At 55.1% G+C, this 55,341-nt stretch carries 63 protein-coding genes and 1 pseudogene (1 of these 64 only partly in view); 48 read left to right on the top strand and 16 right to left on the bottom strand.

Going from position 1 to position 55,341, the window contains the following annotated elements; translation table 11 throughout:
• On the bottom strand, positions 1-2,373 hold the 5' portion of the coding sequence (locus AC13DD_RS14665) for an efflux RND transporter permease subunit (RefSeq protein ID WP_482931350.1). 753 nt of this gene lie to the left of the window's left edge; 2,373 of the gene's 3,126 nt are visible here — the first part of the coding sequence; its start codon is at positions 2,371-2,373; the stop codon falls past the left edge of the window.
• A 12-nt stretch (positions 2,374-2,385) separates the two neighbouring features.
• Complete coding sequence (locus tag AC13DD_RS14660; protein ID WP_482931349.1) at positions 2,386-3,534, bottom strand: efflux RND transporter periplasmic adaptor subunit; 1,149 nt, start codon at positions 3,532-3,534, stop codon at positions 2,386-2,388.
• Between the two features lie 173 nt (positions 3,535-3,707).
• Here AC13DD_RS14660 and AC13DD_RS14655 point away from each other — a divergent pair, with 173 nt between their 5' ends.
• Entirely contained in the window at positions 3,708-4,487 is a 780-nt protein-coding gene (locus AC13DD_RS14655; RefSeq protein ID WP_072678501.1) for an IclR family transcriptional regulator, read from the top strand.
• 204 nt (positions 4,488-4,691) lie between these two features.
• On the opposite strand, the gene AC13DD_RS14650 is transcribed toward AC13DD_RS14655, so the two are convergent.
• On the bottom strand, positions 4,692-5,183 hold the full coding sequence (locus AC13DD_RS14650; RefSeq protein ID WP_482931348.1) for a winged helix-turn-helix transcriptional regulator: 492 nt from the start codon (positions 5,181-5,183) through the stop codon (positions 4,692-4,694).
• A 72-nt stretch (positions 5,184-5,255) separates the two neighbouring features.
• On the opposite strand from AC13DD_RS14650, the gene AC13DD_RS14645 reads away from it, so the two are divergent.
• From AC13DD_RS14645 to AC13DD_RS14630, 4 genes are all read left to right on the top strand, one after another.
• Positions 5,256-5,996, top strand: coding sequence for an SDR family oxidoreductase (locus AC13DD_RS14645; RefSeq protein WP_482931347.1), 741 nt, complete (start codon positions 5,256-5,258; stop codon positions 5,994-5,996).
• Positions 5,997-6,009: 13 nt separating this feature from the next.
• Positions 6,010-6,594 (top strand): 2-hydroxychromene-2-carboxylate isomerase, encoded by a 585-nt coding sequence (locus tag AC13DD_RS14640; RefSeq protein ID WP_482931346.1) that lies wholly within the window; start codon positions 6,010-6,012, stop codon positions 6,592-6,594.
• A gap of 351 nt (positions 6,595-6,945) precedes the next feature.
• The gene (locus AC13DD_RS14635; RefSeq protein ID WP_482931345.1) at positions 6,946-7,338 is read left to right on the top strand and encodes a PaaI family thioesterase; all 393 of its coding nucleotides are present in this window, start codon (positions 6,946-6,948) and stop codon (positions 7,336-7,338) included.
• A 139-nt stretch (positions 7,339-7,477) separates the two neighbouring features.
• Positions 7,478-7,624, top strand: coding sequence for an SDR family NAD(P)-dependent oxidoreductase (locus tag AC13DD_RS14630; protein ID WP_482931365.1), 147 nt, complete (start codon positions 7,478-7,480; stop codon positions 7,622-7,624).
• A gap of 38 nt (positions 7,625-7,662) precedes the next feature.
• Here the strand turns inward: AC13DD_RS14630 and AC13DD_RS14625 are convergent, their stop codons facing one another.
• The gene (locus tag AC13DD_RS14625) at positions 7,663-7,806 is read right to left on the bottom strand and encodes a DUF4442 domain-containing protein (RefSeq protein WP_482931364.1); all 144 of its coding nucleotides are present in this window, start codon (positions 7,804-7,806) and stop codon (positions 7,663-7,665) included.
• Between the two features lie 435 nt (positions 7,807-8,241).
• On the opposite strand from AC13DD_RS14625, the gene AC13DD_RS14620 reads away from it, so the two are divergent.
• The 3 genes from AC13DD_RS14620 to AC13DD_RS14610 all read left to right on the top strand — a co-directional run bounded on the left by AC13DD_RS14620 (position 8,242) and on the right by AC13DD_RS14610 (position 10,503).
• Complete coding sequence (locus tag AC13DD_RS14620) at positions 8,242-8,874, top strand: hypothetical protein (RefSeq protein WP_138436188.1); 633 nt, start codon at positions 8,242-8,244, stop codon at positions 8,872-8,874.
• A 280-nt stretch (positions 8,875-9,154) separates the two neighbouring features.
• Positions 9,155-9,601 (top strand): retropepsin-like aspartic protease family protein, encoded by a 447-nt coding sequence (locus AC13DD_RS14615; protein WP_482931344.1) that lies wholly within the window; start codon positions 9,155-9,157, stop codon positions 9,599-9,601.
• Between the two features lie 209 nt (positions 9,602-9,810).
• Positions 9,811-10,503: a hypothetical protein gene (locus tag AC13DD_RS14610; protein ID WP_202348384.1), complete on the top strand. Its 693-nt coding sequence runs from the start codon at positions 9,811-9,813 to the stop codon at positions 10,501-10,503.
• 54 nt (positions 10,504-10,557) lie between these two features.
• Here the strand turns inward: AC13DD_RS14610 and AC13DD_RS14605 are convergent, their stop codons facing one another.
• Genes AC13DD_RS14605 through AC13DD_RS14595 form a run of 3 tightly spaced genes read right to left on the bottom strand, consistent with a single transcriptional unit; the run spans position 10,558 to position 12,910 of the window.
• Positions 10,558-11,067, bottom strand: coding sequence for a PD-(D/E)XK nuclease family protein (locus AC13DD_RS14605; protein WP_202348385.1), 510 nt, complete (start codon positions 11,065-11,067; stop codon positions 10,558-10,560).
• A complete protein-coding gene (locus AC13DD_RS14600; RefSeq protein WP_482931343.1) occupies positions 11,064-11,492 on the bottom strand; it encodes a CFI-box-CTERM domain-containing protein in 429 nt (142 codons plus the stop codon). The genes AC13DD_RS14605 and AC13DD_RS14600 overlap by 4 nt, the downstream gene beginning before the upstream one ends.
• A gap of 2 nt (positions 11,493-11,494) precedes the next feature.
• A complete protein-coding gene (locus AC13DD_RS14595; RefSeq protein ID WP_202348386.1) occupies positions 11,495-12,910 on the bottom strand; it encodes a fused MFS/spermidine synthase in 1,416 nt (471 codons plus the stop codon).
• Between the two features lie 363 nt (positions 12,911-13,273).
• Here AC13DD_RS14595 and AC13DD_RS14590 point away from each other — a divergent pair, with 363 nt between their 5' ends.
• Positions 13,274-13,765, top strand: a complete 492-nt coding sequence (locus tag AC13DD_RS14590; RefSeq protein WP_202348387.1) for a hypothetical protein — start codon at positions 13,274-13,276, stop codon at positions 13,763-13,765.
• Here AC13DD_RS14590 and AC13DD_RS14585 read toward each other — a convergent pair.
• Entirely contained in the window at positions 13,747-13,908 is a 162-nt protein-coding gene (locus AC13DD_RS14585; RefSeq protein ID WP_157680786.1) for a hypothetical protein, read from the bottom strand. The two genes, AC13DD_RS14590 and AC13DD_RS14585, sit on opposite strands and share 19 nt — an antisense overlap.
• Positions 13,909-14,142: 234 nt before the next feature.
• On the opposite strand from AC13DD_RS14585, the gene AC13DD_RS14580 reads away from it, so the two are divergent.
• The 3 genes from AC13DD_RS14580 to AC13DD_RS14570 all read left to right on the top strand — a co-directional run bounded on the left by AC13DD_RS14580 (position 14,143) and on the right by AC13DD_RS14570 (position 20,838).
• Positions 14,143-14,811: an SOS response-associated peptidase gene (locus AC13DD_RS14580; protein ID WP_482931342.1), complete on the top strand. Its 669-nt coding sequence runs from the start codon at positions 14,143-14,145 to the stop codon at positions 14,809-14,811.
• A gap of 400 nt (positions 14,812-15,211) precedes the next feature.
• Positions 15,212-15,775, top strand: a complete 564-nt coding sequence (locus AC13DD_RS14575; RefSeq protein ID WP_418142103.1) for a recombinase family protein — start codon at positions 15,212-15,214, stop codon at positions 15,773-15,775.
• A 92-nt stretch (positions 15,776-15,867) separates the two neighbouring features.
• The gene (locus AC13DD_RS14570) at positions 15,868-20,838 is read left to right on the top strand and encodes a DEAD/DEAH box helicase (protein WP_482931363.1); all 4,971 of its coding nucleotides are present in this window, start codon (positions 15,868-15,870) and stop codon (positions 20,836-20,838) included.
• Positions 20,839-22,077: 1,239 nt separating this feature from the next.
• Here the strand turns inward: AC13DD_RS14570 and AC13DD_RS14565 are convergent.
• Complete coding sequence (locus tag AC13DD_RS14565; RefSeq protein ID WP_227664051.1) at positions 22,078-23,154, bottom strand: PDDEXK nuclease domain-containing protein; 1,077 nt, start codon at positions 23,152-23,154, stop codon at positions 22,078-22,080.
• A gap of 60 nt (positions 23,155-23,214) precedes the next feature.
• On the opposite strand from AC13DD_RS14565, the gene AC13DD_RS14560 reads away from it, so the two are divergent.
• The 7 genes from AC13DD_RS14560 (at position 23,215) to AC13DD_RS14530 (ending at position 26,838) form a co-directional block, all read left to right on the top strand.
• Positions 23,215-23,424: a transposase gene (locus tag AC13DD_RS14560; RefSeq protein WP_011783419.1), complete on the top strand. Its 210-nt coding sequence runs from the start codon at positions 23,215-23,217 to the stop codon at positions 23,422-23,424.
• A gap of 1,334 nt (positions 23,425-24,758) precedes the next feature.
• Positions 24,759-25,085: a hypothetical protein gene (locus tag AC13DD_RS14555; protein WP_011783420.1), complete on the top strand. Its 327-nt coding sequence runs from the start codon at positions 24,759-24,761 to the stop codon at positions 25,083-25,085.
• A gap of 3 nt (positions 25,086-25,088) precedes the next feature.
• Positions 25,089-25,238 carry a hypothetical protein gene (locus tag AC13DD_RS14550; protein ID WP_157680784.1) on the top strand — a complete coding sequence of 50 codons (150 nt, stop codon included), beginning with the start codon at positions 25,089-25,091 and terminating at the stop codon, positions 25,236-25,238.
• A gap of 332 nt (positions 25,239-25,570) precedes the next feature.
• On the top strand, positions 25,571-25,804 hold the full coding sequence (locus AC13DD_RS14545) for a hypothetical protein (RefSeq protein ID WP_482931341.1): 234 nt from the start codon (positions 25,571-25,573) through the stop codon (positions 25,802-25,804).
• A complete protein-coding gene (locus AC13DD_RS14540; RefSeq protein ID WP_227664050.1) occupies positions 25,804-26,133 on the top strand; it encodes a hypothetical protein in 330 nt (109 codons plus the stop codon). Before AC13DD_RS14545 ends, AC13DD_RS14540 begins: the two co-directional genes overlap by 1 nt.
• 2 nt (positions 26,134-26,135) lie before the next feature.
• Positions 26,136-26,573 (top strand): single-stranded DNA-binding protein, encoded by a 438-nt coding sequence (locus AC13DD_RS14535; RefSeq protein WP_482931340.1) that lies wholly within the window; start codon positions 26,136-26,138, stop codon positions 26,571-26,573.
• 73 nt (positions 26,574-26,646) lie between these two features.
• Positions 26,647-26,838 (top strand): hypothetical protein, encoded by a 192-nt coding sequence (locus tag AC13DD_RS14530; protein ID WP_041657523.1) that lies wholly within the window; start codon positions 26,647-26,649, stop codon positions 26,836-26,838.
• Here AC13DD_RS14530 and AC13DD_RS14525 read toward each other — a convergent pair.
• Positions 26,825-27,145: a hypothetical protein gene (locus AC13DD_RS14525; protein WP_072678482.1), complete on the bottom strand. Its 321-nt coding sequence runs from the start codon at positions 27,143-27,145 to the stop codon at positions 26,825-26,827. The genes AC13DD_RS14530 and AC13DD_RS14525 overlap by 14 nt on opposite strands.
• A gap of 59 nt (positions 27,146-27,204) precedes the next feature.
• Between AC13DD_RS14525 and AC13DD_RS14520 the strand changes: the two genes are divergently transcribed.
• From AC13DD_RS14520 to AC13DD_RS14475, 10 genes are all read left to right on the top strand, one after another.
• Positions 27,205-28,164, top strand: coding sequence for a recombinase RecT (locus AC13DD_RS14520; protein WP_072678483.1), 960 nt, complete (start codon positions 27,205-27,207; stop codon positions 28,162-28,164).
• An 82-nt stretch (positions 28,165-28,246) separates the two neighbouring features.
• Complete coding sequence (locus AC13DD_RS14515) at positions 28,247-28,531, top strand: hypothetical protein (RefSeq protein ID WP_482931339.1); 285 nt, start codon at positions 28,247-28,249, stop codon at positions 28,529-28,531.
• A gap of 68 nt (positions 28,532-28,599) precedes the next feature.
• Positions 28,600-29,604: a YqaJ viral recombinase family nuclease gene (locus AC13DD_RS14510; RefSeq protein WP_482931338.1), complete on the top strand. Its 1,005-nt coding sequence runs from the start codon at positions 28,600-28,602 to the stop codon at positions 29,602-29,604.
• A 309-nt stretch (positions 29,605-29,913) separates the two neighbouring features.
• The gene (locus tag AC13DD_RS14505) at positions 29,914-30,879 is read left to right on the top strand and encodes an AAA family ATPase (protein ID WP_011783427.1); all 966 of its coding nucleotides are present in this window, start codon (positions 29,914-29,916) and stop codon (positions 30,877-30,879) included.
• Entirely contained in the window at positions 30,876-31,613 is a 738-nt protein-coding gene (locus tag AC13DD_RS14500; protein WP_199448487.1) for a hypothetical protein, read from the top strand. The genes AC13DD_RS14505 and AC13DD_RS14500 overlap by 4 nt, the downstream gene beginning before the upstream one ends.
• Before the next feature lie 91 nt (positions 31,614-31,704).
• Positions 31,705-32,622, top strand: coding sequence for a DUF3150 domain-containing protein (locus AC13DD_RS14495; RefSeq protein WP_011783429.1), 918 nt, complete (start codon positions 31,705-31,707; stop codon positions 32,620-32,622).
• Between the two features lie 8 nt (positions 32,623-32,630).
• A complete protein-coding gene (locus tag AC13DD_RS14490) occupies positions 32,631-34,385 on the top strand; it encodes a VWA domain-containing protein (protein ID WP_482931337.1) in 1,755 nt (584 codons plus the stop codon).
• A gap of 76 nt (positions 34,386-34,461) precedes the next feature.
• Positions 34,462-34,758: a hypothetical protein gene (locus tag AC13DD_RS14485; RefSeq protein ID WP_011783431.1), complete on the top strand. Its 297-nt coding sequence runs from the start codon at positions 34,462-34,464 to the stop codon at positions 34,756-34,758.
• 70 nt (positions 34,759-34,828) lie between these two features.
• Entirely contained in the window at positions 34,829-34,990 is a 162-nt protein-coding gene (locus tag AC13DD_RS14480; RefSeq protein WP_157680783.1) for a hypothetical protein, read from the top strand.
• 83 nt (positions 34,991-35,073) lie between these two features.
• A complete protein-coding gene (locus AC13DD_RS14475) occupies positions 35,074-36,153 on the top strand; it encodes a toprim domain-containing protein (RefSeq protein WP_482931336.1) in 1,080 nt (359 codons plus the stop codon).
• Between the two features lie 50 nt (positions 36,154-36,203).
• Here the strand turns inward: AC13DD_RS14475 and AC13DD_RS14470 are convergent, their stop codons facing one another.
• The gene (locus tag AC13DD_RS14470) at positions 36,204-36,926 is read right to left on the bottom strand and encodes a DNA-binding protein (RefSeq protein WP_482931335.1); all 723 of its coding nucleotides are present in this window, start codon (positions 36,924-36,926) and stop codon (positions 36,204-36,206) included.
• Positions 36,927-37,565: 639 nt separating this feature from the next.
• On the opposite strand from AC13DD_RS14470, the gene AC13DD_RS14465 reads away from it, so the two are divergent.
• From AC13DD_RS14465 to AC13DD_RS14425, 9 genes are all read left to right on the top strand, one after another.
• Complete coding sequence (locus AC13DD_RS14465) at positions 37,566-37,988, top strand: hypothetical protein (RefSeq protein WP_482931334.1); 423 nt, start codon at positions 37,566-37,568, stop codon at positions 37,986-37,988.
• A gap of 108 nt (positions 37,989-38,096) precedes the next feature.
• Entirely contained in the window at positions 38,097-38,258 is a 162-nt protein-coding gene (locus tag AC13DD_RS14460; protein WP_171040003.1) for a hypothetical protein, read from the top strand.
• 12 nt (positions 38,259-38,270) lie between these two features.
• Positions 38,271-38,552 (top strand): hypothetical protein, encoded by a 282-nt coding sequence (locus tag AC13DD_RS14455; RefSeq protein WP_138436168.1) that lies wholly within the window; start codon positions 38,271-38,273, stop codon positions 38,550-38,552.
• A 3-nt stretch (positions 38,553-38,555) separates the two neighbouring features.
• Complete coding sequence (locus AC13DD_RS14450; RefSeq protein WP_072678493.1) at positions 38,556-38,855, top strand: hypothetical protein; 300 nt, start codon at positions 38,556-38,558, stop codon at positions 38,853-38,855.
• Between the two features lie 8 nt (positions 38,856-38,863).
• Positions 38,864-39,280, top strand: a complete 417-nt coding sequence (locus AC13DD_RS14445) for a hypothetical protein (RefSeq protein ID WP_041657520.1) — start codon at positions 38,864-38,866, stop codon at positions 39,278-39,280.
• A 9-nt stretch (positions 39,281-39,289) separates the two neighbouring features.
• Positions 39,290-39,877: a YdbT family protein gene (locus tag AC13DD_RS14440; protein ID WP_072678494.1), complete on the top strand. Its 588-nt coding sequence runs from the start codon at positions 39,290-39,292 to the stop codon at positions 39,875-39,877.
• A gap of 7 nt (positions 39,878-39,884) precedes the next feature.
• Positions 39,885-40,379 carry a hypothetical protein gene (locus tag AC13DD_RS14435; protein ID WP_482931333.1) on the top strand — a complete coding sequence of 165 codons (495 nt, stop codon included), beginning with the start codon at positions 39,885-39,887 and terminating at the stop codon, positions 40,377-40,379.
• Between the two features lie 44 nt (positions 40,380-40,423).
• On the top strand, positions 40,424-41,194 hold the full coding sequence (locus AC13DD_RS14430; protein WP_482931332.1) for a hypothetical protein: 771 nt from the start codon (positions 40,424-40,426) through the stop codon (positions 41,192-41,194).
• A gap of 46 nt (positions 41,195-41,240) precedes the next feature.
• Positions 41,241-41,480: a hypothetical protein gene (locus tag AC13DD_RS14425; RefSeq protein WP_072678497.1), complete on the top strand. Its 240-nt coding sequence runs from the start codon at positions 41,241-41,243 to the stop codon at positions 41,478-41,480.
• 45 nt (positions 41,481-41,525) lie between these two features.
• Here the strand turns inward: AC13DD_RS14425 and AC13DD_RS14420 are convergent, their stop codons facing one another.
• From AC13DD_RS14420 to AC13DD_RS14405, 4 genes are all read right to left on the bottom strand, one after another.
• Complete coding sequence (locus tag AC13DD_RS14420; RefSeq protein ID WP_072678498.1) at positions 41,526-41,756, bottom strand: hypothetical protein; 231 nt, start codon at positions 41,754-41,756, stop codon at positions 41,526-41,528.
• Between the two features lie 5 nt (positions 41,757-41,761).
• The gene (locus AC13DD_RS14415) at positions 41,762-42,535 is read right to left on the bottom strand and encodes a DsbA family protein (RefSeq protein WP_011783443.1); all 774 of its coding nucleotides are present in this window, start codon (positions 42,533-42,535) and stop codon (positions 41,762-41,764) included.
• A 328-nt stretch (positions 42,536-42,863) separates the two neighbouring features.
• The gene (locus AC13DD_RS14410) at positions 42,864-43,724 is read right to left on the bottom strand and encodes a VOC family protein (RefSeq protein WP_482931331.1); all 861 of its coding nucleotides are present in this window, start codon (positions 43,722-43,724) and stop codon (positions 42,864-42,866) included.
• A 297-nt stretch (positions 43,725-44,021) separates the two neighbouring features.
• A complete protein-coding gene (locus tag AC13DD_RS14405; protein ID WP_482931330.1) occupies positions 44,022-44,714 on the bottom strand; it encodes a GntR family transcriptional regulator in 693 nt (230 codons plus the stop codon).
• 165 nt (positions 44,715-44,879) lie between these two features.
• Between AC13DD_RS14405 and AC13DD_RS14400 the strand changes: the two genes are divergently transcribed.
• The 8 genes from AC13DD_RS14400 (at position 44,880) to AC13DD_RS14365 (ending at position 53,701) form a co-directional block, all read left to right on the top strand.
• Positions 44,880-46,127, top strand: a complete 1,248-nt coding sequence (locus tag AC13DD_RS14400; RefSeq protein WP_482931329.1) for an MFS transporter — start codon at positions 44,880-44,882, stop codon at positions 46,125-46,127.
• 182 nt (positions 46,128-46,309) lie between these two features.
• Positions 46,310-47,317: a TAXI family TRAP transporter solute-binding subunit gene (locus AC13DD_RS14395; protein WP_482931328.1), complete on the top strand. Its 1,008-nt coding sequence runs from the start codon at positions 46,310-46,312 to the stop codon at positions 47,315-47,317.
• A gap of 27 nt (positions 47,318-47,344) precedes the next feature.
• Positions 47,345-49,342 (top strand): TRAP transporter permease, encoded by a 1,998-nt coding sequence (locus AC13DD_RS14390; protein ID WP_482931327.1) that lies wholly within the window; start codon positions 47,345-47,347, stop codon positions 49,340-49,342.
• 24 nt (positions 49,343-49,366) lie between these two features.
• Positions 49,367-50,719, top strand: a complete 1,353-nt coding sequence (locus AC13DD_RS14385) for an aromatic ring-hydroxylating oxygenase subunit alpha (protein ID WP_482931326.1) — start codon at positions 49,367-49,369, stop codon at positions 50,717-50,719.
• A gap of 3 nt (positions 50,720-50,722) precedes the next feature.
• Positions 50,723-51,220: an aromatic-ring-hydroxylating dioxygenase subunit beta gene (locus AC13DD_RS14380; protein WP_482931325.1), complete on the top strand. Its 498-nt coding sequence runs from the start codon at positions 50,723-50,725 to the stop codon at positions 51,218-51,220.
• 10 nt (positions 51,221-51,230) lie between these two features.
• Positions 51,231-52,271 (top strand): zinc-binding dehydrogenase, encoded by a 1,041-nt coding sequence (locus AC13DD_RS14375; RefSeq protein WP_482931324.1) that lies wholly within the window; start codon positions 51,231-51,233, stop codon positions 52,269-52,271.
• 16 nt (positions 52,272-52,287) lie between these two features.
• On the top strand, positions 52,288-53,307 hold the full coding sequence (locus AC13DD_RS14370; protein WP_482931323.1) for an FAD-binding oxidoreductase: 1,020 nt from the start codon (positions 52,288-52,290) through the stop codon (positions 53,305-53,307).
• Between the two features lie 121 nt (positions 53,308-53,428).
• The gene (locus AC13DD_RS14365) at positions 53,429-53,701 is read left to right on the top strand and encodes a hypothetical protein (RefSeq protein ID WP_482931322.1); all 273 of its coding nucleotides are present in this window, start codon (positions 53,429-53,431) and stop codon (positions 53,699-53,701) included.
• Positions 53,702-53,704: 3 nt separating this feature from the next.
• On the opposite strand, the pseudogene AC13DD_RS14360 reads toward AC13DD_RS14365, so the two are convergent.
• Positions 53,705-54,436: pseudogene (locus AC13DD_RS14360) on the bottom strand (IS3 family transposase); the annotation flags it as partial.
• 75 nt (positions 54,437-54,511) lie between these two features.
• Between AC13DD_RS14360 and AC13DD_RS14355 the strand changes: the two are divergent.
• Positions 54,512-54,817, top strand: coding sequence for an IS3 family transposase (locus AC13DD_RS14355; RefSeq protein WP_011783516.1), 306 nt, complete (start codon positions 54,512-54,514; stop codon positions 54,815-54,817).
• A 26-nt stretch (positions 54,818-54,843) separates the two neighbouring features.
• Entirely contained in the window at positions 54,844-55,269 is a 426-nt protein-coding gene (locus AC13DD_RS14350) for an IS3 family transposase (protein ID WP_482931321.1), read from the top strand.
• Positions 55,270-55,341: the final 72 nt, after the last annotated feature.

Here is a 55,341-nt window from a genome sequence, read left to right as displayed (position 1 = left end):
ACCCTGGGCGTTGCGCACAAACCATTTGTCGAAGTCTTCCGGTGCCAGTCGTGAATCCGGTTTGCCCTGCACATAGACTTTCTTCACCCGGCCGTTGTGCAGGAAGTCGTTCACATAGCTTGAACCCCAGGCGGCAGACATGGTGGCATTGATGTCGGCAATGGACACCTGCAACAGCCGGGCTTTTTCGTCATCGATGATCACCTGGTATTGGGGCTCGTCCGGCAGGCCGTTGTGGCGCACCATGTTCAGCTCCGGCGCGGCATTGGCTCTGCTGATAAACTCATTGGTGGCGGCCATCAGGGCGTGGTGGCCGATAGCCCCGTTGTCTTTCAGGTAGAGGTCAAAGCCGGTGGCGTTGCCGAGCTCCAGAATGGCCGGTGGCACAATCGGGAACACGATGGCGTCTTTGATCTGGGCGAACCTTGCCCCGGAGCGACCCGCGAGGGCGAACACGCTCTGGGCAAAGCTTTCCCGGTCAGCAAAGGGCTTCAGGTCCACGAACAGAATACCGGAGTTCTGGCCACGGCCGGCGAAGTTGAAGCCCCGCACAGACATCACGCTCTTGACCACCTCGGACTCTTCTTCCAGCAAATAATTTCCAGCTTCTGCCAGTACGGCTTCGGTGCGCTCGCCCGTGGCATTGGTGGGCAGCTGCACCATCACAATCATCACGCCCTGATCTTCGTCCGGCAGGAACGCGGTGGGCAGGCCCTTGAACAGGAAGCCCACAGCCACGACCAGCAACAGGTACACGCCCATGAAGCGGCCCTTACGTTTGATCAGGTAACTGACGCCTGATTTGTAGCGGTCTGCGCTGCGGTCAAAGGTGCGGTTAAACCAGCCGAAAAAGCCTTTCCTGACGTGCTGGTCGCCGGGTTTCAGCAAGGTGGCGCACAGGGCCGGGGTGAAAATAAATGCCACCAGCACAGAGAACGACATTGCCGAGATGATGGTGACCGAGAACTGCCGGTAGATCACCCCGGTGGCGCCGCCAAAAAAGGCCATGGGCAGGAACACCGCCGAAATCACCAGGCCGATGCCCAGCAGTGCGCCGGAGATCTGGTCCATGGATTTCTTGGCGGCTTCCTTGGGCGACAGCCCCTCTTCTTCCATCAGTCGCTCGACGTTTTCCACCACTACGATGGCGTCGTCCACCAGCAAACCGATGGCCAGGACCATGGCAAACATGGTCATCACGTTGACGGTGAAGCCAAAGGCGTACAGTACGCCAAAGGTAGCCAGCAGAACCACCGGCACCGCCAGTGTGGGAATGATGGTGGCGCGCCAGCTTTGCAGGAACAGGAACATCACCAGGAACACCAGCACCACGGCTTCGATCAGCGTCATGGCGACGGTCTCGATAGACGCCGACACGACCGGTGTGGTGTCGTAGGGGAAGACGATCTCTACGCCTTCAGGCAGAAAGCGTTCCAGTTCTGCCAGGGTTTCTTTTACCCGGCCAGCGGTTTCCAGCTGGTTGGCGCCGGTGGCCAGGCGCAGGGCCATACCGGCTGCCGGCGCGCCGTTGTATTTACCGGTGATGGCGTAGTTCTCGTTGCCCAGATTCACCTCGGCGACCTCGGCCAGGCGCACCTGGGAGCCGTCCGGGTTCACTTTCAGCAGGATGTTTTCGAATTCTTCGGCGGTCTTCATGCGCTGCTTGCCGATAACGGTGGCCTGCAGCTGCACGCCTTCTGCGGTGGGCAGGCCACCGAGCTGGCCGGCAGAGACCTGCACGTTCTGGGCGCGCACCGAATTGATCACGTCCTGCGGGGTCAGCTGGTAGCTGTTGAGTTTTTCCGGGTCGAGCCACAGGCGCATGGCGTACTGGGAGCCGAACAGCAGAAAGTCACCGACGCCCTGGGTTCGCGCAACCGGGTCCTGGATATTGGACACGATGTAATCGGCCAGGTCGCCCTGGGTGTACTTGCCATCAGGGCTGGTCAGCGCAAATACGGTGAAGAAATTCACCTTGTACTTAGACACCCGGATGCCTTGACGCTGCACTTCTTCGGGCAGCAGCGGGTTGGCCAGCTGCAGTTTGTTTTGCACCTGCACCTGGGCGATGTCTGGGTCGGTGCCCTGTTCGAAGGTGGCAATGATGGTCATGCTGCCATCCGAGTTGCTCTCGGAGGAGATGTAGCGCAAGCCGTCCAGGCCGTTGAGCTGTTGCTCGATCACCTGGACCACCGTGTCCTGCACGGTCTGGGCGGAAGCGCCGGGGTAATTCACCGACAAGGCAATCGCCGGCGGGGCGACATCCGGAAACTGGTTAACGGCGAGGTTCTTTACTGCCAGTCCGCCGCCGAGCATCAGCATCAGGGCGACGACCCAGGCAAATATGGGGCGTTCGATAAAAAATCGGGGCATGTCCGGAGCTCCTTATTCGGCCTGGGTTGCGAATTCGGTTTTCAGGTCGACATTGGCTGCCGGTGCCGGCTGCACGGGAATGCCCGGCGCCAGGCGCTGAACGCCCTCGGTCACCACCTGTTCACCGGCCTGCAGCCCCTTTTGCACCAGCCAGGCGTTGCCCACGGTGCGCTCGGTTTCAATCTGGCGGACGCTTACCGTGTTGTCCTCGGCCAGCACCCAGACGGTCGGTACGCCGCGGGTATCGCGTGACACCGCTTGCTGGGGCACCAGGATGGCGTTCGGGCGGGTGCCTTCTTCCACCAGCGCGCGCACAAACATACCCGGCAGCAGCTTGCCATCCGGATTCGGGAATTCAGCCCGCAGGGTGACCGAGCCGGTGCCCTCATCGACCACCACTTCGGAGAACTTCAGCAAACCGGTGTGCGGATAGTCCTGGCCGTTCTCCAGCACCAGCGAGACTTCAACAACGTCGTTTTCATCGGCTTCAATCAGTCCGGCTTCGATAGCGCTCTGCAGGTCCAGGAGGCGGGTGACCGGTTGCACGATATCCACGTAGATCGGGTCCAGTTGGGTGATGGTGGCCATTTCCTGCTGCTGGCCGCTGGTCACCAGGGCGCCTTCGCTGACTCGCGAACGGCTGATCTTGCCGGTGATCGGGGCTTTCACCCGGGTGTAGTTCATGTTGATGCTGGCGGCTTCGTATTCCGCCTCGGCGCTGCGCAGGGCAGCCAGGGCGTCGTCATACTGCTGCTGACTGATGGAACGGGTGCCCACCAGGTTTTCGTAGCGCTTGGCCAGGTTGCGGGCATTGGTCAGGCTGGCATTGGCCCGGGCCAGAGCGGCCCGGTAGGGAGCGTCATCGATCTGGTAAAGCACTGCCCCCTCATCCACTACGCTGCCTTCAACGAACAGTCGCTCTTCAATAATGCCATTTACCTGCGGGCGAACTTCCGCAGTCCGCCAGGCGCGAGTTCTGCCTGGCAACTTTGATTCCAGCTGCAGGGGCTTCTCAGCAACCTCGTACACACCGACTTCTGGGGGCGGACGCTGACCTTGGGCCACCGGATCCGGTTTGCTACACCCGGCCAGGAAGCTGATAGTGACCAGCAGCGGCAAGAACAGCCAGGCGCGGCGGAAATGGAAAGGGGAGTCTGTCATTTTATATCTCCGTAGTTATCAGACGCTGTATCGAATTGCGGTATAGTACCCACACTGTGATCCAGAAATAATATCGGAAAGTACTGCGCATAGGAATTCACTGTTTCGGTTGACATGCTCCGGGCTGGGGGACTTAATGTCGGCAAACCACAGACTCGAGGAAAATCGTCCTGATGAGTAGAGCTTCGGAGCAAGCCTCCACTTCAGAGCACCGATCCGGAATACAGGTCATTGCACGGGCAGCGAAAATAATGAGGGTTTTGGGTAACCACCCCGAGGGGCTTAGCCTGGGTGAACTGGCCAATACGGTGAGACTGCCGCGATCCACCGTACAACGTATCATCGGCGCACTCGAAACGGAGGGGTTTGCCGAACATGGTGTTTCCGGAACCGGTTATCGGCTTGGCCCGGAATTGGGTCGCCTTCTCTACTACACGCGCATCGATGTGCTTTCGGTCGCTCGACCTTTTCTTGAGGAACTCTCATCAAGTCTCCAGGAAACCGTCGTGTTCTGCGTGGGGGAACGAGACAGCGTTCTGGTTATTGATCGTATTGTTGCCGAACGAGAGCTAAGGGTCGTACCACAGATGGGGACTATCCGCGTCCCATTTCATTCAACCGCTCCTGGCAAGGCGTTGCTCGCCAATATGGAGGAAAAAGCGGTGGTCCGCTTACTAGACCTGGCTGAACAGCAAGGCACCCTATCGCCCTCGGCCCGACAACCGCTACTGGAAGAACTCGAGCAGGTCCGCGTGACCGGGATTGCCGAAGATCTGGAGACTTACCGGGAAGATGTCGCCGCCTACGCTACCGAGCTGGATACCTACCTTGGCCACTTCGCGATCACCGTTGTTGTTCCAACGTCTAGGGCTCAGAAGCACAGGCAAAATTACTTGCGAGCGCTCATGGACGCAAAGGCAGCAGTGGAGTCAAAGCTGGGCATTACGGGCTGAGCGCATCGACAATTGCAGGAGAGACTAATAAACCCAAGTCAGAGGCAGCGTTTCTTAGCTGGAACTGTCCTTGTAAGTGTCTTGCTTCTGGTCGCGAAGCGGATATTCAGACGGATAGACCAGCACTTCCTTGGAGAAATTGAGTTTTTATCCAATTGAACTCTAACCCAGTAAATATGGGGCTCCCCCGCAAATCCGTCATGATTAGCAACAGTCTTTTTCAGGTATCAACTCACTCGAAAGATCCTGCCATCCGGAACCTACCTCAACCCGGATATCCCGTGCAGTCACCGGCTCACCGCAGGAAGAACATACCGTGACCGGTTGCATGAACTGACCACAATGCTTGTGCACGTGAACGATCGGCGCCCCACGCTCGTCTGCCATATGCTGGTCACCCCAATGAACCAACGCCATGACAACCGGGTGAAGTGCCAGCCCTTTCTCTGTTAACCGGTATTCCTCCCGAACCGGCTTCTGCTGATAGGGAGTTCTGTACAGAACACCGTGTTCAACCAACTTCTTCAGGCGGTCTGCCAGCACGTGGCGGGTAATACCCAGGCGTTTTTCAAGGCTATCGAAACGTCGCACACCCAGAAAGCAATCTCGCAGAATCACCAGGGTCCACCTGTCTCCAACAACGGACAGGGCTCGAGCCAACGAACATGGCTGTTTGTCTAGATCTTCCCACTTCATAGAACTCACCTCCCCAATACTCCCGGGAAGAATAACTTGACAGGTTCCAAAAAAGAACCCAGGAGAAGCGGCATGAACGAATTACAAAAAAGGCCTCCCGTAGCGGTCGTTATTGGTGCTGGCGATGCAACCGGCGGGGCCATTGCCCAGCGGTTTGCCCGGGAAGGTTATATCACCGTGGTTACACGCCGTCGCCGCGAAGCACTGGACTCGCTATTGGAGTCTATCGAAGCCGACGGCGGGCAGGCTCACGGGTTTGGATGCGACGCCCGTGACGAAGATGCCATGGTTGAGCTGTTCAAGCATATAGAGGAACAGTTTGGCAACATTGAAGTCATGGTCTTCAACATCGGCGCCAATGTCCGTTATTCGATCACGGAGACTACTGAACGTGTATACAGGAAGGTCTGGGAAATGGCCGCTCTAGCCGGTTTTCTGGCCGGCCGAGAGGCCGCCAAAGCCATGCTGCCACGAAACAAAGGCACCATCATATTTACGGGCGCAACCGCTTCACTGCGCGGAGGCAGCGGTTTCAGCGCTTTTTCAGGGGCCAAATTCGCCCTGCGCGCACTGGCACAGAGTATGGCCAGAGAACTTGGCCCTGAAGGCATTCACGTTGCCCACCCGATTATCGACGGTGCAATTGATACCGACTTCATCCGGGACAATTTCCCCGACATGTACGCCCGAAAGGAGCAGGACAGCATACTCAATCCCGAGCACATCGCAGAACAGTACTGGCAAATCTACTGCCAGCCCCGGGACGCCTGGACCCACGAACTGGACCTGCGCCCCTGGATGGAAACTTTCTGAGAAGGACAAAATCATGAGCAAAACCATCGACGTATACTTCGACGTTGGCAGCCCTGCCAGCTACCTTGCCTGGACACAGTTGCCTGCTCTGGCAGACCGGCACAACGCCACGATCAACTGGAAGCCCATGCTTTTGGGCGGTGTATTCAAGGCGACTGGCAATCAGTCCCCGATGACTATTCCCGCCAAAGGGCGATACACAGCGGTGGATTTTGATCGCTTCGCCAAAGCATACGACGTACGGTTTGAGTTCAATCCACACTTCCCGATCAATACCCTCCAGCTGATGCGTGGAGCTACCGGTTACCTCCACAGCCCACGATTTCAGGACTACCTCTCCACCATCTTTGCGGCTCTCTGGATGAACAAGAAGAATCTTAACGACCCGGAGGTTGTGTCTGAGGTGCTCAGTGATGCGGAGTTTGATCCATCAGAAGTGCTGACCCTCTGTAATAACTCGGAGGTGAAGGAACGCCTTAAACAGACAACAGAGGAAGCGGTTTCTCGGGGCGTTTTTGGCGCACCTACCTGCTTTGTTGAGAACGAAATGTTCTTTGGTCAGGATCGGTTGGACTGGGTGGAAAAAGCCCTCCAGTAGCAGCCAGACGCTGAAAAGGAAGGGGTAATGCGCGCCAGTTTTGAGTTTGTGAACTAAAATGCCGCGCGCAATCTTCTGCCCCGGGCCACGGGCGCAAACAGATCCGTGTACTTTCATGAAGGCATTCGTTATCGATCCCCACAAGAGAGCGACGACTCGATTCGCCCGGTGTTCGATCGAACGTTTCTTTTCGCTTGGAACAAAGAGGCTTTCAACTTTGTCGAATTCGGTCACGCCAAAGGAAAGTTGTCATCAGCATGATTTGAAGTCGCCTTTGTTGGAAACGCGCAGCATTCTGTTGCTCAAGCGCGTTAACAAATAGGCCTTTCATTGATTCAGGAGAGCGGTTCTATGAACGTAAATAATATCCATCCCAATCTTAGAGGGCTCGAACAACTCCAGGCAATGCTGTCTAACGGCAACGGCGCCCCGATTGGCGAAACACTCAAGTTCCGTCTTGTCGAAATTGATGACGGCCACGCTGTTTTCGAAGCCGAACCGGGCCCTCGTGCCTATAACCCCATCGGCAGCATACACGGCGGATTTGCCGCAACGTTGCTCGACAGCGCTTGTGGCTGTGCCGTCCACTCAAAATTCAGAGCTGACCAGATTTACACGACCCTGGAACTCAAAACCGCCTACCACCGTGGCATGACGGCCGAAACCGGCACGGTGCGAGCCATCGGTTCCGTACTCACGATAGGCCGGCGCACAGCCTTTGCGGAGGCGCGTGCGTCTTGTTGATGGGAATGACCGACTTCTGGCGTCCGCAACGTCGACCCTGCTCGTCATGGATCGCTAATCCTGAAATCTGGTTGTTGCCTGGAGTCGAACCGACACATGGAGAACCGACGGTATGAGAGATATAAAGTAATGGGCTCTCATCACAGGCACCTCAAGTGGTCTCGGCAAGGTGTTTGCCCAGGAATACGCGAAGAAAGGTGATAGCCTTGTTTTAACGGCTCGGCGAATTGACGCCCTGAAAAAGCTGGCTGATGAGCTCAGCACATCGCATCGAATGTCACGTTGAGCCAGCGGATCTCACCACCGGTGGTGCGGCGGCCAAGCTTAAGAAAAACGCTTGACGCCATCCCAATCAATACCGTCTCCGGCTGCAATCGCACGCAGATCTGTTTTGGTCCTCGCCAGATAATTCACCGTCATCGCCTGCGGAATCCACTTGCCATTACCGGGGATGGACGCATCCATCATCACTCCAGCCATCGCTACGAATGTTCGCTTTTGTTTAAGAGCGGCGGTCACGACTAAGGGTTATGTCACCATAACTTGGTCGAGCCGGCCAAAATATGCTGTCAATAACACCACTCACGGCCGGGGGTAGGCCCAAACCCAAGCGATCTTCAAAGGATTGACGGATCCGACTGCGCTTATCTCAGTATAGGACCAAGCGGCCCGGCGGCAACACTCTGTATAGAGGCGGGCCTGCCCCTGGGGTTGCGGGTTTCAAAACCCATGAGACATTACTCATATCGAGAGTGTGCGGATCCTGTGGTGGGTGTTGAGTGAGGTTGGCCCTCGAAAGAGGGCCCTTTTTCAACCGTTAAAGGGACATCAACGAAAGACCTATTCTCGATTTACTCCCCGCAGTCCCGGCATACCATGGATTTTTTTCTGAGGAGCCTTGCCATGCCCCACCTTAAGTTTGCGTTAATAGGACTCACAACGTCTCTTCTCCTCGGTTGTGGTGGGGGAGGGGGCGATGGGGCTGCTATCGAGAAATCCTCATCATCAGGCAACACTGACGCAAACAAGGAACTTGTTTTCGAGTTTTCCGGTTCACCACTGGAGCCGAGTGTTTTCAATCTGGCCGCGTTCTCAGAAGACCAGGAAAATCAGTTCTCACCGGGAGATATCATCAGTCTGACCTGGAATACGGATGTCTACTATGACGACCTCTCTGTTCCCGGGTTCGATGAGACCTTTCCCTATACAGCGTCTGTTTATCTGAGTGAGGACGGCGCGTTCCAGGTGGAAGACGACGTAGAGCTGTTTTCGGTTCAGTGTGTTTTTCCCTCCTCAGAACAGGCAGCCTGTGGTCAGTTTGCATCTTTCCGGTGTGACTATGCCCCTGACAATAGAAATGAGCTTGTCTGCTCAAGCTTACCGGCTGGGCGGGAACGGGGGCTTGAAAGTCATGTGGTGGATATCACAGAGTTTCTGAATGTCATTCCTAAAACAGTGGAGCTCTTGATTGTGGCTTGTTTAGATAATGAGCCCGAAAAGTGCGACTCCCACCAGCTCAGCCTGCAGTTGAACTGAGCGCCGTTGCAGATTCTGCGTGATCCTTTCGTACGCGAGGAGGAGGGGCGACAGAACAACCGTGATTTATGTGCGGCTCTGGTGGCCCGTACTTTACGGATACTGATTCGAATTCATCGTCGTGTTGGCCGGCTGTTCCGGAATTCAGGATGGGTTAGAATAGAAAACAGCCTGTCGCGGATTCACAGCAAGGAATGGGATGAGTAAACCCGGTGCCATCAGACCCGAAATCAGATACATTCTTTACTTTGCTGTTTTTTGGGCTGTATTGATCGGTGTTGTGACATATTTATTCGACCGAGTGGATGCCCGCAATAACAACCCCAATCAGCAACTGGTCAGCCATGTCCGTGGCGGTGCCACCGAAATTGAGCTGAAAGCCAACCGCCAAGGGCATTACCTGGTGGACGGCTCCATCAATAACCACAGCGTCACCTTTATTCTGGACACTGGCGCCACTACCGTGTCGATTTCAGAATCGGTAGCCCAGAAAGCGGGCCTTACTCGGGGCCGCCCCGGCGTTGCACAGACGGCGGCTGGTAAGGTGAAAGTGTGGAGTACTATCATACCGGAGCTCCGTCTGGGCGATATGAGGTTCACTAACGTGCCCGGCACCATCAGTCCCGCCATGGATCCCGACATGGTGTTGTTGGGAATGAGCGTCCTCAGCCAGCTGAACTTCACTCAGCAATCAGGCGTTCTTACCTTGAGCCGGGAAACTCAGTGAGTCAGAAATGGTTCTCCTGGTTGTTTGAGCCCGCCGCACGACGTTGCATCCTTTTTTAGTCGAGGGCGACCCGGCGGAGAAAGGGCCTCGCTGATGGGAAACTGAATGCTGGGGTGAGTCGTATTCCTGGTACTTGGCGGACTGCTTTCAGAAGTAAGACGCATTTGTGCAATTTTCCACTAACCAAAACGGAGGTCTGATACCGACCTATGGCCATCCATTTCTATGAGAAAGGCCAGCTATCCTCTGGTTTTCACGGCTGGCAGGTGACAGCGACACTAAGAGGTAAGCGCTACCAAAAGTACTTCAGCCTGATTCCTCCAGCGTCTGCGATTCCAAATGAATTCTGGCATCGCTATCAGGAAACACGAGCGCGTTATTACGATGCCCGTTGGTCTGCCCGCTCGGCGGCTTTGAAATACATCGATGCCTTAAAAACGAATCACCCAAACACGCGCCCATGCCGTGGTGTGGGGTTCCGGGGTATCACGATGGGGATCACTACCGGGGAACGGATTGATCAGGAGCGGTGTTATTTCTCCGTGAATGAGCCCGGAAATCCAGTCCGCTTCTTCATCACAAAAGACTGCACCTTATCCCAAGCCTGGGAGCAAGCGGTCGACCATTGGGGTGAGGTTTTCGATATTCGGCCTAAAGATATTGAAATGAAGCGCAAACATCCGGTTGGCCCTTCTGCCTTCAAAGCGCTTCGTAAACAACTCAACGAGCATGAAGGCTACAACATCTCGGTTGAAGCACTTCACGATGTGTATGCTGAACAACGCGCCCAGATCGAGCGTCAAAAGGCCAGTGAGCAAACCCAGGGTGAGGTCACCGAGGATGATTTGCTCGGATGGTATGCCAGCCTGAAGCAGGAGATTTCAGAGTACCAAAATCGCTGAGTTCGGTCGGAGCCGCGGTTGGCCGGTATTGAAGAGCATTGCTCGGTGTATGTCTTAATTACCTGCAGATTCCCGACAATGGTCCCGGTAGGCACAGGAACGGCATTTCTGGGGCGCCGGCAGACAGGGTACCGCCTCGCCATTTTTTGCTTTTCTGGCCAGAATCGTTGCGGATTCAATCTCCCGGTACAGGGCTCGGTCAGAGCGGGGCAGGGTAATGTATTTCTCGGCCTGTCCTGTTTTGACTAGGATTCTGGAGACTTTGTACTGATCGCCCCTTGCGGACAATGCGGCGCATTTTGCCTGCACGATGTCACTCTCAAAGATCGGGCCATTCCGGCTTTTGTATTCGACCGCCAGAACACCGCCGTTCACGCGATAGAGCAGATCCGGTTTGCCGAACACCTTGTACCTGGCGTTAAAAAACGGCTTGGTACGCCGTCCGTCGTCGACCCAGATTAAACGGCCATCAATGCCAAGCGCATCTGAACGTTTGAGACGGTGCCAGAGAATGACGACTGCGATAGCGAATAAAAGCAGTGCCGAGGCAAGAAAACCTGTCATGACTGATTCCCTCTTCGGGAGCACCAGCACACCAGTCGATCCACCAGGAAGCGCAAAATGCCTGTAATCCTGGGCGATGACTGGCTCAAGTGAATGGCCAGTGGGGACAGTCGATAATAGAGCCTGACGAGCAGGGCTCCTCCGGGCCACTTTAATATCGCGTCATCTCGAAACTTTCGGAGAACATTGGTTCGTGGATCATCCACGCCATAAAGATATGACGCCACGTAGCAGCGCCTGTCCTGTCGAGCCTGCCGGTTCAATGCCTCATGCTTTAAGTCACCCTTCTGCCGGGCCAGGACAGCCTGCTTGGTTGGCGTGGCATCCTGATATTTGAGCGCCACAGAATGCGGGCAGAAAACGGTGCGTCCGACGTCAGAAGCCGAAATCCACTCTGTTCGTTGCTGAGGCTGATTCTTCCCCATGTTCAGTCCTGCCCGGTCGTGCCATTCAGTGCAGACAAATATCCGTCTACCGTTACTCTGGTTGTATCATCTCGATACAAACCCGCAACTGGGTCTTTGCTGGACGGCTTTCCGCATAGGTACACCAGATTCTCCAGTCCATCCCGGTAGCCAGTGATGTCTGTCACGCACCGGGAAAACGCCCGGCGAACCGTGTTATCCATAGTCAGGGAATATTGATCCGTCAGCCTGGGGTTGGCCGCGATATTCAGAATGGCTTTGCCGTCAGGTAACAGGCGTTCGGATACGAGCGAAAAAAATTCAAAGGTGGCCGTATGCATCGGGATGGTGGCGGCGTTCGTGTAAAGATCCACGACGATGACATCCCATTGCCGCTTACTGGTCAGCAAATAGGCTCGGGCATCTTGAGCAATGAAGTCCCCCTGAATCTTTTCCTCCAGAAAGTCCTCCTCAACCACCGATTTCAGCTTTGGATCAATGTCGAGGTAGGTAAAGCGAGCACCACCGGTTGTTTCTGCCGACAAAGTGAACCCGCCGGCGCCCAATACGAGGATGTTCTTTCCGGTCACATCATCAGAGAAAATGGCCTGTTTCATCATCTCAATATAGGGCCAGCCTTCGCGATTCTCCCTGCCAATGTATGAGGCGGAGCTGCGGTTGATGATTAATCGCTTGCCTTCGGCATCCTGCGCAATATGAATATCGCTGTACGGGGTGGTCGCAGCAAACAGCTGGCCCGGGATACGCACGTTGGCAACAAATGTGATGGCGAGTGAGATTGCGGCGACGCCCAGCAGGGCGGATTTCAAGGGTGATCGCTCGGGACTGATCACCAATACAGCGCAAATAGCCAGAATTGCGCAATTAATGACGATGGAATAGCCCACGCCAAGAAAGTACATCAGCACCAAAGAGGTTAGCAGGCAGCCAACAACATTACCGATCGTGCTCAAAGCCGTGGCGCTGCCGGCCGCTTCACTTTTTCGAGTGTTTTGGTCTGCTGTGTTGAGTAGCAGGGGAACTGTCTGTCCGAGTAAGAAAACCAGTGGTCCCATGATGACCACACAGAAACTCAGCAGATGGATCAGGGGATTGCGGAGTCCCGGGATGCCCGCAGTAATGTCTGCGACCGTCAGAAAATACCAGCTGACAAACGGGTAGGAGAGACCGATGCCGAACAATCCGATGGCAACAATGAGATTCACCAACAGGGCTCTGGTAAATTTTTCAGGTGCCGTTTTCCCGCCCTGATAATAGCCAAGCGCCAGGGCCGCTAAAAAGCAACTGATGATAATAGAGGTGCAAAGCACGGAACTGCCGACAAACGCCACCGTCTGGCGGATAGTGACCATTTGTACGCCAGAACTGGCGAGACCCTCCAGTAGGAGGATAAGAGCCACACGCTGCTTAGAGATCATTGTTCGCCCTGCCTGAGGTTTCTGGCCAGCGAGCTTATCAACGGGGGATCAGGTGGAGTGATGAAAAGGGTCTTGTCCAGGAAACCCAAACTCACCACATCCAGGTTCATATACCCGCTCTGGATGGCTACGGGATTCTCCGCAGCCCCTCGTTAACGTACGCCCAGTCTTGATCAATCAAGTAGGATTGAAAGAATATTGCAGCAGCGGTTAGCCGCGCTGACAGCGCGATGTACCAAAGCGAGGAGCTTGGCCGTAATCGGGTAACTATGAACTCCATTCCGCACTATCTAAAAAAAACTGTTTTCTCGGGCGTATCGCCGTCAGCTTGCCGCTGAAGAACGCCAAAGCGAGCTGAAGGTCTTGATTCAAGAGCATCTTGAGAAACTTCCCAGATGTGAAGGGCAAATACTGGTAGCCACCAGCGAGGACCAGGAAGAGGGTTTTTTCTGCGATGTTACGGTGCCTGCAAGAGTGTTGTTGGCCTGGGCCAGGGAAGACGCCGAGAAAACGGTGATTCAAAACGTCAGTGCCCAAGCGGCGAGGGAGGCTCTGCCGATCTGGCTAGCGAACTCGACCTTCGACACCCGCAAGGTGAGTCGGTTACCGGGCGGCCATTTCGGCCTCGTTGAAAAGCGGATTAATGGCTGGGTGACCGATGGAACCGCTACGGTGTATTGCCCGGAATGCGGTCATGAAGTCCAAGACATTGCGATCGCGAGGGCAAACGAAGTCCAGGCCGGCAGGGCCTATTTCTGGTGGACAGATATCTGGAGCTGCCCCCGAGGTCACCTGTTACGCCAAAAGGATCAGGAAATACGGTTTATATTGAGGCCTCACCGACAGGGAGCTTGATTCTCAGCAGGCTTCCGGGTAACTCCTGAGAGCGTCAGGGCGCGGCCTACCACGTAGCCGGCTGCCACACCGACCAACGCTGTCACCGGTCCGATCAGGCCGCCGACCAAGCCACCAACAAACATCAGTATCACGCTTTTCATACAGACTTCTCCCGCCTTCTAGGCAGCTGCATTAGTCCGAGTATAGGACATTGTGTCCGGCGATGGGTTGATCCACTCGTGTTGTCTCGCCAAAATACTGTACATTAAAACAGTGTATGAGGTAAGCATGTCCTGCACTAAGCCTGGTAACTGCGAATTCGCCTCAAGCCTGGGCCTAGAGCGCCCTTGGATTTTGGCTACACTGCGTCAGATAGGTCGGGCAAGGATTTATTTATGTGCGGACGGTACAACGTAACCGACTCTCCGGAAGTCCAAACGCTGATGGAACAATTGGGGCTACCCGGTGTCGCACCCAGGCCTCAGCACAACGTTCCTCCGGGCGGAATCGGTGAGTTTGTCATAGACGCAGCGGATGACCGGTATCTGCTACCAGGTATCTGGTCGCTATTGATCGAGCCAAACCCGAACGGCTATGGCTTCCGGCCCAACCCGAAATTTCACACCTTCAATGCCCGCAGCGATCGGCTGACCAGCAGTCCGTTATGGAAAAAGGTGTATCCGACCAAGCGTTGCATTATTCCAGTTAGCGCATTTCACGAATGGAAAGGTAAGCAGGTCTACAACATTCACCCGCAGAATGAAGCCACGGCACTTGCGGGGTTATGGCAATCCTGGCACTTCGGGGAGGAGCAGGTGAATTCCTTCACCGTCATCACACTGCCGCCGCACCCGAGGTTCAGCCATATCCACCCGAAAAGCATTCCGCTGATGCTGCGGCCAGAGGAGTTTGATCTGTGGCTGGATCCGGAGTTTCACGAGACGGATGCGTTTCGGGGGCTGATGCGAACGCATATTTCTGCACCGTTGGTGTGCGAGCCCGTACGGAGTACTCATAACTTGGAGCCGGTAGGCGATGTGGAGGTTATCTCCGCTGATAGCTAGCTGGTTTCATCGAACCCACCAGGAAATAGAAAAGACCGGCGCAACCACTAGGATCGGAATCGTCACCCAAACCGGGAACGCTTCCCATTCCTTCCAGTCGACACCACAATCCATAGCACCAACCATAACCAGGGCTTCACGCTGGGTTATGGAGAATCAATGACTGAGCACCGCGCGGCACTGGGGATGCACTACCAGCAATGGCATTACCGGTAGCTCAAGCAGAAGTGCTACTCTCAGGCGAAGCACGAGAAGCGACAAATTGGTTCACGTTGGGTGTTTGTTGGGGAAGCGGTCGTTTGTTGGACGCTTAAGGCTAACCCTCAAAAATACCCGATTTCGGCTTGTTTAATGTCCAACAATTACGTACAACAATCTATGAGCAGAAAAGGTGCCTTTTATGATCATAGGTTATGCGCGTGTCAGCACTAACGACCAAAATCCCGAACTCCAAGTGGATGCCCTGAAGAAAGCCGGGGCCGAACAGGTCTTCCAGGAAAAATTTACCGGAACCTTACGTGAGCGACCCGAGTTGTCGCAGTGCCTCCGTATGCTCCGACCGGGCGATGTCTTGGTCGTGTGGAAGCTGGATCGCCTCGCTCGATCATTGAAGGACCTGGTGGAGATTGTTCAGGACCTCCAGGATCGCGGCATCGGGTTTAAGTCCCTGACGGAATCCATCGACACTACCAGTTCAGGTGGCCGCTTGGTGTTTCATATTTTCGGGGCTCTGGCTGAATTTGAGCATGATCTGATTCGGGAACGGACGATGGCTGGATTGGAGGCTGCCCGGGCCAGGGGGCGTAAGGGCGGTCGGAAGCCCTCGTTGTCAAAGACGGACACACAGAAAGCTGCCGCAATGTTATTGGACCCGAAGATCACCAAGACCGAGGTGGCTCAGCACTTTGGGATTAGTCGGACCACGCTCAACGCTTCACTTCGGCGTAATGGGCACCCTATTTAGCTTGTGTGCTAACTAACTGGTATTTTTACCGCAAAGATTCCAGAAGCCGTAGTCCTAGACTGCGGATGAAAACAATTGACCAAGGAATGATGATGACAGCCCTCCAAAGAATACTGTCGCAGTTCAGAGAAATGACGCTGACAGAGCGTGACAAGGGAACCAGCTTCGAGAACCTGATGGTTCAATACTTCAAAACGGAGCCCTTCTATAAAGAACAATATTCTGAGGTGCTGTCCTACTCCGACTGGGTTGACCGATACGGCACAAACCTTGGCATCAGCACGAAGAAAGATACCGGTATCGACCTAGTAGCCATCACCACCGATGGCGAGTTCCATGCAATTCAGTGCAAGAACTATTCACCAGACCACACGATCGGCAAAAGCGACATCGACAGTTTCTTCACAGCCTCCGGCAAAACCTACTTCAGTCACCGGATCATTGTCACAACGACGGATAAGTGGACGGGCAATGCCCAGGACTCCCTGGAGAATCAGCACCCACCCGTGTCCCGAATTGACCTCCATAACTTGGAAAACAGTGTCATCGACTGGTCGCAGTATCATGAGGATACAAAGCCAGTCCTCAAGGCTCAGAAGCAACTCCGTGAGCACCAGGTTGATGCTCTTAACGCTGCAGTGAGCGGGCTGAAGACCGCTGATCGCGGCAAGCTGATTATGGCCTGTGGCACAGGCAAGACGTTCACTTCGTTGAAGATAGCCGAAACAATGGCTGGTAAAGGTAAACGGGTACTTTTCCTTGTCCCCAGCCTCTCTCTACTTGGTCAGACACTCACCGAGTGGACTCAGGAATCAGCGATCCCCCTGAAAAGCTTTGCGGTCTGCTCAGATAGCGATGTCGGGAAGCGGCGCGGTAAAGATGATGACCGAGTGATTGCCGGCATCAGTGACCTGCAATATCCAGCCACCACCAACGCGGCTTCACTGCAGAAACACATGGCAGATCACCACAGCGGTGACGCTATGACTGTTGTGTTCTCCACCTATCACTCCATTGGGGTTCTGAACGAGGCTCAGACCACTGGAGCCAACCCGATCCCGGCCTTTGACCTAATCGTCTGCGACGAGGCGCACCGAACCACCGGTGCAACTTTTGACGGTGAGGAAGAATCAGCTTTTGTTCGAGTCCATGACAACAGCTACATCCAGGGCAAAAAACGCCTCTACATGACAGCAACCCCCCGCATCTATGGAGACGATGCCAAGAGCACCGAGAACGTCACACTATGCTCAATGGACGACAAGTCGCTATACGGAGAGGAACTGTATGTCATCACATTCTCCGAAGCCGTGGCCCGCAAGCTGCTCGTCGATTACAAGGTGATTGTCCTCGCTGTTGAGGAAACTCACGTCAACCGGCGCCTGCAGAGCCTTCTGAAAGACGCCGACAACTCACTCAAAGTGGATGATGCCGCAAAGATCGTGGGTTGCTGGAAAGCCTTATCGAAACAGGGCTTGGTTGAAACCATGGGGCAAGAGCCCGATCCCATGAAGCGAGCGGTCGCTTTTTGCCAGGTCATCGAAAAGGAATACAAGGGCAAAAACCACAAGGTCAGCTCGAAGCTGATCTCTGAGATGTTTGGTGCAGTAGTGTCGCAGTATCAGGAAGCCGAAATAGCAGCGCTCCGCGACAAAGATCCTGATGCCACGCTTGATCAGGCGTTGACCATGACCTGCGAGGCCGAACATGTCGACGGTGGCATGAACGCCAGTGAAAAGGAAGCCAAACTGGAATGGTTGAAGGCCACTACGGAGGACAATACCTGCCGTATTCTCTCGAATGTGCGCTGCTTGTCAGAAGGGGTTGATGTCCCCGCACTGGATGCCGTGCTATTCCTGACACCAAGATCCTCTCAAGTGGATGTGGTGCAGTCCGTTGGCCGGGTGATGCGCCTGGCTCCGGAAAAAGACCTGGGGTACGTGATTCTGCCGGTCGTTATTCCCGCGGGCGTTGAGCCCGAAGAAGCCCTTAATAATAACGAAACCTACCGCGTGGTTTGGCAGGTTCTAAACGCCCTTCGGTCACACGATGACCGCTTTGACGCCATGATCAACAAGCTGGAATTCAACGGCAGTATGCCCAGCAAGATGGAGGTCGTGGCAGTTGCAGACAAGGTGACGCCAAAAGCCACTAAAAAATCGACCAAAGAGCGTAAAGCCAGTCGTGCCAAGGGTGGACGTTCGATTGGGTCTAACGACCCGAACCCGAATCATCAGCAGGCAGAGCTGGTGTTCGAGGTCGGCGATATTGAGCGTGCGCTTTACGCCAAAATCGTTAAGAAATGTGGCAACAGGCACCACTGGGAAGACTGGGCAAATGATATTGCCAAGATCGCCAACACCCATATCGACCGGATCAGGGCGATATTGGAGGATGACAGCCACGTTGAGGAAATTGCCGCGTTCAATGCATTTGCAAATGAGCTACGCGACGACCTGAACAACAGCATTCCAGATGAAGAAATCATCGAAATGCTGGCCCAGCACCTGATCACCAAGCCCGTTTTTGATGCGTTGTTCGAAGAATATAGTTTTGCCAAACATAACCCCATGTCCCAGGCGATGCAGCAAGTTTTGGATAAACTGCATGAACATAGCCTGGACAAGGAGCGCAGCACACTGGAGTCTTTCTACGAATCGGTAAAGCTTCGGGCCGAAGGCATCAACAGCGCGGAAGGCAAGCAACGAATCATCGTGGAGCTCTACGACAAGTTCTTCCGAAACGCGTTTCCTCGGATGACGGATCGCCTGGGTATCGTGTACACCCCCATCGAGGTTGTCGACTTCATCCTCCACTCAGTGGAAGACGTTCTGAAAACCGAATTCAAAACCAGCATGGCCGATAAGAATGTCCATATTCTGGACCCCTTCACCGGCACGGGTACGTTCATCACTCGTTTGCTGCAAAGTGGCATTATCCCGCCAGATCGACTCCCCGAGAAATACAAAAACGAGATCCATGCCAACGAGCTAGTCCTTCTAGCCTACTACATTGCGGCGATCAACATTGAGGCAACCTACCACGGCATCCTGACGGGCAATCTTAGTGGCGAAAATGATGACCTGATCTTTGAGCCAGAATATGAGCCATTCAATGGTATCTGTCTGACCGATACCTTCCAGATGGGCGAAAAAGCTGACCTGGTTGATGAGCTTCTGGAAGAGAACAGTGCTCGGCGTAAGCGCCAACAGGAGCTTGATATTCGCGTAATTATTGGCAATCCGCCCTATTCATCAGGGCAAGAGTCAGCCAACGATAACAATGCCAATGTTCAATATCCAAAACTGGATGAACGAATTCGCAGTACCTATGCCGCCAGGTCATCTGCCACGAATAAGAATGCGCTCTATGACTCATACATACGGGCTATTCGATGGTCATCCGATCGCATCAAAGATCGTGGTGTGATCGGATTTGTGACCAATGGTGGGTTCATCGAGGCCAACACTGCTGATGGGCTTCGTAAGTGCCTGGTTGAAGAGTTCAGTAACCTTTACGTCTTCCATTTGCGAGGTAATGCACGAACCTCAGGCGAGCGACGTCGAAAAGAAAAAGACAACGTATTCGGACAAGGCACTCGCACGCCTATTGCCGTATCCATCCTGGTCAAAAATCCCCAATCTGCCGAGCACGGCAAGATCTACTTCCATGATATTGGGGATTACCTGACCCGCGAACAGAAACTCGAAACGGTTTCTGAGTTTGGTAGTATTTTGGGAATCAGTCAGCAAGTAGGCTGGCAAGCGATCGAGCCTGATGCGTTTGGAGACTGGTTGAATCAGCGTGATCCGTTTTTTGATACCTACATCAAAATGGGTGATAAAAAAGATAAAGTATCCTCAACAATTTTCGGGATATTTTCCAGTGGCCTACAAGCCAGAGGCGATGCTTGGTACTACAATTCGAGCGAATCCACCCTGAAAAAAAATATCAAAAAATCAGTAAGTTTCTTTAACTCCGAGGTGGACAGGTATGAATCAGAATACGATGGAAGCATACCGCTCAAGGACTTTGTAAAAGTCGATACTTCGAGCTTCTCGTGGTACGGCGACAACTACAAAGATGTTGCCAAGGGTATTCGTTTTAGTGTTTCTGACCAGTACCTACGAAAGTCACTATATCGACCATTTACTAAAATGATGGTGTATTTCGACCCGAAATTGATGCACAGGCCGGGGAAGTTCCCTCAAATTAAACCAGAAGAAAGTACGGAAAACCGAGTTATCTGCCTATCGCTTGCAGGGTCAAAAGATTTCTCAGTCCTGATTAGCGATGTAATTCCAGATCTTCACTTAATTGGCGATTCTCAGTGCTTTCCACTTTATATCTATGATATTTCGGAGGAGAAGGTAGATCTTCTCAATCAAGAAGATGAAGCATGTGGCCAGCAGAGAGATGCCATCACAAACGACGCACTGGACCATTTTCAATCTGCTTACCCTGGATCCACCATCACCAAGGAAGACATCTTTTATTATATATACGGCTTGCTGCACAGCGAGGAGTACCGCGAGCGCTACACCGACAACCTAATAAAGCAGCTGCCACGCATTCCCCGAATGAAACGATATGAAGACTTCGCGGCCTTTGCTCAGGCAGGCCGTGACTTGGCCGGCCTGCACCTGCAGTACGAAAGCGTTGATCTGAACACCGAGGCCAAACTTTCTGGACAGCTGGGGTTGCGAGTAACGGCTCAGGGCGTCAAAGGTGGGCAAGATGCCGACTTCAGGGTGACCAAAATGAAATTCGCCAAGCGAGGTGATAAATCCAAGGTCATCTACAACGGTAAAATCACCATCGAAAATATTCCGGAAGAAGCCTACGACTACGTCGTAAACGGTAAGCCGGCCCTGGAGTGGGTGATGGAACGTCAGGCGGTCACCACCGATAAAAAGTCTGGCATCGTCAACGATGCAAACGACTGGGCGATCGAAACCATGGGGAATCCACGGTACCCGCTTGAGCTGTTCCTGCGGGTGATTACGGTCAGCCTCAGAACCCAGGAGATTGTCAGGAATCTGCCGAAGCTGGATATCCTCTAGAAGCCATCTCCGATCAATTTAGGGTGCTCCTAGTCGCATTAAAGGAGCACTCTCACATCATCAAATACCGGTCTGAAACGGCAGAAAACTTGCCGCCCAATAATTCACCCTATTGCACTTGGCATTACTAATTAATTTTTTAAATAGAAATTCGCAAAAATCAAAACAACTATATGTTTTTAAATGAAAATATTGGCTAACACAATATTGTGAGTCTGTTTGGTAAGTAGGCTGACGAAGTGGCCAAAGGCAAGTATCATCAGTCCATCGCCTTTTATTAGGCGATAAAAAACCCCAGGACCGAAGTCCTGAGGTTTTAGCACGGGGTAAGGGCCTTCCGCCAAGAATGTTCCCTTACCAAATTCCAACCAGCCAATGAGGCTGATGGACTGAGAATAGTACAAAACGAGGCGCTTGTATGCCAATACCCTTTGGATCTATCGTCCCGTGATCGTTACGCCTCTTACCGTCACCTCACTGGCTATCTCGTACAGGAGATCAGCCATGGTCATCAGACCCGCTGTCTACGTTCGAGCCTACTTCCGAATGGTCAACGGCACGCTTCAGCGTGTTTGCGCCCATTTCCGGAGTTGGCCAAACCGCTAAATGAGGATGATGCCGAGGACATCCCTCGGCATCGCTAGAATCTTTTCATTGATGTGAGGTGACGCATGTCCAAAAAATACCGAAGCGCTGTAACAGGCCGTTATGTAACCGAGACCTTTGCCAAGAAACACCCGCGGGAAACCGTCGGTGAAAAGAGTAAACCGTCTCGGAAGAAAAAATAACGAAGTCGGCACAAGGACGTGCCCTGGAACCCGCTTCAGGCTCTGGTGGTCTCCCAAGTACACTGCGCATAATCGGACGTTATGGTGAATTCCCCGCAGCCATCAACGCCATTGAGAAAGAAAATCTTATTGTCCCGAGCGGACAGTTAGAAACCCTAAAGCTTGCGTTTTACCGCCGTCAAATCGCATCAAAACAGGGGTAAGTGGCAGTAATCCGGCACGTAGTGACAGCAATCAATCTGCTTTGGGTATTCATTTCCAGTGCCTGGGTGTGAAAACCGCCAAGGAGGCGGTTCTTTCGCCCCAAGCTGATCGCAACTGAATGCGCCTGCAAGGGGAGAGTCACTTAAGAAATATGCACCACCGGATTGGACTTAGCAACCCGGAAACCTGGGGGAAGGCTGGATTCCGCAACCCATGATCTCAGCGTCATTCCACGACGCTGAACCGTTCAATCATTGCTATTTATAGGCGAACTTGCCTGCTCAATCTGCTGCTGTACTAAGTTCCGCTCTCGTTCCAGCTCCCGCCGAAGCTCTTCTTCTGTAGGCAGGTAGGGCAGGTACTTAGCGGCAAACATCTGCTCACTGTCCGTGAGCACGGAGTATTTCACCACCGCCTCGCTTTTCTGGCTGCACAGGATCAGGCCAATCGTCGGGTTATCGTCGGCTCCCTTGCGGTGCTGGTCGTAGATGCGGATGTAACTGTCCATCTGACCGACATCCTGGTGAGTGAGCTTGCCCAGTTTGAGGTCCACCAGAAGAAAACACTTGAGCTTGAAGTTATAGAACACCAGGTCGATGAAGAAATCCTGATCATCGGTGCTGATGCGCTGCTGCCGGGCGACAAACGCGAATCCTTTGCCAAGCTCGAGCAGGAAAGCCTGAAGATTGTCGATCAGCCCCCGTTCGAGGTCAGCTTCCAAGTACCGTTCACCAGGCAGGTTAAGAAAATCCAGGACATAGGGGTCGCGCAGGTAGTTTTTGGCGTCCGGCTCGGACAATGGGCGTGTCTGGATCTTGGCCTCCTGCTTTACTGATGTCCGATCCTGACTACTTAGGAGCCGTTCGTAATACAGCGTACCGATCTGCCGTTCCAGCGCACGAACACTCCATCCCTCCTGGATCGCTTCTTGCTGGTACCATGCGCGAGCTTCAGGATTCTCAATGCGAGAAAGATGGTTGTAATGCGACCAGCTCAATTCGGGAGACACTGTCTCTCGATTTGGAAACGCTTCATAGAACCGACGCATATTACGCAGATTCGTGACATCAAAGCCTTTTCCAAACTCTTTGGTTAATTCTTGGGACAGACGCTGAAGCTGCTGCTTTCCATAGGCAGCTCGGGCCTCCCCCTGCTGTTCGTCCTCGATAATGAGCCGGCCAATATGCCAATAGGTCTGAACCATAGAGCTGTTGACCGCTCGCACGACTTGCTGCCTAGCCGTTTCAATCAGCCCCCGAATCTCTGTTAACAAGCGAGGGTTCGGCATCGTCATCGAAAATTCTTTGTTTGGTTCACGATCCATCTTCCGGTTCCTAACAGATTTCATGTAGTGGCATAGTGAATCTGGCCACCTGATGTTGAGTTGTATGATCACTCACATAATGAATCAGGTGAAGACGAAGACGAAAAAAAGAGGTCCTTCAGTCCGGAAGTCCATTTGGAGGCTGCCCAGCTGGTGGTCGAGCAGGGATACACGGTGAAAGCTGCCTGCGATGCCATGGGAGTCGGTAAAACTACCATGGAGTACTGTGTTCGAATACTTCGCTCCGAACACGCATGGCTTCCATTTTAGAGATAGTCTCGAGGTGTTCTGCATTCTGCGAGATATACTGACGGCATAAAACACTTCGTCCCACAGCCAAATTCATGGGGTCCAGCTGTGGCGCTCAGCTTTCCATCCATTAACACCCGAGGGTGATCGGCGAAGCTCTTGTAGTGGTTAAAAATGAGAAATCGATGTAAGGATAGGTCATGAGCAGAAAAGCTACGGGACCGGTATTTGTTCTTCCAGACGAGCCGGTCGCTCGGTTTTCACCAGAGATGGAGTCGTGCTTCGAGATGCTGCACCGAGCAGTTTCACGAGGAGTCGAAATCCCAGATACGGTGGACTCAATTGTGGGATTAGTGAAACAGCTAAAGAGTCTTTACTACATCATGCGGGATCACTTCGAAGCTGATGATGGCATTTCTCAGACTGTAGCTGAAGCGCTGCCGGAAATCGAGATTGGGCCGGTGACGACTATGCTGTCCTCGTGGGAGCAGAATCACGCCGTAGGGAGTCGCGAGTACGAGCAAAGAAATTATCAGACGACTCAAGTGCCACTGTATACGGATCCCGCAGACCGGTTTCATGGGTACGTGGACTGCTGGCGGCTATACCGTGTTTGGCTCTTTGAAGCGAATCGAGCACTCACAATATGTAGAACACGGATATCAGATGAGGCCCCAGATCAGCCACTAAGGCGCTATGATTGGCTGATATAGCAAAGGGGGGCATATTCTGTTTGCTGACCGAAAAAGGATCTTAAAAGGATATTTCCTCAGCTGATATTCGAAATAAATCTCAGTAACCTTAATCGACGATAATCAACGTTGGTACTGAGCGCCTGGCGCGGCCACCCCAAAATTTTGCTATTTGTACCTCCCGTACCCACTGCACTGCTCCAGCTTTCCAGCAGAAGCCCGTAAAAAGCACCAGATCTGTATTGCGGCCAGTGACATCTCTCGCAAGCTACAGGTAACAATCCTGAGCATTTTGCTCGAATAACTGCTTGTCAGGTGCAGACCGGTGTTGTAACTTTCTCATTGATGCCTCACCGAGTCGACCCTGGCATCAGGCTCATAGCCAGACTCAAACCTCCCGTATCCTCGCATCTGCGTTGTTCAACCCTGTAGTTCTGTTCTTCAGTGCATCTCTTGCTGCTGGATTTTCTCGCTATAAGCCAGAACTCCGGTCATGCCGTGCTTTTTTCTTTGAGAGGGCAGGGCTGACCGTGTAAACGGCGATCTCCGGAATCTTGTTGCTGCAGTTCTGCGAACTCGGCACCTGATAAGCATCCCCAACCTAGCCACGAAACGGATGCGATTGCTGCGGCAATCTGGCTTAACGCTCAACCGGAGAAAACCATGTTCACATCAAATCAAAAGCTGTACATCAGCTCAAAAACCAACGCTGCCCGCTGGAGAGCTGTTTCAATGGCGGTAACCAGTTTTACTGTGTTACCCATCAGCCTGTCTCTTTGGGAAGTCATGATCAACTCTGACATCCTGAAGCTGGCGATCTATATGATCTTTGCGATCATCATTCTCGCCATACGGGTCATTGTTGCTGGTAAGGTCGCTTATCACACAACCGTTGTTGAACTCTTACGAACCCGTCTGGACCATCCCCCCAATTCCCCAAAGGAGTTGAAGGATGATCAAGAATCAACCAAACTGACAGGAGGTTCATAAGCTATGGAGGCTCAAGTGATAGTCTTTGTAGGTGTTTTAACAGCGCTCATCGTCGTCGGAATCGCAGTGGCTGCGAGAATTGATACTCTCAATCATCGCAAACTACTGGCCGAAGCCGATAAAGAGCACGGCCATACCGCACATCAGTCCTGAGTCTTCCGACTCTATTCTCCTCGCTTCTCGCGAACTCCCCCAGACAGTACGCGCAACTGACTCGAGCTGCTTAACCTCAGCCCGGTGTCTTTGCGTGTCTGTCTTTATCTCACCTGGTACGCCAATTCTCACGCCCTAGTGTTCCGAGGCCACTGCGGCCTGTGTCCCTGTCAACGGATACAGACTTGAGTGTGTCCTCAGTGAAGCTTTCCAAGAATCTTGCTGCTGACCGTTCATAGAACGCCGGCGCCTGATAAGCATCCCCAACTAAGCCATGAAATGGATGCGATTGCTGCGGCAATCTGGTTTCACACTCAAAAAAGGAACGCTTCATGAATCTTCATGAAATCGATGCTCCCAAGCATCACTCTACCCACGCCAACAAAATCGGGCACTTAATCAAACTGGCCATCGAGAAAAGCACCTATGGGCGCTATATCGTGGCCACCTCGCAAGCTGGTGAAGTGTTGGTTCTTCCTCACTTCAACGCTTCGACCAGAAATGACCTGACCTGGGTGTATGACACCGAGTTCGGCTATGTCTTTTCGACTAAACGGAGTGCGTGATGGAACTGTTGATCGGTTTGTTTGCGCTTTTCTGGTTCTGCTTCGGCAGCCTGGTTGTCTTCAATGCCATGAGATGGGGCACCGCTCTTAGCGATCGCCTACTCGTGGTTACGGGGCAAACCCTGAAATGGGCCCTTCAGCACTGTGTTAAAGGGCTTGTCCTTCTGATTCGGTATGCATTTAGCCGCGTCAAGAAACCTGAACACATGGCTATCCGGCCAATTATTGCTACGCCTCTCGAACTTGAGCACATGCGTAGGCAGCAACTCATTCAGTCCAACAGCCGTGTGCCTGTTGAGATTGAATACACTCCACCCAAGAGGAAATGATTATGTATCAGAGAGTCCAGCTCATCGGCCGACTTGGCCAGAAAGATGTTCGCTCTACGCCAACCGGCACCCAGGTTGTCTCTTATTCTGTCGCTACATCCAAGTCCATCAAGGACAAGGAATCGCAGCAATGGAAAGAAACAACCGAATGGCATCGCTGTGTTTCATTCGGTAAAGCCGCTGAACACATCGCGATGAATATCGAACCTGGGGATCTTCTGCTCATTGAAGGCGAATTGAAAACCCGTCAATGGCGAAGTCAGAACGGAGAAGATCGGTTTACCACGGAAATTATGGTGAACGACTTCCCGAAAAAGCTCCCGAAGTATTTCAAACGAGATGCTCAGGGCGCCCAGAACGGTCTTGCCGTACCTTCAGGTCAGACTTCACAGGAGAGCCCGCCCATCGACAATTACGATTGGGACGACATTCGGCTGTAGTGAAGTAGACCAATAAACCCGGATGGGGACTTTCCCCTGACCGGAGAGCCCCATCCTTTTCAAAGGAACAGCCATGGGGTTTTCAAGAAAAGAGGTCCATTACTGGCTGGAGACAGCGAGTGATGAGCAGCTCAAACGGCACCTGGCAAATTCGCAAGAAATGCTTGTGCTACTCACCAACCGGGAGCAGATCAAATCGCTGAAGTGGCTTCGCGCCAGAATCATCGAAGAGATCAATGCCCGTGCCGAGGCTAAACAATCCTGAACGATTGTTTGCGCTTCATCTTTTCAATCAGAGCTTTCTGCTCTTCATCTGAACCAAACGCAATGGATCGCACGGCCTGCCACTCTGTGGTGTTCGGCTGACCTTCCAGCATTCGGTCAGTTTGCTCTCTGAGGTACTCCAGAAAGTAAGGCCCCGCGGCCTTTCTGCTCTGAAGGTACTCCTCATAGGACTTGATGGACTTTGGATCAATGCCCGCTTTTGCCAGCAAAGGCCCCTGTTCCTCAAGCCCAACCGATGTGAACCGAAAATTGCCTGCGTCATCGACGATGTAATGGTTGGTCTGCATCAACTCTCACCTCTTCAGGGATTATCCCCCTGAACACTCAACTCGCAAGGGATCATTTTATGACTCACACACCGCAAGTCGTGAAACCCGCTCAGTGGCATCAGGCCATTGAATCCTCAAAAGAGAAGTTTTCCGGCTCCGGCCTGGACTTCAAGCAAGAGCAGATCTTTGCCACTCAGCAGTTAATGAACAATTCATACCTGCTCGATGTCGCAAAGAATAACCCGTCTAGCCTCAGGCTCGCGATGTACAACGTCGCGGCTGTGGGCTTAACCCTCAACCCAAACCAGGGTCTGGCCTATCTCGTTCCACGCAGATTGCGCCGAAACGAAGACGCCAAGGTCATGCTCGATATCTCTTATCGCGGCCTGATCGCAATCGGCGTTGAAACTGGTGCTATCCGGTGGGCCAAGGCCGAACTCGTCTATGAGAATGATGAGTTCACCTACAAAGGCCCCGCCGATAAACCCGATCACAAATGCGATCCGTTTTCGACGGATCGAGGCGCTATTCGCGGGGGTTACTGCCTTGCGGAGCTGCCTTCCGGTGGCGTTCTCGTTGAAGCTATGTCCAAGGCGGACATGGATAAAATTCGGGATGTCAGCGAAGCCTTCAAAAAAGGCTTTGGACCATGGGTTGATTGGGCTGAACAAATGATGCTCAAGAGCATTGTCAAACGAGCGAGCAAATGGTGGCCGATGTCGACGCCCCGTATGGCCCGGGCCCTTCAGATTCTCAATGAGGAAAATGGAGAAGGCCTGGCTGTGCTGGCAAACAATGTCGTCTCACCGGCTGCTCTTCCTGCACCACCGCCACGTGACGAGGTATCCATCGCTGTTCAAAACACCGTGAAACAACTGGTGGACCGGGCAGTGCAACAAAATGCCTTCGAAGCGTGCAAAGAAGTTATGGAAAGTCGAATCAAACAGCCAGCAGAGCTGGCCTGGGCGTTCGACGAGCTTGAAAAAGCCAGAACCGAGTGCAACTCGGACATCAGCGATCAAGCAGTCAATTCCTAACCATCTATAAACCACCCAAGGGGGTCATGAGCCTCCTTAGGAGTGTTCATCCCCCCTCTTAACCCTCAAGAGGACTTAACCGATGAACACTCAACGCAAACCCGTGATGTTTTACTTTGAACGCTTGGAACAAATGCGTGACTTTGGCTCGTTCAGGGTCGAAGCGGTTTTTGAGTCTCACAAGGAAGCTGAGCAATCCGACGGGAAACCAGCCTGGTATTCCGTCATTGGTCAATTCAGGCCTGACGTTCAGTTTCAGTATCCGGAGTTCCCGGTTGCTGATTTTCCGTGTGAAAACTACGCGAAGTTGTTCGCCGAAATATGCGAGCAGTACATCACAGACCAAGCGATCGCAATGACCGCTTAATCACTCAACCTTCCCAATGGGGTAATGCACCCCTTTGGGCGGCATTACCCCGATCAGGAGATCTCGTAATGCCGAAAATGACTGTAGTAGACCTGAACCAGCGTTCAGACGAATGGTTGAACTGGAGAAGTCTGGGGGTCACCGCCACCGACATTCCCGTCATTCTGGGACTCAGTCCTTACAAGACCGTTTGGCAGCTCTGGGCTGAGAAAACAGGTCGCATTAACCCACCAGATCTCTCTGGTAGTCCCAACATCCAGCGGGGCATTGCTCTGGAGGATGAGGCGCGCAAGGTCGCAGAAAACCGTTACGGTGAAATTCTGCTGCCGGTGTGCGGCGAATGTTCGCGATGGGATGTACTTCGTGCGTCATTCGATGGCATCGATTCACACAATCAGCCTTATGAGTTCAAAGCGCCCTCCAAAGCAGTCTGGGAGGATCTTGAAGCCAACGGCGTTGCGTCACCGACATTCAAGCTTTACGAAGCCCAGGTGCAGGCACAGTTAACTGTTGCTGGCACCCGTGTCGGACGGCTGATTTTCTACCGTGAAGACGGTTCGGATCAGGATTTCGAGATTAGACTGACGCCTGAACGCGAGAACCAGATTCTGGAAGCGGCCAAGCAGTTCTGGGAACAAGTCCAGACCAAAACCCCTCCTGAACTGGACCCTGATCGTGACTGGTATATACCGGAAAGCGGAACGGAAAAGTTCAAGTGGGAAGCCTATGCCGATGCCTGGCGCAGCCAGCAGCATCGCATCAGGAAACTGAAGGACGAACTGAAGGCCTTGGAAAAAGACCAGAAGGGCGTCCAGCGTGCTATGACCGATCTGATGGGGGCGTTTCAACGCGCGGATATCGGAGGTGTCAAAGTTACGCGGTTTGAGAAGGCCGGCAGCATCGACTACCTCGCTTATCTGCGGGATACCTTCCCAGGTAAAGATGTGAGTAGCGAACTGGAACCCTATCGCAAACCAACTCGGGAAGAAGTTCGCTTCACCAAGTCAGAAGATGATTTGGTCAACCCCGCAGTTGATGAGCTGGTGACGTCAGTGAAGGCCGCTTACTTCTAATCCACTGCATGACTGTTCCGGGGTTTACCCCTCGGAACAGCTCATTTTCCGCTTTGTATCTGTCTCCCCTATGTTCTTCTTGGATAGGGCCATAGGGAAGGCGGTTACCTGGCTCCAGGCAACTCCGAAAGCATTTTGTTCGTGCTTGCACGACAAAATAAGTGTCTATCCCGGATATTGAAACGGACACGACGGCTACGGCTGTATATCCACACTCTTCAAATCTTTACCAGCCAGTAGGCCATCATCACCTACTGGGTGGTTGATGCGCTCTGGTTCGGTGAGAAGCCTCACTCAAGGAGCCTTTTTATGACTGTACGCGACCAAGCTATGGCTATTCGCAACACCTTTAACCTGGACGTCCCGGTCGAAGTGCTGACCGCTGGATTCTCTGACATCAACAACCCGTTTATCCCAAAACGAAATGACGGTTATGTATTTCGCAGGGAGACACTGAGGGACATCCTGAGTTTTCTGGATGATCCCGATGGTGACGGTTTGTACTTTTCCGGTCATTACGGGGCCGGAAAAACCACCTTGCCGTACCAAGTCGCCTCACGCCTTAACTGGCCGGTGCAGAGTTTTACTGCGCACTCGCGCATGGAATTCGATGACCTGGTGGGCACTTGGAAACTGGTCAATGGATCTATGGAGTTCGTCTACGGACCCCTTTCCATCGCCATGCGTGACGGCCATCTCTTTATTTTGAACGAGATTGACCGAGCTGATCCTGGTCAGCTAGCGGCTCTCCACGATGTCCTTGAAGGACACCCGCTGGTCATTGCGACAAACGGGGGAGAGATCATTCACGCCCATGAAAACTTTCGGTTCATCGTAAACGGCAACAGCCTCGGTTCTGGCGACAGCACCGGGCTGTATCAAGGCGTTAACCAGCTTGATATTGCCTTTCTGGATCGTTTCAGGATGGTTGAAGTGGACTATCCAACCGAGGATGTCGAACTGATGATCCTCGAACAGAAAACCCCGGAGCTGCCCGAAGAAATCCGCCGGAATATGGTTCGCGTTGCGAATCAGATCCGCAGGCTATTCATCGGCGGTGAAGAATCAGCGACACCGCTGACCGTCACCATGTCCACTCGTACGTTGTGCCGGTGGGCAAAGCTGTCTCTGAGTTTTCGTAATGCACCAAACGCTCTGGCCTACGCGCTTAAGCAGTCTCTGACCGCAAAAGCCGAACCTGAGCAGCGAATTGCCATCGAGCAGATCGCGAAGGACGTTTTTGGTTCGAACTGGACACAGGGAGATACCCAATGAGCGGATCGATTACCGTCCTGCACTACCGGGACTCAACCTCAGACAAGATCTGGGCCATCGACAGTAAGCCTAATTCGGATGGGGGTCATGACATCTGGTATGGCCGCCGTGGTTCCAGTCTCCGCTATTCGCCAACGAGTGACAGCAATTGGCGGAAACGGCTGAACGATAAGCTAGGCAAAGGTTACACCCGGGCAGAAGGCCTGACCGTGGACCCCGAAACCTGCCGCGTGATCGCTCTTTCCGAAGAGCAGAACTCGCTTCCCTCATCCTTGTGGTATCACGTCAGTTCGAAGGTCTCTGACCATCAAATGCGTGACTGGCTGGACGCCACAAGCGATCGTTTTGCAGAGCAATTCTGCGATATGGCTGAAGAACTGGAGCAGTTGCCGGTTTATCAGTCGATTTACCATGGCAAGTACAGTGGCGGCGCTGAAATCAGCGAAGGGCCCCTGGCATTGCTTCTTCTGTTTGCATTTCGGCGCCACTTCCGGAAATCCGATACCTCGGACACCCTGCGTGGCCCGGTTCAGATTGCAGACGACAACAACCAACTTCTGACCTCGGACTTTGATGAGCTCATCGAGCTTATCGCCAAAGGATCAGAATTCGCGGCGCTGCGTCAGCGCTGCACCGAATCGGATTTCAAAAAATACGGTGTTGCACTGGGCGCATGTGATGCCCCGGTTGATCTGAATGCCATCTGTTCCGACACCAAAGCCGCATTTTTCTGAAATCGACACTGAACCTCCAGGCTCATTGAGCCAAACCTCATACCCGCCGGAATCCCGGCGGTCACCACCTTCTCAACTCAGGAGATCCGACATGGAATTTATCCATGGAACCACCCTTGTCTATTTGAAAATGCGTTGCTGGTCCGGCGAGAAAAAAGCCTCACGGGACAGCGATATTCTTTTAGGCGTCAACGGCAAACTACCGCCACAGAAATTGCTGGACCTGGGCCGGAAGAAAATATTTCCGCCCAGGGCTCTCGATCCGCTGCTGAATAAGCGAAAAGCGGCTGAAAGAGCGTGTCTGGCACAGGGAACCCGCTTTATGGGTGGTTTCGCCGTTCGCGACGATGCCATCGATGACGTGGTTGCCAGACTGGAAACCGTAAAGCAGTCCTTTGAGTCAGCGTTGCAGCAATTTCTCAACGATTTTGACAGGAACAAAGAGGACTGGATCACGGAGAACGACGAATACGCTCACATTATCCGGGACCAGGTACCAGACCGGGAAACGGTAGCGAACGCATTCAAGTTCGAGTTCAAGCTCTACAAACTCCAGCCCCTTGAGGGTTTTGAGCCGGATGAGGTCGAAATTGCTGACCAGATCCTGCACGAAATAGGCCTCAGCTGCCGGGAAATGTCCGATCGTCTGCTGGAGCGGAAACGCGCCATCAGCGGTCAGAACCTCTCGAAGCAGCTGGACCCACTGGTCAGCAAACTGGACACCCTGAGCTTTGGCAACGGTCGGATTCTCAGGGTCCTGAGTGAGTTCCGAGCACTTCGGGAATCCATCCCCGCGGTTCGGATCGATCAGGATCACCCGTGTTTCGGGCGTGTGCTGACCTTTCTGACCATGTGTTCCGACGATAAAAAGCTGGAATGCATCGTAAACGGCCAGTTCTCGGTGACCAGGCTCATTGAAGGACTGAGAACGGATGTGAGCGAAAGCGGCGCTTCACTTGCATCAACCACACCAAAACCGTCTGTCGTTTCGATGGGCGCCTACTTCTAGGGGGTTATATGAGACATCAGAAAACTGCCCTGGAACGGGCATTGCCGATCGTAGCTGCGGCCTATGGGGAGCAGTTTGGGGTTCGCGTTGTGCTTTCGGGCAGCGATGCGTGCACCAACGGCCAGACGATTGTTCTACCGATGCTCGATTCGCTGTCTGAGCTAAAAGATGTTCTGTTCGGATATCTGGCTCATGAATCGGCTCACATTCGTGATTCCGACTTCACCACATTGAGCAGGTGCCGGTCGGCGATCGAACGCAACCTGACCAACCTGATTGAGGACATCCGGATAGAAGGCCTGATTCAGGACGCTTTTCCCGGTACCCGATTCACCCTGACGGCAATGGAGGAATATATCCATGCACAGGGATGGACCCCCGTACCAAGCAGTGAAGAAAACGAAGCATCACAGCTGTTTCGTTACCTCTACCACCGCTTGTATGGAGAGTATCTGTCCCGCGAGGTCTACCGACCGATCATCACTGCCAGTCGACAGGTAGTAGAGCAAACCTTTCCCGCTGGCTTTTTCGTCCGTTTGGATGGATTGCTTGGGAAATACATGACCAACCTGCAGTGCAGTGACGATTGTCTTAAAGTTGCCCGAGCAATACTCAAGGCGCTGAAAGACGCTGAGGATGAGAAACAACAGCAGCAAACCGATGCCGGTGAAGCTCCGCAGCAGGACAAGCCCTCCCAGGGCGAGTCGTCTGGTGGAAGCGGAAGCCAGGACGCTGATGCCAATGAATCAACCTCAGAAAACCAGGGGGCAGGGGAGTCCGATTCTCCGGAGGATCCAGCCACCGCCCCGTCGTCCTGCACGGACCCGGCGAATCCGTCCGTTAGCTCCGATCCCGGGGATAACTCAACGGACGGCACGATGGATCAATCATCGAATGGCGCATCGACTCACGATCGGATCTTGCAAGAAACCGATTTGCCGGAAGATACCGCCAACCAACTGCGTGATGCTTTGTCGTCTCAAGCCCGCAAAGACCAGTCTGGACAGCATTTCCAGATTGATTCAGCTGTGGGGGAACTTGGTGGCAACGACCGGGGTGACAACGGGCAATTGCAGGCGGGCATTCTGACGTCGTCAGCGATCCGCAGTCGCCTGATTGGCCTGCTTCAAGCCCAAACCCGTCAGTCTCAGAGGCTTCATATCAGGGGCAGACGGGTAGACGGTCGTCGACTGAGCCGTCTGGCTTCAGGTGATGCTCGCGTGTTTATCCAGCGCGATGAGACATCGCGACCGGAGACCTCGGTGCATGTTCTGCTTGATTGCAGTGGTTCCATGCAGCATCAGCAAGAAATTGCTAACCAGGCAACGGTCTCACTGGCGCTGGCGATATCAACGATTCCCAAGTGTGACATCGCAGTTTCGATGTTTCCCGGGAACGGTGGTTCTGTCAGCCCCATGATCCGACGCGGACAACCCGTTCGCCCGAATCTGGGGAGGTTTTGCGTGGACTCCGGTGGAGGAACTCCTCTGGCGGAAGCCATGCTTTACGCAGCCCGTGAACTTACTGCGAGCCACAAAGCTCGTCAGGTGATGATCGTCATAACCGATGGGGACCCCAACAATCCCCAGGCAGTGAACTACCTCAACGGCCTGATCAAAGGCCATATCGACACCTACGCCATCGGCATAGGGTCACCAGCGGTGAAACGCTTCTTCGAGAACTGGTGCGTCATCAGCGATGTGAGTCAGCTCCAATCGGCGCTTTTCAGCATCGCGAGCAACGTGCTCGAACTCGATATGTGATTTCACTTCTTTCCACCAACCCAGCGGGAACACGTTACCCGCAAGGGGTTGGCGTGTTTCTCCGCAAGGAGGACACATGGAGAACTACACCAGAAAACCGGAGCTCAGTGCGCCTTTGGGCGAACCGCTGGCGTTCCAGGACCAGGAGATCCCTGTCATCAGGGAAAAACTCCTGATCGAAACCGTCCGAAGTGCCTTTGGCGAATCACGTGGTGGCCTGCGAAGGAAGCCGTCTGATGAAGCCTGGGATTGGATACTGTCTGAAAACCGGGAAATGCCCTTTTCGTTTGCGCAGTGCTGTCGTGAATGGGAAGTCGACCCCGACAAAATGCTCGATTGGCTTCGGTACTACCGGCGCAAATTCATGAGCTGACTCAACCCCCACAAGGGACACACTGTCCCTCATGGGCTGGTGTGTCCCGTTCTTTTGAAAGGAACTCACCATGCCCTCATCCGAAAAAATCGAGCAAAGCCTGACAACCCGTCAGGGCAAGCCGATCCGCCTCATCACCATCTATGAGCCCGAGCGTGTCACCGAACTGTTTTACCAGCAGTTCGGTGACACCTGGGTGCCCTATAAGCGAGTCGTCCTGACGATTCACTGATGTCTCTGAGGGGGCTTTCGCCCCTTCTGTCCACTGCTCTGCAGTGGCAATCCATTGATAGTCACTGTTATTGAGGAGAAAACATGAATAAAAGAGACTCAACCAGCCTGAAACGCCGAATGGAGGGCCGCTGGCTCAGTGCCTTTCTGGCGCTTGCTCCGGCTCTGGAACAGGCCATCAGTAAAGTGGGCACCAATGTGCCTTGCCCCGTAGAGGGTGGTGTGGATGGATTTCGGCTTTTCCGCGACGCCAACATTACTGGAGGTGGCGTAAAACAGAACTGGCGCGTCATTCCCGAAGGCATCGATATGCTGATGTGGGTCAATGAGTGGTCCTTTACCAGGGCCTATGACGAACTCGAAGCCTTTCTTGGCAATCGATCTGTCGTAGCCGGACCGATACGTGTGCCCCAGCCAAAACCCATTGACGAGACCACGCTCAGGCTATGGTTGAATCAGGTTTGGCGGGAATCGGTATCCTTAAACGATCTGCGTGCCTATCCCGCAAGGGCCTACTTTGAGCGCAGAAGAGTGAAGAAAGCCGCGATGTCAGCCTGTGACCTGAGATTCCATTGCGCCCTGAATTACGTGGGCGCAGATGGCGGAGTTTTGGGGACCTATGGCGCGGTACTGGCCCTGGTTCGCAACAGTGCGGGAGAGCCGGTATCCATTCATCGGACATTCATCACCAAGAGTGGCCTGAAAGTGGATTTTCTGGGACGTAAGAATAAAGCCAGAAAACTGACCCCCTCTGTGAATAAACACAGTAAGGGACGGCAGATCCGCCTCTTTCAGCAACCAAAAGGCGTCATTGGGATCGCGGAAGGGCTGGAAACGGCTCTCGCGGTGTCGCAGATGACAGGCCTGACGGTTTGGCCAACGCTATCAACCACCATGCTGCAGTCGTTTGAGCCGCCAGAAGGCGTCAACACAGTACTTGTGATGGTGGATAAAGATAGAAACCAGGCCGGAGAAATCGCTGCCAACACCCTGACTCAGCGTCTGACTGAGAAGGGGGTAGCTGTGATTCAACTTCTGCCACCAACGCCGATTCTTGAATCGGACATTAAAGGTGTCGATTGGGCAGATCAGCTGGTGAGAGATCCTCGAGGGTTTGACCTCGTCTCTCAGGTGCTGAAAGATCGTCCACGAAAGACAGCTTAAATAACCATTGCCAAGGTCCAGGGGGGAAGCCAGACCCCTTGGGCCCTGGCTTACTTTTTGGTCATCGGGCCAATGGGTTTCATTTTCTCAAGCAGTTGGTCGATTTGTTTGGCATGATGCTGCGAAAGCTCATCCATTTGCGCTCTGAGTAAGCTTATCGTCTTGGCGAGCTCCTCATTCTCCCTTTTCTCTTCTTTCAAGGCCTCAAGCGCAGCGTCTTTTAGCGCGCCTTCATGCTGGTATTTTTCCTGAGCCACCGCCAATGAGCGCTCAAGTTCTGAGACCTGGCGCTGTAGAATTTCTATATCTTTTCGAGCGGATTTCAGCTCGGACGATAATTTAATGCGCTCAGCGCGAGCATAACCGAGATCTTCTTCGAGCTCCTGCAGCATGGATTGGGCATCCAGCAACTCGGCCCTCGCTTTTTCCTGTTCCTTTCGGCTCATCTCCATATCCGACGCTGTTTGCTGCTGGATATGCGTTTCTGATTTTTCGTAAAGCTCAAGCGCTAACTGGCGCACACAGTCCATCAAAGGGGAGGCCAAGTCCTTCAGCGAGTGCTCGATATCTTTGGGTAGTCCCTGAGTTCTGGCGCTTGGACGCCCTTGGTTGCGCTCAGCTTCACAATGCTCCTCCCATACCCGAAGAAGGCGGTCTGGCGATCCACCCCCGGTCATTTTTCTGAGACCAAAGCCAGTAATCCGACGGCCCGCTTCCTGCAATTTTTTGCCGGCAGCAATGATTGCTTCATTGGATATTTCCGGGTGCCGCATGGCTAATCCTTCCGTGTTGTGGATGTGCCTAACAATAACAAAGAAACAAAAGAAACAAAAGAAACAAACTAATTATGGTTGTTTGAAGTGACCCAACTGAGATAGTGGCGTTTACTCAATGCTTCTCGCCAGGGAGTCTATGAGCGCTTTGGTTTGAGGGCTCTCGCAATCGGCTAAGCGGATGCAGTAAGCGTTGCGGTATTTCTGACCTGCAGGTGCAAGTGGGTCATAGCCGTTCAGCTGTTCAAGACTGCGAAATGCCCCACAGCGGGAGCAATGAGGTCTGTCGATGCTGAGGACGTTCGATTGATCACTGGACATTGTGAGTTTCCGGCATGCTTTGATTGCTTCGCGATTCGCGCTGTTTTTGAGGATCACATGAGTGCGACCGTCGCACCAAGTGTCTTAGAAACATACGCCAGGAACAAGATATCGTCTGAAGACAATGGGGTGAGTTGCCGGATCACGAGAGTGTGAGAGGGTAGTTTTGTGATCATTCGTGAGGGCTAACCCATGGTTTCAGCGATTTCCGGCATAGATTTGAACAAGCTCCAATGTCGGGGCCTATCCTCATCAAGGCACCGAAAAATAGCGCTATTCAGCACCCTCTCAATATGGGGCGGCACTGGCTACCTGTTGGTGAAGCTGGCGTTGTTACTTGAAGCGTCCGGTCTGGCTGACGAGGTAGGGCTGGCCTTAGCCTCAACAATTCTGGTCCATTTCATAGTAACCGGACAATGTGTGGTGCAGGCGATTGCCCGAACATTGGTCGAGAAAACACCTGTCGGTATTCTGTACCGGCGGGACAAGGCGGTTTTATCCATGGCGAGGGCTCAGTTGCTGGACCTGGCGGATAAAAACGCTTTCGAAGAGTTGCAAAGCTACGCAAAGATTAACCCTGCTGTGGCCGTTGCCGCCGCCGAGGTTATTGCGCACCAGAGTGCGGGTGACCTTCAGCAATGGCTAAGTGCCCCTCAAAACCTCAAGGCAATGGCAAATCATGTATACCAACTGGCTCTGGTAGAGGAAGCCATAAAGGCCGGCGACTACCCAAGACCCTAGTCCCCCAACATCCTCAAAAGGGTCGCTCCATGGTGATCCTTTATCTCTCTTCGGCGCCGGTTGTTCTGCCTACCATCTACCGCTGTTGTTGATAGAGGAGAGCAGGGCATGTTCATCACCACACCATTTATCCGGTATTTCGTTAACCGGCTTTATGAATCCGGAAAACTCGATCTTCAGCAACGTGACCAGCTGATTCTTCAGGATCGCCAGTTCAATGTCGCAATTACCGGCGCAGCCCTGTTCCTAATCGCGTCTCTGTTTATCTGATTGGAGTCTTCTTTGAACAATATTGTGCCTTTCGGATTCAAAGACAGAAAAAGATCGCCACAGATGTTCTCGGCTGATCTCTACGCCAGTGATCGGCGGAAATATCAATTCCAGACCGATGCAGAGTCGGTGACCGCCGTTTATTTCAAAGCCGTTGCCTTCGCGTTCCAACAGGGTGCCGCGTTAATTCAGTGCGTTGCAATCTATGATGGGGCGGTATGTGAGCGCCAATCACACCAGGCACCGGTGAAAGTGTGGCATCAGGTTGACCATCGCGCCGCCGGCCAGAGCTGAACAATGATTCGTTGGTTGAGGTCGCCTCGTTCCTACCCCGTGCTTGTTGTGGCGCTCGCTTCCATTGCGATGTTTGCTGTCATCAGGTCAGACGACCCGATAAGCCTGACGTTCCCGATTTTGCTTTTTATTTCGGCCAAGCTCAGCGTTCTTTTTGGCTTGGTTGAAATCGCCCTCTCTGTGTCCGGTTTGTACAAGTACAAAGACCGTGTTTATAGCTCGATCAGCCGCGCTATTACGGCTTTTGGCATGGCCATTAGCTTTATGTTGCTACTGGGGGCCTATGAGGCCGCGCGCCAATAGGAATAGCAATGAAAGTCTTCCATATCACGGAATACACGAGTTCGGGGCCGGTCGCAGACCGAGCTCTTTACACGCTGCTCGAAACGGTCACCAGCTTCAGCCTCTGTGAGTGTCGTGGTCGTGAACACGTCATGTTCTCGGGAATACACCCAGTCCTGGTTCTGGACCATTTCGATCAGGCCTTGAACCCACTTGCGATCATGAATCAGGTCAGAGCCTCGGAAATCAACATTGAGTGGCTGATGATCGTTGATAACTCCCCGCAACTCGATTTTTTGGAACAGCAGGGTCTCCGCCCCCTATGTCATTTGGTTCTGGGTGCGGACAGTAAACAGCGACAGTCTGTTTACCCAGCACAGACCCGAATAATCACAACGGTCTCAGGTGGCGTCAGTTTCCTGAAACAGCATCAACTGGCCGCATAGGGAGGTTTTATGGCGGAGAGTCATTCACAAGTTATCGGAGAACCAGGTTCAACGAAGAGGGTGGACGAGCCGGTTCGCTATGACGATGAGGAGGTGATCTGGCAGGGGAGTCCTTCACAGTTGGTGAATCTAGGGACGTACATTTTCTGGGGAATCATCACATTTGCCGCCGCGTTCGGACTGCTTTTGTGGAACTCTGGTATCGGGCGCTCATACGGTGATGCCTTAGATCAAGTGATCGAGTATGCAATTGCCGGCACCCTGGTATTTGCGATCCTGTCCTGTTTGATGGCTTATCTGAGCACTCGCTATGAGCGAACCGTGATTACCCGAAATAAAATCAAAGAAGCTAAAGGGATTACGTCGATTTTCCGCCGGGAACTGTTCTGTGAAATCAGCGATATAACAGATTTCAAAAGTCCCCCTGCAGGACTGATCGGAATCTTCGGGCTGTCCACTCTCGTTATAGAAACACACGATGACGATCAGCCGATCATAAGCATTCGAGCCATTCCGGACCGGGATGCTCTCATCAAACTCCTTCTTCCAGTGTGGCGCAAAGCCAAAATGGACCGAAAAGGCTATTTCGCGGAGTAACTATCCAATGAAGCCACAAGCCCTCACCATTCTATCTTTCCTGCTGGCCGCCAATGCCGTATGGGCTGATCCGCCTGAACCTGGAGAGAAATCACGCAAATTTGCGACCCAAGACAAGGCAGCTCAGCTAGTTCAAGGCTATTACCGGAAAGCAGCGATTGGGCTGTCAGACGAAGATCTCGATCGCTTTTATACAGCGCACAAACGTGAGCGACACAACAAGCTGGTACGGCGGCTTGCCACGATTACAGGCCAGAACGAAGACATTGAGCAACGGCGTGTTCTGGATATTGAGCGACTCAATGCGCAGTGCGAGACGCTAAGCCTTCAGGGAGGCCACACGTCAGGTTCTGCAACCCGGATGGCTAAGCTTATATATTCTGTGAGCAACCAATGTGTCGATTATCCACCCAGGATCCAGAGAACCATTGTGCTGTCCTATTCCTCGGACTTTGGCCAGTGGCAAATCCACCGTGTACGTAATTCGGTGGCTCAGGAATGACATTCAAGAGCCTGATCCTGAGCGTTGCGATCTGGAGTGCCGTGGTGTCCCCAACCGTTGCCGCAGAGACAGATGCCAATCGAGCAAAACCGTTCCCGGAAGTCACCTTTGATAGAGTGAATGCGATCTTTGGGGACAACCTGGATACCAGCGATCCGCGGCTTAAAACGCTGCTTCTGGCGATTGGGATGGATCACACATCGACAAGCTCACCGCACAAAAGAGAACAGGTTGGGGTGCCTTTCATTGTCCATTACGGAGCCCATTACTGGGTCAACCGATTGGCCGCCGGTGATGCCAGCATAGATGTGCTTGTGAATAATGCCCTTCTGCTGTTGTTCGCCGAGACTGAGATTCCTGGGCGGGAAGAAGCTGCCTATAGTTTGATGACGGCGGCAGCGGGATCAGGTTACTGGCCAGCGGATTACTTTATCGCTGAAACGGATCTGCAGAATCACCTGGTCCGCGATCCTGTCAACATTGTTCCATTGTCGAACGAAATTGATAGAAGCCACCTTCAAGAAGTGGCTCAGAAAACAATGGCTGCCTACAACCGATGCGCAGAGTTAGGGTTCGCACCATGCCGATACCGGATTGGATTTTGGTTGAGTAACTCTCAGCCGACGCTGGTGGATGGTCTTACTGTGTTGCAGAACGCAGTCAACACAACCTTGCGTGACACCCGTTACCAGGGTGTCCTGGATGCTGAACTTGTGTCTGCGACAACCGCTCTGGTCGAGCATGGTCATCTGATTGGGCTGACAGCCGACATGCGCCAGCAATATGACCAGTTATTGAAGAGCGTGCTCAAGTAATACCCTAAGGCTCAGCTCGTCCTAAAGGAATAGGGGCAAAGGTGAAATGAATAATGGGGAAAGTGTGCCGGAAACGAAGGCTTATAAGTGCGGACCTTATCTCGGATCGGTTGCTGCGGCCGTTCGCTATGGCTCTTTTGAAGACGTCGAAAAATTTGCGAAGTGCCTGGCCACTGCGGATAAGGAGGCGCTCATTGCTATATGGGATGCCCAAAACAAGCCGGTAAAACTATTCCTTGGCGACATCGAGCTTCTTCACAAATGCGCCGCAATACCGATCTCATAGGCCGGTAGACCAAGAAGTAAGCAGGGCTCGGGCCCATTAATTTAATCAAACCTCAGTCGAACCAACCCAGCTGTTACCCAAATAGGCATCCAGAGGAAGCCCTGTAATATCCCGCGTCGCGTATTCCAGCGTTGACTGAGTCCAGCCGCTATTAGGCGCCGGTACCTCCAGCAGGACAGCTCCGGCGGTAGTCAAAATCCTCAGATTCTGGTGCGCAATAGACGTCAAAATGTCCGGCTCATCATCCTCTTGATCCACAATGAAGGTGATCGCCACGACAGTCAGCCCCTCAGTATGTGCTGCACGGCCTGGGCTATTTGCTCGGCCGTCTTGTAGCCCTTGATCAAGTACGCATCACCAGTCTGAGTATCAATAATCCGTAGTGCCGGTGTCCCTGTTATTCCAAGCGCCTGTCCTTCCCGATAGTCACTCTCAATGCGATTCTCGTGGGCGTCCGACGCCATGCACAGGTCGATTGCGACGCCGCTAAGGCCCATACCTCGTACAAAATTCGTAAGGTCTCCAACCCCCTTACCGTTTCCGGCAGTCTCGAAAATGAACCGATCCAATGCAGCCCAGGCGACTTTGTTACCGTAAGAATCTTTCACGCACTCAATGACTTTGGCCTGCAATGCCGCTGCCGGATTATGACTTTCGAGAGGGAAGTGCTTGAACTCCCAGTTGACGGTGTTCTCTGCGTTGTCGACAACCTGTTTTAAGTCATCGTGCATTTTTCGACAGAAGGGACACTCGATATCACCAAATTCCTGAAGGGTAATCCGCGCTTCGGGGTTGCCGTAGATCAACCGGTGGTCCGGCGTTGACTGCTGCGCCAGTTCGAACTCAAACACCTTTTTCTCAAAGCCATCTTTGGCGCGCCGGCGTTCCAATACCTCCAGTCGCTGATCGACCAGGGCTACAACCTTATGTTCCGAAATTGCCTGAGATTGCCTTGGCTGACCCTTCAAGGACTGAATCTCCGAATATTGATAAGCAAGAGCAGTCGACATGGCTCCGAGTGTTGCAATCAGAGCAATATGGGGAAGTTTGGGCATATTACGCGCTATCCAGAGAGAGATCTGGGCATCCTAGCGGTGCCACCGGCAGCTGTTTCAACAAAAAGATCTGTTCTGCCAGACCCATTTCAGGTCAAGGTGCCGCTACTGGCATAGGTGACTCTGCCTTCTGGGTCCATCAGTACCAGGAATTGGCCCTGATCCTTGGAGTGCCCTCGAAATGGCTCATATTGGGACATCTTTCCCATCCTCCGAAACGAAAAGAGGCCCGCACAGCGGGCCAAGGAGAGCAACAACCTTAGGAACAAAAAATGAACGGATTATTGCCAGTCATTCCCATACTTGATCATCAAACCAGCTAATAATTTTAGTCGCTTTTGAACTCTGCAATATCAGGCTTTGAGCCCCACATGCAAAAGCCAGATGGCTCTAAAGGGAACTGGCGTGGGCGATGTGTGTCTTCATTTTCAATAGCAGAAACGCCGCAGGAATACTCAAATATCATGCCATCCGGCCCCTCAAAATAAAGGAATCGTGCACCGGAAGTTGGGTGGCGACCAGGGCCGAACACAACCTTGATTCCTTCTTCTTGCAGGAAGTACCAGGAGCGCATAATGTCGTCCACGGTTTCAACCTGATGGTTGATATGCTGAATACCGCTGCGAGTAGTGGGGAAAAGAGCAACCCGGTGATGAATATCATCAATTCGAAGCAATGCAGAAGGGCCGATCCAGTCACTTACCCGGGCATTGAACACGCCAGTCCACATGGCTTCGTCCCGGGCCGGGTCAGTGGAACATAAACCGACATGGCTAAAACCCGTTATTCCCGCATCACGGCTTGGAAAGTAACGCCGACCACTAACATATGGACGCCATGCCAGCTCAATTTTGTTGCCGGTCAGGTCGTGAAAACGGACGAAGCTGTGCACAAACCGCTGCTCACACTCTTCCTGTGTCCCTTGATGTACCGAAAAGCCCGCAGCTTCCAGCTCACTAGCTGCACGACTTAACTGCTCACCATCGCCTACTTCAAAAGCAAGCGTATGGTCTGACGGGTCCCCTTCAAAATAACATAGCGTATGGTCCCGGCTATCAGAGCGGAAATAGGCACAGCCTTTCCCCTGGCGAACCAGTTCCAAGCCTAAAATACGTGTCGCGAAGTCTGTTGCGCCAGCAAGGTCTCGTGTTCCTAACCGTGCATAGGTAACGTCGTGAAGATCGATCATGTCACAACTCCTGTTGTTTTTGTGTCTAATTAAAACAACTCTAACAAAGCCAGGGCATAGCTGGTAATGAATATAAGAGCCCGGGCTATATCTTTTACTTATGCTACGAGTCATTCAGAGTGGGGTGGGAATTTTACATTACTGAAGGGCATCTTTTTGCGAATAACTCATACGCTGTTTTCCCCTAGCGCACAGCCAGAAGCAGAAGACACACTAGGACGAGCAGCACATTACTTCCTAAGCCCGCCTGCCTCTATCATTTTACATTCTCTTTGAAACATATTTATTGGCTATTGATCATTCCACCGGAATGGGCTTCATCAGAAGCTTGCCCTTACGCACCAGCTCCAGAGTAATTTCCATGGTGCGGCGTATATGGAGCTCGGTGGCTTCGCAGGCGGCCTCCGCATCACGCTCCAATGCCGCCCGATAGATCGCCTCGTGCTCAAGGTGCACGTCCCGCGGCACATCTTCACGCACCTGCCGCGAGAGGTTGCGATAGCGCATGTGCTGGTCGTACAGCCTCCGGTGCACTCCCAGCAGCAACTCAGAACGACAGCTGGCCAGTAACGCGGTGTGGAACGCGTCGTTCAGGCGCTCCCAATCCTCGTAGCGGGCATCCGGCTGCCCCTCAAGCTTGCTGACTTGATAATAAGCGGCCACCACCCCGGCCTCCCAGCGATCGTCACCGTAATGGATACTGTCGCGCAGGGTTTCACACTCAATCAGCACCCGCACCCGGGTCAGATCCTCCAGGTGCTCGGCGCTCATCGGCACCACTTGAAACCCCCGCTGCCCTTGGGAGAGCACGAAGCCTTCAGCCGAAAGCCGGCTCAAGGCCTCACGCAGCGGTGTCGCGCCGACGTCGTAGCGCATCCGTAACTGATCCACCCGCAAACGCGCCCCCGATGCCAGCTCCCCCGCGATAATGTCCTCACGCAAACGCCCGTAGGCATAGTCGGTCATGGTCTTAGGCGGTCTTGCAATCACCGTCATGTCATTCTGTTTCATGGTTCATATCCCGGTTTTGGTCTGGTCAGATCATCGCATATCTTACCGGAAATATAGAATCGATATTAATTGCAAGCATCATCGCATACTGGCAGCCTATTTTTCCAAACAATATTTCTCAAGCCTCTGTCCCAAGGTTATCCAATGAGTAAATCTGCTAGTGCCGCGCCCTACTCCGTGGCGCGCCTGATGATGATCGTCTTCGCACCCTTCGCCCTAGGGCATTTTCTGTCTACCGGTTACCGGGCGCTGAACGCCATGCTAGGCAGCACTATACAGGAAGACCTGGCCATCAGCGCCTCGGAACTGGGTCTGCTGACCAGTGCCTTTTTCCTCGCCTTCGCGCTGGCGCAGCTGCCTGTGGGCCTGCTGCTGGACCGCTACGGGCCACGCCGGGTGGAGGCCACACTGTTGCTGGTGGCGGGTCTGGGCTCGCTACTGTTCGCCCTAGGCGAGAGCTTAGCCACTCTCGCCCTAGGGCGGGCACTGGCGGGCATCGGCATGGCCTCCTGCCTGATGGCCAGTTTCAAGGCCTTCAGTCTGTGGTTCGGACCACAGCGCCTGTCGCTGTTCAATGGTTACCTGATGGCCATCGGCGGTCTAGGCATGATGAGCGCCACGGCCCCGGTGGAGTTGTTCATCAGCCATGCGTCCTGGCGTTCGCTCTTCTGGCTGCTGGCCGTGGCCTGTGTGTTCATGGCACTACTGTTGTGGTGGGTGGTGCCCGAGAAACCTAGCGAGAGCGAGAGCCACAGCGAGTCCCTGGGACAGCAGATTCGCGCACTGGGTCGACTGCTTACCGGACAACAGTTCTGGACGGTGGCGCCGGCGGCCTTCACCGCCCACGCTTTGTCATTGGCCGTGCAGGGATTGTGGATAGGCCTGTGGCTACGGGACGTCAGCGGACTCACCCGTGCCCAGGTCGGCACCCATCTGCTGTGGGTGGCGATTGCTCTGACGGCGGGGTACGCCGCTTGGGCAACGCTCGCGGACCGGCTGCGTGCGCACATCCCGCCGCTGTGGATCAGCGCCGCGGGCCTGAGTGGTTTCTGCGTAATGAACCTGCTGGTGGCCTGGCAGCCCGCGAGTTATCACCTGCCTCTGTGGATGCTGTACACCTTCATCGGCGCCAGCGGCACCCTGTTCTACTCCGGCCTCGTGGGGCTACACGAGCCGGCACTAGCCGGGCGCGTGAACACAACGCTGAACCTGGTGGTGTTCGTCGGCGCCTTCGTTCTGCAATGGGGCATCGGCGTGGTGGTAGAGGCCTGGAGTAGCCCCGGCGAGCCCCTCAGCCCGGTGGGCTACCAGGTGGCCTTCGGCACGCTGGCCGGTCTGCAATTGTTGAGCCTGCTGTGGCTGGTGCGCGGCCTGTGGCGGCAGCACCGATAAGCCCCCGGCGAAGCATTCTCGCTGACCGAGATAAAAATATATATATTTGCTTGCAATATCGTGGAACGTTGTTATATTCGAAGAACTCCACTGCTTTCGCAGAACAAAAACAACAGAGTGGCCGGCAGCCCGTCGCAGGGCGGACACGGTCGCCGAGACAAACCCTCCAGAGGAGATGAGCCATGAAGCTCAAGAACAACCTGTTGAAAACCGTCGCCGCTGGCGCCGCCTTCGCTCTGTCCGTGAGTGCTTTCGCCGAGGAGCGCGTACGCCTCCTCACCGCCCCCACGGGCTCCATCGTCCACACCACCGGTGCCGCCATTGCCAGCGTGGTCACCAAACACACCGATATGACCGTTCTGGCCGCCCCCATGAGCGGCCCCCAGATCTACGTACCCCAGGTGAACAGTGGTCAAGCCGAATTCACCCTGATGAACGCCGCCGATTCCTTCAACGCTCTGCGTGGCGGCACCGGCTATCGCACCCCCTATAAGAACCTGCGCCTGGCCGCCGTGGGCTTCACCAATGAGCTTGGCGTCATCGTCAGCCGTGACTCCGACATTCATAGCCCCGCGGACCTGAAGGGCCGTCGTGTCACTGGTGTGTTCTCCGCCCACAAGACATGCGAGCAACTAGCCACTGCGCAGCTGGCTAACCTAGAACTAACCTGGGATGATGTGCAGGTGGTTCCCGTAACTCACTCCCGCACCGCAGTACAGGCCCTTGCCGATGGCCGTGCCGACGTAGCCATGTGTGTGCCCCTGGGTCAGGCCATCGTGCAGGAAGTCAATGCCACCAAACCGATCCGTTTCCTCAGCCTGAACGACTCCCCTGAAGCCGTGAAGATCACCCGCGAGCACTTCCCCGCCGGCACAATCCGCGCCTACAAAGAAGGCGCCAACGTCGGCGTACTCTCCGACATCAATGTCTGGAGCTACCCCTTCTACCTGATAGCCAACAAGGATACTTCCGAGGACACGGTCTATCAGCTGGTGAAGGCAGTCTACGAGAACGTGAACGAGCTACGCGAGGTCAGCGGTGTATTCAAGCGTTGGATTCCTGAGCAGATGGTAGACGCCGAGCTGACCCTACCGGTTCACGATGGTGCCCGTCGCTTCTATGAAGAGAAGGGCATGTGGAGCGAAGCGGTCGAAGCCTCTCATCTGGAAAATCTAAAAACTGCCCAGTAAGCACTGATCCAAGCGGAGTCCCCACAGATGAAAGAAGAGAAAGTCGAGAACGCCGCCGTTGTGGCGCCCAGCGGGCGCCTGCGCGGTCCCTGGCTGCGGCTGGCCCAGGCTCTGCTGGCCGCCATTCCGGTGTTCGGCATGGCTTATGCCTTCAACGTCAGCTCCTACTTCGGCTATGCCATGTGGGGTCAACAGGCGGCACTGGCGGTGCTGGGCCTGGGCTTGAGCGCGACCTTCCTGCTCAAGCCGGCCGGCAGCGCCATCGTCAGCGAGGACGGCCCCGGCCGTCCTCCCCTCTACGATATATTCCTGGCCGCCCTGGCCATTGCACTGTGTGCCCAGACCGCCGTTCGCTATGAATGGCTGGTGGGCATCGGGTATCTGGGCAGCGGCCAGGAGTATTACTTCAATATCGCCGCGGCGGCTCTGACCCTGCTGCTGGTCATCGAGGCCCTGCGTCGACTGACCGGCTGGGCCATGGTCATCCTGGTGCTGGTGGCCCTCGCCTATGCCCTGGTGGCCGACAAGATGCCCGGCGCCTTCCAGGGCAGCCCCCAGCAGTTCGACTTCTTCCTGGGCTTTTTGCACCTGGACACTTCCGGCATCCTGGGCACGCCGCTGGCCGTGGTGGTCAGCACCGTGATCGCCTACGTGCTGCTGGGCAATGCCCTGTTCCGCCTCGGTGGCGGGCAGATCTTCCTGGATCTGCCGCTGGCGGCCATGGGCCGTTACCGCGGCGGCCCGGCCAAGGCCTCGGTGCTGGCCTCCTCGCTGTTCGGCTCCATTTCCGGCAGCGCCGTGGCCAATGTGGCCACCACCGGCATCGTCACCATTCCGCTGATGCAGCGCACCGGCTACAAGGGTTACCAGGCGGGTGCGATCGAGGCGGTGGGCTCCACCGGCGGGCAGCTGCTGCCGCCGATCATGGGCGCCGCGGCCTTCATCATGGCGGAGTTCCTGGGCGTACCCTACGCCGAGGTAGCACTGGCCGCCCTGTTGCCGGCGATCCTCTTCTACATGGCGCTGCTGGTGCAGATCCATCTGCACGCCGCGCGCAACGGCCACCGGGCACTGACCCGGGAGGAGCGCCCGGACGCCTGGGCCACCTTCAAGCAGCAGTGGCCGTACCTGCTGCCCATCGTGTTGCTGATGCTGCTGCTGTTCGTCTGGCGCTGGCGCCCGGAACAGGCGGGCTTCGCCAGCCTGCTGGCGGTCATCGGCGCCGCGGCCGTCGTCGGTCAGCACTCCATTCGCCCGCGCGCCCTCTACCGGGTGCTGCAGGGCGCCGGGCGCAGCCTGCTGGACATCATCGCCATCACCGCGGCCGCCGGCATCATCGTGGGCGTGCTCTCCACCACAGGGCTGAGCTTCTCGCTGGGGCTGAGCATCGCCGCGGCCGCAGGCTCCATACTGATCGTGCTGCTGATCGTCGCCGCCATCACCGCGATCGTCTTCGGTATGGGCATGCCCACCACCGCGGTGTACGTGCTGATGGCCACCCTGATCGCCCCGGCCCTGGTGGCCGCCGGTGTGGAGCCCATCGCCGCGCACCTGTTCGTGCTCTACTTCGGCGTGCTCTCCATGATCACCCCGCCGGTGTGTCTGGCCTCGTTTACCGCCGCGTCCATGGCCGGCGCGCCTTTTATGCGCACCGGCTGGAATTCGCTGCGCTTCGGGCTGGTGGCCTTCATCGTGCCGTTCATCTTCGTCGCCTCCCCCTCGCTGCTGCTGCAGGGCGATGACTGGGTGGAGACGGTGCTCGCCTTCGGCACCGCCGTGATCGGCTTTCTGATGCTGGCCGCGGCCATGGAAGGTTATCTGTTCGGGATCATCGGTCGCGCCCTGCGGGCACTCTCGCTGATCGGCGGTCTGCTGCTGATCATTCCCGAGAACGGCCGCCTGGTGCCCCTGGGCTTCCACACTGACAAGGTCGGCCTGGTACTGACACTGCTCGCCCTCGCCTGGGCCTGGTGGCAGGGCCGCGCCTACCGCAGTACCGCCGACGCTGTGAAAGCGCACGGCTGACGTTTAACCAGAGGAGAACTTGCCATGAGTGCAATTGAACAAAAGGTCGCCGGGCAAACGTCCGTGCGCGCCGCGGACATGGTGGACAGCCGCCTGGATGAGGGCGTGTTCCGCGTCGATCGGCGCATCTACACCGACGAAGAACTGTTCGAGCAGGAGATGAAACAGATCTTCGAGAACGACTGGGTCTTCCTGTGCCATGAGAGCCAGGTGCCCAACGCCGGTGACTATTACTCCACCTTCATCGGCCGCCAGCCGGTGCTGGTGATCCGCGACAAGGAAGGCAATCTGAACGGCTTCATCAACGCCTGCGCCCACCGCGGCGCGCTGTTGACCGAACGCCGCCAGGGCAACGCCACCACCCTGCGCTGCCGCTTCCACGGCTGGTGCTTCAACACCCAGGGCCGTTGCACCCGGATCAAGAACGAGAAGACCGGCTGGCCGGAAGGCGCCGACAAGGACGAGCGCAGCCTCAAGCCCATCGGCAAGCTGGGCAGCTACCGCGGTTTCGTCTTCGGCAGCCTGAACGCCGACGTGGTGGAACTTGAAGAGCATCTGGGCGAAGCCAAGCCCTTCATCGACCTGATTGCCGACCAGTCCCCCGAGGGCGCCGAGGTGATCGGCGGCCACTCCGACTACGTCATCCGCGGCAACTGGAAGATGCAGGCCGAAAACGGTGTGGACGGCTACCACGTCAGTACCGTGCACCGCGTATTCGCCGCCACCGTGATGCAGCGCGAGGAGCGCGAGGGCCGCGAGGGCACGGCCAAGACCGAGGCCGGGCGCATCGCCGGCATCGTGCCCACCGGCTGCTACGACCTGGACAACGGCCACATGATGATCTGGGCCGGCCGCGCCACCCCGGAAGTGGGCCCCCTGTGGCAGTACCGCGACAAGCTGCTGGAGCGCTTCTCCGAGGACAAGGTGCGCTGGATGCTGGAGCGCGGGCGCAACCTGTGCCTGTTCCCCAACATGCTGCTCATGGACCAGCCCTCCACCCAGATCCGCGTGTTCCGTCCGCTCTCCGTGGACCGCACGCTGGTCACCGTGTACTGCGTCGCGCCCAAGGGCGAGAGCAAGGAAGGCCGCACCGCGCGCATCCGCAAGTTCGAGGACTTCTACATGGTCACCGGCATGGCGACGCCGGATGATCTGGCCGCCCTGGAAGACTGCCAGATCGGCGCCCACGGCGAAGGCTCCCGGTGGACCGACGTCACCCGCGGCCTCTCCAGCATGCAGGAAGGCCCCGACGGCCCGGCGAAGGAGCTGGGCATCAACCCGGTGAGCAGCAACAACGACTGGGACTTCGAAACCCTCTACTACAGCTTCTACCGCAAGTGGCTGAAGCTGATGACCGGCGACAAGAAAGGGGCCTGAACGATGAGCGAGAAACTGCAGCTGTGGGCCGAGGTCAACGACCTGCTGGCCCTGGAAGCCGACCTGATGGACCGCAAGCAGTGGCAGGACTGGGTGAACCTGTACACGGAAGACTCCGTGTTCTGGATGCCCGCCTGGCGCAACGAGGACAGCTTCACCGAGGACCCGGAAACGGAGCTGAGCCTGATCTACCTGCCCAATCGGGGCATTTCGGACCGGGTGTTCCGCTTCTCCTCGGGTGACTCCTACGCCTCCACCCCGCTGCCCACCACCAGTCACACGGTGGGCAGCGTGCGGGTCCTGGACGATGATGGCGAGCACATCACCATCAGCGCCAAGGCGAGCGTGATCACCATGGACCCGCGTACCGGTGTGACTCCCCGAGGCGTGTGGTACGACATGAAGCTGCGCCGGGTGAACGGCGAGCTGAAGATCGCCTACAAAAAGGTCACCATGCTGGAGAAAACCATCGACGGCACAGTAGATGTCTACAACGTCTGAGGAGACGCCCATGCTCGCACTTTGCAAGATCGCACCCCAGACGGACGGCCTGGAAGTGAGAGAAGTCCCGATGCCGAACCCCGGCGCCGGCGAGCTGCGGCTCAAGGTCAAGCTCGCCGGTGTCTGCGGCACCGATATGCACATCTACCACTGGGCGCCTCGCATGGCGCGGCGCATGGTGCTGCCCAGGATACTAGGCCATGAAGTCTGCGGTATCGTCGAGGCCGTGGGCGAAGGTGTGAGCGGCTTTGCCCTCGGCGACCAGGTCAGCCTGGAGAGCCACATATCCTGCGGCCAGTGCCGCCCCTGCATGCTCGACCAACGCCACCTGTGCGAACACACCACCTACCCGGGCATCGACGTGGACGGCGGTTTCGCCGACTACGTGGTGGTGCCCGCCAGCATCGCCTGGAAGAACCCGGAAGGCTTCCCCGCCGAGCGCTCGGCGATGATGGAGCCCTTCGGCATCGCCGTGCACGCCTGCCACGAGGGCACCGGCGTTTCCGGCCAGACCGTGGTGGTCAATGGCTGCGGACCCATCGGCCTGATGGCCGTGGGGGTGGCGAAAGCACTGGGTGCGCGCAAGGTCATCGCCTGCGATCTCAACCCGCTGCGCCTTGCCAGCGCCGAGCGCATGGGCGCCGACGTGCTGGTCAACCCCGGCAAAGGCGGTGATCTGGTGAAGGAAGCCCGCGCCCAGACCCGGGGCGAGGGCGTGGACGTGGCCATGGAGTTCAGCGGCTCCGAGCCCGGCCTGCGGGCCTCGCTGGAGTCGCTGCGCCGGGGCGGGGATTATCGCCTGATTGGCGCCCCCTCCCACCCGGTTGAGCTGGACCTGACCCAGTGGCTGCGCACCGGCCCGACCATCCGCAACATCCACGGCCGGCGCATCTGGCGCAGCTGGCAGCAGGCGGTGGATCTGATCGACGCCGGCCTGGTGGACCTGGATCCGCTGGTCTCCCACGTGATCCCGCTCAAGGACGCCCGCGAGGCCTTCGAGCTGGTAATCCGTGGCGAGGCAGTCAAGCCGCTGCTGGCCATGAACGATTGAAGGAGGGAGCAAGCCCATGGGTCTGCCCAAGTACAACATCACCTGTGTCTTCGAAGACGGCGCCACCACGCGCTTTGAGGCCACCGCCATAGACACTGTCTACACCGCGGCGCTGCGCAGCGGCCTGAACCTGGAGACCGACTGCCGGGAAGGGGCCTGCGGCGTGTGCATGGCCCACTGCAACGAGGGCGAGGGCGATATCGGCGATATCAGCGACGAGGCCCTCACCCCGGAGCAGGAAGAGGAAGGCTATGTGCTCACCTGCCAGTTCCGGCCGCAGTCGGACCTGGTGCTGGAGTTCGGCTATCCGCTCTCCCTGCTGAAGAAGGAAGTGGCCACGCTGAACGCCAAGGTCGAGGCCCTGGAGCCGGTGGCCGATGCGGTGATGCGCCTGGCGCTTTCCACCGAGGACAAGGCCCCCGCCTTCCTGCCCGGGCAGTACATGAACATCACCATCCCCGGCACGGCGGAGGCGCGCAGCTACTCCTTCGCCAACCCGACGGCCGAGCCCGGCAAGATGGAATTCTTCATCCGTCTGCTGGAGAAGGGCGCGATGAGCGACTACCTGCGGGATCGCGCCGCCGTGGGCGACGAAATCCAGCTGCAGGGCCCCTACGGACAGTTCTTCCTGCGCAAGCCCCGAGCGGGTCATGTGCTGATGATCGCCGGCGGCACGGGGCTTGCCCCCATGCTGAGCATGCTCGAAGAACTCGCCGGCCTGGACGAGCGCCCGCAGGTCACCGTGCTCTACGGCGCCAACCAGCCGGGCGAGCTGTTCGGCCGAGAGCGCATCGAGGCCTACGGCGACTGGGTGCAACTGCAGCGCATCGTGGTCGCCGGTGATGACAACTGGGACGGCCCCACCGGCTTCGTCACCGATCTGCTCAACACCGACACCCTGCCGGACGCCGCCGCCACCGACGCGTACCTGTGCGGCCCGCCGCCCATGATCGAGGCCGCCCAGAAGGCACTGGCCGAACGTGGCGTGCCGGCTGATCGGGTATTCGCCGAGAAGTTCCTGCCATCGGGGACCTAACCAAGCATTCCGAACTGGAGCGCCTTTTCTCGCTGGATGGTCGCACAGTTCTGGTCACGGGGGCGACCCGAGGCACCGGCCTAGGGCTTCACCTAGGCCGGTGCCCATGTGGTGCTCAACGATGTACGGTCCGATGACCTGGAGCAGGGCGGCGAAAGCGCTGCGTGCGAAAGGTCTGTCGGTCTCGACCAGCGCCTTCGATGTGGTCGACGAGCAGGCCGTGACCGAGGCCATCGTCGGTCACGCGCACAGTCTGGATATTCTGGTCAACAATACCGCCGTCCAACAACGCCGCGGCTACGGGTGGATTATCAATATCGCCTCGATTGTGGGCCGCCAGGGCAAGTCGCAACTCGCCTGTAATCCCCCCATTTTTAACCGCTCATTTGAGTAGAGGTTAAGCTGCCTTACGCAGTCTGGAAGGTGGAACTCCTCCAATAGCCGTGTTCGGTCGTTCGTTGTTGTACTGCCTTGCCAGAAGCTGAGCATGGGCAATGCTTTCGAACTGATGCAAATCCAGCCATTCATGCCGTGCGGTTCGATTGAAGCGCTCGATGTAGGCATTCTGAGTGGGCTTGCCGGGCTGAATGTAGATCAGCGTTATCCGGTTTCTGTTGGCCCAGTCTATTAATGACTGTGAGATATACTCTGGCCCATTGTCACAGCGAATGGCGGCGGGCTTGCCACGCCATTCAATGACCTGATCCAGAGCACGAATCACCCGCAGTGCGGGTAATGACAAGTCGACTTCGATGCTCAGTCCTTCCCGGTTGTAGTCGTCGATCACATTGAAGGTCCGGAACGTCTTACCGCTGACTAGTTGATCACTCATGAAGTCCATTGACCAGACCTGGTTCGGTGCCGTCGGAACATCCAGCTCGCCCGGATAATCCCGCTGGATTCGTCGACGTGGCTTGATGCGTAGGTTCAGCTCCAGCTCCCGATAAATACGATACACGCGCTTATGGTTCCAGGTGTAGCCCTTCACATTGCGCAGATACAGGAAGCACAGACCAAAGCCCCAGCGTTTGTGGGTCTGGGTAAGGCGCAATAGCCAGTCAGCCACCAGAGCGTTCTCGCCACTGAGCTTTGCCTGGTACCGATAGCAGGTCTCGCTGATGCCATACACCATGTAGTGGCATAGTGGATCTGGCCACCTGATTTTGAGTGCATGATCACTCACATAATGAATCAGGTGAAGACAATGGCGAAAACTAGAAACTTCAGTCCGGAATTTCGTTTGGAGGCAGCCCAACTGGTGGTCGACCAAGGATACACAGTAAAAGCTGCCTGCGATGCCATGGGTGTCGGTAAATCCACCATGGAGTACTGGGTCCGTAAACTTCGTTCCGAACGGGCTGGCAAAGCGCCCAGAGGCGAGGCCCTGACCACAGAGCAGCGTGAGATTCAGGAACTGAAGCGCCGCCTTCGTCGGGCGGAGGAAGAGAAAGAAATCTTAAAAAAGGCTACGGCTCTCTTGATGTCGGACTCCCTGAGCAATTCTCGATAATCGAGCGACTTGAAGAGAGCCATGCGGTGCAGCGCCTGTGTCAGGTGTTTGGGGTGCATCGCAGTAGCTATCGGGCATGGCGTGACCGGGATAGAACGCCCTGTGAGGCTGAGCAAGCGCTCCAGGAGCAGGTTATCGAGGCACACGAGACCAGCAATGGTTCAGCTGGGGCACGAACGATTGCCAGCATGGTGACACAGGCCGGAATACCGCTGAGCCGGTACCGTGCCAGCCGACGGATGAAGCAGCTGGGACTGGTAAGTACGAAGCCGCCAAGCCACGGTTACAAGAAGGCCGATCAGCCGCACCTGGATATTCCAAACCTTCTTGACCGGGAGTTCGGCGTAGAGGAGCCCAATCAAGTATGGACCGGAGACATCACCTATCGTGTGCCCGGAGTCCAGGGCGAGCATGGAAGCTCAAATGGACCACGAGTCTATCTGGAATATTGAACCGGTGCTTCATGAGGAAGTAACGAACCAATCCCACCTACTGTGAGGGTGGTGAGCCTGAGCGGCAGTGAC

This window comes from Marinobacter sp. L-13, from assembly GCF_056857715.1.
The sequence above is the reverse complement of the archived record's forward strand: the minus strand, read 5'-3'. Positions and strand labels throughout refer to the sequence as shown.

Coding starts and splice junctions, on each gene's coding strand:
- AC13DD_RS14660 (WP_482931349.1), bottom strand. CDS start 3,534: ATGACAGACTCCCCTTTCCATTTCCGCCGCGCCTGGCTGTTCTTGCCG.
- AC13DD_RS14655 (WP_072678501.1), top strand. CDS start 3,708: ATGAGTAGAGCTTCGGAGCAAGCCTCCACTTCAGAGCACCGATCCGGA.
- AC13DD_RS14650 (WP_482931348.1), bottom strand. CDS start 5,183: ATGAAGTGGGAAGATCTAGACAAACAGCCATGTTCGTTGGCTCGAGCC.
- AC13DD_RS14645 (WP_482931347.1), top strand. CDS start 5,256: ATGAACGAATTACAAAAAAGGCCTCCCGTAGCGGTCGTTATTGGTGCT.
- AC13DD_RS14640 (WP_482931346.1), top strand. CDS start 6,010: ATGAGCAAAACCATCGACGTATACTTCGACGTTGGCAGCCCTGCCAGC.
- AC13DD_RS14635 (WP_482931345.1), top strand. CDS start 6,946: ATGAACGTAAATAATATCCATCCCAATCTTAGAGGGCTCGAACAACTC.
- AC13DD_RS14625 (WP_482931364.1), bottom strand. CDS start 7,806: ATGATGGATGCGTCCATCCCCGGTAATGGCAAGTGGATTCCGCAGGCG.
- AC13DD_RS14620 (WP_138436188.1), top strand. CDS start 8,242: ATGCCCCACCTTAAGTTTGCGTTAATAGGACTCACAACGTCTCTTCTC.
- AC13DD_RS14610 (WP_202348384.1), top strand. CDS start 9,811: ATGGCCATCCATTTCTATGAGAAAGGCCAGCTATCCTCTGGTTTTCAC.
- AC13DD_RS14605 (WP_202348385.1), bottom strand. CDS start 11,067: ATGACAGGTTTTCTTGCCTCGGCACTGCTTTTATTCGCTATCGCAGTC.
- AC13DD_RS14600 (WP_482931343.1), bottom strand. CDS start 11,492: ATGGGGAAGAATCAGCCTCAGCAACGAACAGAGTGGATTTCGGCTTCT.
- AC13DD_RS14595 (WP_202348386.1), bottom strand. CDS start 12,910: ATGATCTCTAAGCAGCGTGTGGCTCTTATCCTCCTACTGGAGGGTCTC.
- AC13DD_RS14585 (WP_157680786.1), bottom strand. CDS start 13,908: ATGAAAAGCGTGATACTGATGTTTGTTGGTGGCTTGGTCGGCGGCCTG.
- AC13DD_RS14580 (WP_482931342.1), top strand. CDS start 14,143: ATGTGCGGACGGTACAACGTAACCGACTCTCCGGAAGTCCAAACGCTG.
- AC13DD_RS14575 (WP_418142103.1), top strand. CDS start 15,212: ATGATCATAGGTTATGCGCGTGTCAGCACTAACGACCAAAATCCCGAA.
- AC13DD_RS14570 (WP_482931363.1), top strand. CDS start 15,868: ATGACAGCCCTCCAAAGAATACTGTCGCAGTTCAGAGAAATGACGCTG.
- AC13DD_RS14565 (WP_227664051.1), bottom strand. CDS start 23,154: ATGGATCGTGAACCAAACAAAGAATTTTCGATGACGATGCCGAACCCT.
- AC13DD_RS14555 (WP_011783420.1), top strand. CDS start 24,759: ATGTTCACATCAAATCAAAAGCTGTACATCAGCTCAAAAACCAACGCT.
- AC13DD_RS14550 (WP_157680784.1), top strand. CDS start 25,089: ATGGAGGCTCAAGTGATAGTCTTTGTAGGTGTTTTAACAGCGCTCATC.
- AC13DD_RS14545 (WP_482931341.1), top strand. CDS start 25,571: ATGAATCTTCATGAAATCGATGCTCCCAAGCATCACTCTACCCACGCC.
- AC13DD_RS14540 (WP_227664050.1), top strand. CDS start 25,804: ATGGAACTGTTGATCGGTTTGTTTGCGCTTTTCTGGTTCTGCTTCGGC.
- AC13DD_RS14535 (WP_482931340.1), top strand. CDS start 26,136: ATGTATCAGAGAGTCCAGCTCATCGGCCGACTTGGCCAGAAAGATGTT.
- AC13DD_RS14530 (WP_041657523.1), top strand. CDS start 26,647: ATGGGGTTTTCAAGAAAAGAGGTCCATTACTGGCTGGAGACAGCGAGT.
- AC13DD_RS14525 (WP_072678482.1), bottom strand. CDS start 27,145: ATGCAGACCAACCATTACATCGTCGATGACGCAGGCAATTTTCGGTTC.
- AC13DD_RS14520 (WP_072678483.1), top strand. CDS start 27,205: ATGACTCACACACCGCAAGTCGTGAAACCCGCTCAGTGGCATCAGGCC.
- AC13DD_RS14515 (WP_482931339.1), top strand. CDS start 28,247: ATGAACACTCAACGCAAACCCGTGATGTTTTACTTTGAACGCTTGGAA.
- AC13DD_RS14510 (WP_482931338.1), top strand. CDS start 28,600: ATGCCGAAAATGACTGTAGTAGACCTGAACCAGCGTTCAGACGAATGG.
- AC13DD_RS14505 (WP_011783427.1), top strand. CDS start 29,914: ATGACTGTACGCGACCAAGCTATGGCTATTCGCAACACCTTTAACCTG.
- AC13DD_RS14500 (WP_199448487.1), top strand. CDS start 30,876: ATGAGCGGATCGATTACCGTCCTGCACTACCGGGACTCAACCTCAGAC.
- AC13DD_RS14495 (WP_011783429.1), top strand. CDS start 31,705: ATGGAATTTATCCATGGAACCACCCTTGTCTATTTGAAAATGCGTTGC.
- AC13DD_RS14490 (WP_482931337.1), top strand. CDS start 32,631: ATGAGACATCAGAAAACTGCCCTGGAACGGGCATTGCCGATCGTAGCT.
- AC13DD_RS14485 (WP_011783431.1), top strand. CDS start 34,462: ATGGAGAACTACACCAGAAAACCGGAGCTCAGTGCGCCTTTGGGCGAA.
- AC13DD_RS14480 (WP_157680783.1), top strand. CDS start 34,829: ATGCCCTCATCCGAAAAAATCGAGCAAAGCCTGACAACCCGTCAGGGC.
- AC13DD_RS14475 (WP_482931336.1), top strand. CDS start 35,074: ATGAATAAAAGAGACTCAACCAGCCTGAAACGCCGAATGGAGGGCCGC.
- AC13DD_RS14470 (WP_482931335.1), bottom strand. CDS start 36,926: ATGCGGCACCCGGAAATATCCAATGAAGCAATCATTGCTGCCGGCAAA.
- AC13DD_RS14460 (WP_171040003.1), top strand. CDS start 38,097: ATGTTCATCACCACACCATTTATCCGGTATTTCGTTAACCGGCTTTAT.
- AC13DD_RS14450 (WP_072678493.1), top strand. CDS start 38,556: ATGATTCGTTGGTTGAGGTCGCCTCGTTCCTACCCCGTGCTTGTTGTG.
- AC13DD_RS14445 (WP_041657520.1), top strand. CDS start 38,864: ATGAAAGTCTTCCATATCACGGAATACACGAGTTCGGGGCCGGTCGCA.
- AC13DD_RS14440 (WP_072678494.1), top strand. CDS start 39,290: ATGGCGGAGAGTCATTCACAAGTTATCGGAGAACCAGGTTCAACGAAG.
- AC13DD_RS14435 (WP_482931333.1), top strand. CDS start 39,885: ATGAAGCCACAAGCCCTCACCATTCTATCTTTCCTGCTGGCCGCCAAT.
- AC13DD_RS14425 (WP_072678497.1), top strand. CDS start 41,241: ATGAATAATGGGGAAAGTGTGCCGGAAACGAAGGCTTATAAGTGCGGA.
- AC13DD_RS14415 (WP_011783443.1), bottom strand. CDS start 42,535: ATGCCCAAACTTCCCCATATTGCTCTGATTGCAACACTCGGAGCCATG.
- AC13DD_RS14410 (WP_482931331.1), bottom strand. CDS start 43,724: ATGATCGATCTTCACGACGTTACCTATGCACGGTTAGGAACACGAGAC.
- AC13DD_RS14400 (WP_482931329.1), top strand. CDS start 44,880: ATGAGTAAATCTGCTAGTGCCGCGCCCTACTCCGTGGCGCGCCTGATG.
- AC13DD_RS14395 (WP_482931328.1), top strand. CDS start 46,310: ATGAAGCTCAAGAACAACCTGTTGAAAACCGTCGCCGCTGGCGCCGCC.
- AC13DD_RS14390 (WP_482931327.1), top strand. CDS start 47,345: ATGAAAGAAGAGAAAGTCGAGAACGCCGCCGTTGTGGCGCCCAGCGGG.
- AC13DD_RS14385 (WP_482931326.1), top strand. CDS start 49,367: ATGAGTGCAATTGAACAAAAGGTCGCCGGGCAAACGTCCGTGCGCGCC.
- AC13DD_RS14380 (WP_482931325.1), top strand. CDS start 50,723: ATGAGCGAGAAACTGCAGCTGTGGGCCGAGGTCAACGACCTGCTGGCC.
- AC13DD_RS14375 (WP_482931324.1), top strand. CDS start 51,231: ATGCTCGCACTTTGCAAGATCGCACCCCAGACGGACGGCCTGGAAGTG.
- AC13DD_RS14370 (WP_482931323.1), top strand. CDS start 52,288: ATGGGTCTGCCCAAGTACAACATCACCTGTGTCTTCGAAGACGGCGCC.
- AC13DD_RS14365 (WP_482931322.1), top strand. CDS start 53,429: ATGTACGGTCCGATGACCTGGAGCAGGGCGGCGAAAGCGCTGCGTGCG.
- AC13DD_RS14355 (WP_011783516.1), top strand. CDS start 54,512: ATGGCGAAAACTAGAAACTTCAGTCCGGAATTTCGTTTGGAGGCAGCC.